General features: G+C 61.9%; 48 protein-coding genes and 3 pseudogenes (1 of these 51 only partly in view). 30 read left to right on the top strand and 21 right to left on the bottom strand.

All coding sequences use genetic code 11. The features are described 5' to 3' along the window. Positions 1-718, bottom strand: the 5' portion of a protein-coding gene (rlmN, locus tag BW967_RS15175) for a dual-specificity RNA methyltransferase RlmN (protein WP_076485942.1). 464 nt of this gene lie to the left of the window's left edge; 718 of the gene's 1,182 nt are visible here — the first part of the coding sequence; its start codon is at positions 716-718; its stop codon lies off the left edge, out of view. A 129-nt stretch (positions 719-847) separates the two neighbouring features. Continuing rightward, positions 848-1,372: an invasion associated locus B family protein gene (locus BW967_RS15170; protein ID WP_076485941.1), complete on the bottom strand. Its 525-nt coding sequence runs from the start codon at positions 1,370-1,372 to the stop codon at positions 848-850. Between the two features lie 157 nt (positions 1,373-1,529). Between BW967_RS15170 and BW967_RS15165 the strand changes: the two genes are divergently transcribed. Next, a complete protein-coding gene (locus BW967_RS15165; protein ID WP_076485940.1) occupies positions 1,530-2,519 on the top strand; it encodes an asparaginase in 990 nt (329 codons plus the stop codon). Here the strand turns inward: BW967_RS15165 and BW967_RS15160 are convergent, their stop codons facing one another. Next, positions 2,520-3,269, bottom strand: coding sequence for a TSUP family transporter (locus tag BW967_RS15160; RefSeq protein WP_076485939.1), 750 nt, complete (start codon positions 3,267-3,269; stop codon positions 2,520-2,522). A gap of 102 nt (positions 3,270-3,371) precedes the next feature. Between BW967_RS15160 and BW967_RS15155 the strand changes: the two genes are divergently transcribed. The 4 genes from BW967_RS15155 to BW967_RS15140 all read left to right on the top strand — a co-directional run bounded on the left by BW967_RS15155 (position 3,372) and on the right by BW967_RS15140 (position 7,769). After that, on the top strand, positions 3,372-4,250 hold the full coding sequence (locus BW967_RS15155; RefSeq protein WP_076485938.1) for a CPBP family intramembrane glutamic endopeptidase: 879 nt from the start codon (positions 3,372-3,374) through the stop codon (positions 4,248-4,250). A gap of 76 nt (positions 4,251-4,326) precedes the next feature. Then, positions 4,327-5,295 (top strand): acetyl-CoA carboxylase, carboxyltransferase subunit beta, encoded by a 969-nt coding sequence (gene accD, locus BW967_RS15150; protein WP_076486017.1) that lies wholly within the window; start codon positions 4,327-4,329, stop codon positions 5,293-5,295. Between the two features lie 74 nt (positions 5,296-5,369). Then, entirely contained in the window at positions 5,370-6,644 is a 1,275-nt protein-coding gene (locus tag BW967_RS15145; RefSeq protein WP_076485937.1) for a bifunctional folylpolyglutamate synthase/dihydrofolate synthase, read from the top strand. Between the two features lie 87 nt (positions 6,645-6,731). After that, positions 6,732-7,769, top strand: coding sequence for an LLM class flavin-dependent oxidoreductase (locus tag BW967_RS15140; RefSeq protein ID WP_076485936.1), 1,038 nt, complete (start codon positions 6,732-6,734; stop codon positions 7,767-7,769). A gap of 21 nt (positions 7,770-7,790) precedes the next feature. On the opposite strand, the gene zapE is transcribed toward BW967_RS15140, so the two are convergent. Then, positions 7,791-8,873, bottom strand: coding sequence for a cell division protein ZapE (gene zapE, locus BW967_RS15135; RefSeq protein WP_076485935.1), 1,083 nt, complete (start codon positions 8,871-8,873; stop codon positions 7,791-7,793). A 158-nt stretch (positions 8,874-9,031) separates the two neighbouring features. Here zapE and BW967_RS15130 point away from each other — a divergent pair, with 158 nt between their 5' ends. Genes BW967_RS15130 through lpxK form a run of 3 tightly spaced genes read left to right on the top strand, consistent with a single transcriptional unit; the run spans position 9,032 to position 11,510 of the window. Further along, positions 9,032-9,289 carry a DUF4170 domain-containing protein gene (locus tag BW967_RS15130; protein ID WP_076485934.1) on the top strand — a complete coding sequence of 86 codons (258 nt, stop codon included), beginning with the start codon at positions 9,032-9,034 and terminating at the stop codon, positions 9,287-9,289. Between the two features lie 17 nt (positions 9,290-9,306). Next, positions 9,307-10,521 carry a 3-deoxy-D-manno-octulosonic acid transferase gene (locus tag BW967_RS15125; RefSeq protein ID WP_076485933.1) on the top strand — a complete coding sequence of 405 codons (1,215 nt, stop codon included), beginning with the start codon at positions 9,307-9,309 and terminating at the stop codon, positions 10,519-10,521. Beyond that, positions 10,521-11,510, top strand: coding sequence for a tetraacyldisaccharide 4'-kinase (lpxK, locus tag BW967_RS15120; RefSeq protein WP_076485932.1), 990 nt, complete (start codon positions 10,521-10,523; stop codon positions 11,508-11,510). Before BW967_RS15125 ends, lpxK begins: the two co-directional genes overlap by 1 nt. A gap of 3 nt (positions 11,511-11,513) precedes the next feature. Here the strand turns inward: lpxK and BW967_RS15115 are convergent, their stop codons facing one another. Further along, complete coding sequence (locus tag BW967_RS15115) at positions 11,514-12,188, bottom strand: DsbA family protein (protein WP_076485931.1); 675 nt, start codon at positions 12,186-12,188, stop codon at positions 11,514-11,516. 13 nt (positions 12,189-12,201) lie between these two features. Next, complete coding sequence (locus tag BW967_RS15110; protein ID WP_076485930.1) at positions 12,202-12,765, bottom strand: DUF721 domain-containing protein; 564 nt, start codon at positions 12,763-12,765, stop codon at positions 12,202-12,204. A 93-nt stretch (positions 12,766-12,858) separates the two neighbouring features. Between BW967_RS15110 and mutY the strand changes: the two genes are divergently transcribed. Beyond that, a complete protein-coding gene (gene mutY / locus BW967_RS15105) occupies positions 12,859-13,899 on the top strand; it encodes an A/G-specific adenine glycosylase (protein WP_076485929.1) in 1,041 nt (346 codons plus the stop codon). 60 nt (positions 13,900-13,959) lie between these two features. Here mutY and BW967_RS15100 read toward each other — a convergent pair whose 3' ends face one another. Continuing rightward, positions 13,960-14,592: an alpha-ketoglutarate-dependent dioxygenase AlkB family protein gene (locus BW967_RS15100; RefSeq protein WP_076485928.1), complete on the bottom strand. Its 633-nt coding sequence runs from the start codon at positions 14,590-14,592 to the stop codon at positions 13,960-13,962. Positions 14,593-14,762: 170 nt separating this feature from the next. On the opposite strand from BW967_RS15100, the gene dnaK reads away from it, so the two are divergent. The 3 genes from dnaK to radC all read left to right on the top strand — a co-directional run bounded on the left by dnaK (position 14,763) and on the right by radC (position 18,763). Then, positions 14,763-16,685 (top strand): molecular chaperone DnaK, encoded by a 1,923-nt coding sequence (dnaK, locus tag BW967_RS15095; protein WP_076485927.1) that lies wholly within the window; start codon positions 14,763-14,765, stop codon positions 16,683-16,685. Positions 16,686-16,752: 67 nt separating this feature from the next. Continuing rightward, positions 16,753-17,910 carry a molecular chaperone DnaJ gene (dnaJ, locus tag BW967_RS15090; protein ID WP_076485926.1) on the top strand — a complete coding sequence of 386 codons (1,158 nt, stop codon included), beginning with the start codon at positions 16,753-16,755 and terminating at the stop codon, positions 17,908-17,910. An 85-nt stretch (positions 17,911-17,995) separates the two neighbouring features. Then, the gene (gene radC, locus BW967_RS15085) at positions 17,996-18,763 is read left to right on the top strand and encodes a RadC family protein (protein WP_076485925.1); all 768 of its coding nucleotides are present in this window, start codon (positions 17,996-17,998) and stop codon (positions 18,761-18,763) included. On the opposite strand, the gene BW967_RS15080 is transcribed toward radC, so the two are convergent. Continuing rightward, entirely contained in the window at positions 18,760-19,707 is a 948-nt protein-coding gene (locus BW967_RS15080) for a hypothetical protein (RefSeq protein WP_076485924.1), read from the bottom strand. The two genes, radC and BW967_RS15080, sit on opposite strands and share 4 nt — an antisense overlap. 418 nt (positions 19,708-20,125) lie before the next feature. Here BW967_RS15080 and BW967_RS15075 point away from each other — a divergent pair, with 418 nt between their 5' ends. The 3 genes and pseudogenes from BW967_RS15075 to BW967_RS15065 all read left to right on the top strand — a co-directional run bounded on the left by BW967_RS15075 (position 20,126) and on the right by BW967_RS15065 (position 25,420). Then, positions 20,126-20,686 carry an ImuA family protein gene (locus tag BW967_RS15075; RefSeq protein ID WP_076485923.1) on the top strand — a complete coding sequence of 187 codons (561 nt, stop codon included), beginning with the start codon at positions 20,126-20,128 and terminating at the stop codon, positions 20,684-20,686. Beyond that, positions 20,628-22,100, top strand: coding sequence for a Y-family DNA polymerase (locus BW967_RS15070; RefSeq protein WP_076485922.1), 1,473 nt, complete (start codon positions 20,628-20,630; stop codon positions 22,098-22,100). The genes BW967_RS15075 and BW967_RS15070 overlap by 59 nt, the downstream gene beginning before the upstream one ends. Next, positions 22,097-25,420 (top strand): annotated as a pseudogene (locus tag BW967_RS15065) (error-prone DNA polymerase). The gene BW967_RS15070 and the pseudogene BW967_RS15065 overlap by 4 nt, the downstream one beginning before the upstream one ends. Before the next feature lie 103 nt (positions 25,421-25,523). Here the strand turns inward: BW967_RS15065 and BW967_RS18975 are convergent. From BW967_RS18975 to BW967_RS15035, 4 genes and pseudogenes are all read right to left on the bottom strand, one after another. Next, positions 25,524-25,781: pseudogene (locus BW967_RS18975) on the bottom strand (hypothetical protein); the annotation flags it as partial. 161 nt (positions 25,782-25,942) lie between these two features. Continuing rightward, a pseudogene (locus BW967_RS18970) lies at positions 25,943-26,359 on the bottom strand (DEAD/DEAH box helicase family protein); the annotation flags it as partial. 168 nt (positions 26,360-26,527) lie between these two features. Continuing rightward, positions 26,528-26,839, bottom strand: a complete 312-nt coding sequence (locus tag BW967_RS18965; RefSeq protein WP_076485919.1) for a phospholipase D-like domain-containing protein — start codon at positions 26,837-26,839, stop codon at positions 26,528-26,530. Positions 26,840-27,008: 169 nt separating this feature from the next. Further along, complete coding sequence (locus BW967_RS15035; protein WP_217696389.1) at positions 27,009-27,782, bottom strand: class I SAM-dependent methyltransferase; 774 nt, start codon at positions 27,780-27,782, stop codon at positions 27,009-27,011. A 134-nt stretch (positions 27,783-27,916) separates the two neighbouring features. Between BW967_RS15035 and BW967_RS15030 the strand changes: the two genes are divergently transcribed. Continuing rightward, the gene (locus BW967_RS15030) at positions 27,917-32,956 is read left to right on the top strand and encodes a RecQ family ATP-dependent DNA helicase (protein ID WP_076486016.1); all 5,040 of its coding nucleotides are present in this window, start codon (positions 27,917-27,919) and stop codon (positions 32,954-32,956) included. A gap of 583 nt (positions 32,957-33,539) precedes the next feature. On the opposite strand, the gene secA is transcribed toward BW967_RS15030, so the two are convergent. Then, a complete protein-coding gene (gene secA, locus BW967_RS15025) occupies positions 33,540-36,254 on the bottom strand; it encodes a preprotein translocase subunit SecA (RefSeq protein WP_076485916.1) in 2,715 nt (904 codons plus the stop codon). 183 nt (positions 36,255-36,437) lie between these two features. Here secA and BW967_RS15020 point away from each other — a divergent pair, with 183 nt between their 5' ends. The 4 genes from BW967_RS15020 (at position 36,438) to BW967_RS18755 (ending at position 39,490) form a co-directional block, all read left to right on the top strand. Further along, positions 36,438-37,298: a peptidylprolyl isomerase gene (locus BW967_RS15020; protein ID WP_076485915.1), complete on the top strand. Its 861-nt coding sequence runs from the start codon at positions 36,438-36,440 to the stop codon at positions 37,296-37,298. A gap of 216 nt (positions 37,299-37,514) precedes the next feature. Then, positions 37,515-38,708, top strand: a complete 1,194-nt coding sequence (gene argJ, locus BW967_RS15015) for a bifunctional glutamate N-acetyltransferase/amino-acid acetyltransferase ArgJ (RefSeq protein WP_245826569.1) — start codon at positions 37,515-37,517, stop codon at positions 38,706-38,708. Next, complete coding sequence (locus BW967_RS15010; protein ID WP_076485914.1) at positions 38,705-39,148, top strand: (deoxy)nucleoside triphosphate pyrophosphohydrolase; 444 nt, start codon at positions 38,705-38,707, stop codon at positions 39,146-39,148. The genes argJ and BW967_RS15010 overlap by 4 nt, the downstream gene beginning before the upstream one ends. A gap of 201 nt (positions 39,149-39,349) precedes the next feature. Continuing rightward, entirely contained in the window at positions 39,350-39,490 is a 141-nt protein-coding gene (locus tag BW967_RS18755; RefSeq protein WP_097082987.1) for a hypothetical protein, read from the top strand. A 115-nt stretch (positions 39,491-39,605) separates the two neighbouring features. Here the strand turns inward: BW967_RS18755 and infB are convergent, their stop codons facing one another. The 5 genes from infB to pip form a co-directional block, all read right to left on the bottom strand. After that, positions 39,606-42,134, bottom strand: coding sequence for a translation initiation factor IF-2 (infB, locus tag BW967_RS15005; RefSeq protein ID WP_076485913.1), 2,529 nt, complete (start codon positions 42,132-42,134; stop codon positions 39,606-39,608). Further along, positions 42,131-42,760, bottom strand: coding sequence for an RNA-binding protein (locus BW967_RS15000; RefSeq protein WP_076485912.1), 630 nt, complete (start codon positions 42,758-42,760; stop codon positions 42,131-42,133). Before BW967_RS15000 ends, infB begins: the two co-directional genes overlap by 4 nt. A 1-nt stretch (position 42,761) precedes the next feature. Next, positions 42,762-44,375, bottom strand: coding sequence for a transcription termination factor NusA (gene nusA / locus BW967_RS14995; RefSeq protein ID WP_076485911.1), 1,614 nt, complete (start codon positions 44,373-44,375; stop codon positions 42,762-42,764). Positions 44,376-44,378: 3 nt separating this feature from the next. Further along, complete coding sequence (gene rimP, locus BW967_RS14990; protein ID WP_076485910.1) at positions 44,379-44,987, bottom strand: ribosome maturation factor RimP; 609 nt, start codon at positions 44,985-44,987, stop codon at positions 44,379-44,381. A gap of 146 nt (positions 44,988-45,133) precedes the next feature. Continuing rightward, the gene (gene pip / locus BW967_RS14985; RefSeq protein ID WP_076485909.1) at positions 45,134-46,105 is read right to left on the bottom strand and encodes a prolyl aminopeptidase; all 972 of its coding nucleotides are present in this window, start codon (positions 46,103-46,105) and stop codon (positions 45,134-45,136) included. A 69-nt stretch (positions 46,106-46,174) separates the two neighbouring features. Between pip and ubiG the strand changes: the two genes are divergently transcribed. After that, on the top strand, positions 46,175-46,918 hold the full coding sequence (gene ubiG, locus BW967_RS14980) for a bifunctional 2-polyprenyl-6-hydroxyphenol methylase/3-demethylubiquinol 3-O-methyltransferase UbiG (protein ID WP_076485908.1): 744 nt from the start codon (positions 46,175-46,177) through the stop codon (positions 46,916-46,918). Positions 46,919-46,988: 70 nt separating this feature from the next. Here ubiG and mog read toward each other — a convergent pair whose 3' ends face one another. Then, positions 46,989-47,516 carry a molybdopterin adenylyltransferase gene (gene mog, locus BW967_RS14975; RefSeq protein ID WP_076485907.1) on the bottom strand — a complete coding sequence of 176 codons (528 nt, stop codon included), beginning with the start codon at positions 47,514-47,516 and terminating at the stop codon, positions 46,989-46,991. Further along, entirely contained in the window at positions 47,513-48,742 is a 1,230-nt protein-coding gene (locus tag BW967_RS14970; protein WP_076486014.1) for an argininosuccinate synthase, read from the bottom strand. Before BW967_RS14970 ends, mog begins: the two co-directional genes overlap by 4 nt. Positions 48,743-48,889: 147 nt before the next feature. On the opposite strand from BW967_RS14970, the gene ilvA reads away from it, so the two are divergent. Beyond that, positions 48,890-50,137 (top strand): threonine ammonia-lyase IlvA, encoded by a 1,248-nt coding sequence (gene ilvA / locus BW967_RS14965; RefSeq protein WP_076485906.1) that lies wholly within the window; start codon positions 48,890-48,892, stop codon positions 50,135-50,137. A gap of 6 nt (positions 50,138-50,143) precedes the next feature. Here the strand turns inward: ilvA and BW967_RS14960 are convergent, their stop codons facing one another. Then, positions 50,144-50,473: an Hpt domain-containing protein gene (locus tag BW967_RS14960; RefSeq protein WP_076486013.1), complete on the bottom strand. Its 330-nt coding sequence runs from the start codon at positions 50,471-50,473 to the stop codon at positions 50,144-50,146. A 179-nt stretch (positions 50,474-50,652) separates the two neighbouring features. Between BW967_RS14960 and BW967_RS14955 the strand changes: the two genes are divergently transcribed. The 8 genes from BW967_RS14955 to BW967_RS14920 form a co-directional block, all read left to right on the top strand. Then, positions 50,653-51,375: a glycosyltransferase family 2 protein gene (locus tag BW967_RS14955; protein WP_076485905.1), complete on the top strand. Its 723-nt coding sequence runs from the start codon at positions 50,653-50,655 to the stop codon at positions 51,373-51,375. Next, positions 51,372-51,683 (top strand): lipid-A-disaccharide synthase N-terminal domain-containing protein, encoded by a 312-nt coding sequence (locus BW967_RS14950; protein WP_097082996.1) that lies wholly within the window; start codon positions 51,372-51,374, stop codon positions 51,681-51,683. The genes BW967_RS14955 and BW967_RS14950 overlap by 4 nt, the downstream gene beginning before the upstream one ends. A 31-nt stretch (positions 51,684-51,714) precedes the next feature. Beyond that, positions 51,715-53,094 carry an ArnT family glycosyltransferase gene (locus tag BW967_RS14945; protein WP_076485904.1) on the top strand — a complete coding sequence of 460 codons (1,380 nt, stop codon included), beginning with the start codon at positions 51,715-51,717 and terminating at the stop codon, positions 53,092-53,094. After that, entirely contained in the window at positions 53,081-53,806 is a 726-nt protein-coding gene (locus tag BW967_RS14940; RefSeq protein ID WP_076485903.1) for a phosphatase PAP2 family protein, read from the top strand. The genes BW967_RS14945 and BW967_RS14940 overlap by 14 nt, the downstream gene beginning before the upstream one ends. 258 nt (positions 53,807-54,064) lie before the next feature. After that, positions 54,065-54,436: a 30S ribosomal protein S12 gene (gene rpsL / locus BW967_RS14935; RefSeq protein ID WP_038074720.1), complete on the top strand. Its 372-nt coding sequence runs from the start codon at positions 54,065-54,067 to the stop codon at positions 54,434-54,436. 12 nt (positions 54,437-54,448) lie between these two features. After that, entirely contained in the window at positions 54,449-54,919 is a 471-nt protein-coding gene (gene rpsG / locus BW967_RS14930; RefSeq protein WP_076485902.1) for a 30S ribosomal protein S7, read from the top strand. 12 nt (positions 54,920-54,931) lie between these two features. Further along, entirely contained in the window at positions 54,932-57,055 is a 2,124-nt protein-coding gene (gene fusA, locus BW967_RS14925; protein WP_076485901.1) for an elongation factor G, read from the top strand. A gap of 63 nt (positions 57,056-57,118) precedes the next feature. Then, on the top strand, positions 57,119-57,213 hold a 95-nt coding region (locus BW967_RS14920), incomplete at its 3' end, for a GTP-binding protein (RefSeq protein ID WP_018590913.1).

Raw genomic sequence — 57,213 nt, 5'->3', positions numbered from 1 at the left:
CGGTGCGGGCAATCTCGGGGACGATGCCAGAGGTTGAGAGCGTGATCCGGCGGCGGCTAAGCGTCAGCCCCTCGCCATCCATCACCACTTTCATCGCGTTGCGCACGTTTTCAAAGTTGTAAAGCGGCTCGCCCATGCCCATCAGCACGACGTTGGAAATGAGCCGCGTCTCATCCTTCGGTGCGCCCGGTTTCGGCCATTCGCCCAAATCGTCACGCGCCACCATCACTTGGCCGACAATCTCGCCCGCGGTCAGGTTGCGCACCAGTTTTTGCGTGCCCGTATGGCAGAAAGAACAGGTCAGCGTGCAGCCCACTTGGGAAGAAATGCACAAAGTGCCCCGGTTTTCTTCGGGGATGTAAACCGCCTCAACCTCATGCCCGCCCGCGATGCGCAAAAGGTATTTGCGCGTGCCATCCATCGAGACTTGGCAAGTCACGACCTCGGGCAGGGCAATTTCAAAATTGGCGTCCAGAAGCGCGCGATAGTCTTTGGCGAGGTTGGTCATCTCGCTGAAATCACGCACGCCCCAATGGTAGATCCATTGCCAAACTTGGCCGACGCGCATTTTCGCCTGTTTCTCGGGCGTGCCTGCCGCGATCAGCGCTGCGCGCAATTCCTCACGTGTGAGCCCGACAAGGTTCAGCTTACCGCCCTCGGGCAGCTTGCGCGGCACGGTCAACACGTCTTGCGTGATGGGGGAAGTGGGCTCGGTCATGGCGCGTCCTGCGTTAAAGAAGCCGTGCATATAGGGGATTCGCGCCCCGATAGGTAGCAAAAATAGATCACCAAGATGTGCAAAAGCCCCGGTCTGGCCGGGGCTGCTGCCTCAAGGGGGCGCTTACGCTTATTTGCAGCGTTTGGCGGCTTCGTCCATCGCGGCGGTGAAGCCCATCAGCGAGAAGGTGTCTTCCGTCTGAGTGCCGCGGCTCGACCGGCCCGTCAGCGTCACATCGGCGCCCGCTTTCATCGCGGCGATGATCTTGGCATCATCTTCGGGGCTGCCCGCCCACGCACCTTCGCCATTGGTGAAAAGGTTGAACGCTTGGCCTGTGCTCACCTTCAATTCGACCGTGGAGCCGGGCGCAAAGGGATAGCCGCCCATAAACATCACCTCGGGCGCTTTGCTCGGCCGGTGAGTTACAAACAGCAAAATTTCAGACCGGCGCACCTGCACGGGCTTGCCGCCCTTGGTGTTGACCGTCTTTTTCGGCGGCACCACGCCCCAGCACTCTTTCGGGCTGTCTTCAACGAAAACGCTCCAGTCGGTTTCCGCCGCCACCCGGTTCGAGCTTTCTTGCGCGCTTGCCATCGGGGAAAATGCCAGCGACGCGGCAAGAACTGCTGCGACGCTCGAAATGATCGTCTTCATGGAACAGCCTCCAGCTGTCTGATGCCTCTGTCCGCCCTCGGGCTTTAGCCCTTGTTCACTCTGGCGGTTGCTATTTCAACTCGATAGTCGAGAGATAACGCAAAAGTGCCGGTTGGGGAAAGCCCCCCCGGCGGGATTTCGCGCATCGGAGGGCGAAATGGCACCACAATCCTTGATCGAGCTCTGGCGGGGCGGCCTGTGTGAAAGCATCCATGCCGGGCATGCAGTGGTTTATGGCCCGCAAGGGGCGGAAATGGTCTGGGGCCAAGCCGATGCGGTGATCTTTCCGCGCTCGTCGTGCAAAATGATCCAAGCGCTGCCTTTGGTGGAAAGCGGCGCGGCTGATGCGGCGGGGTTGGCGGAGCGGCATTTGGCGCTTGCCTGTGCCAGCCACTCCGGCGCGGCGCTGCACACCAAGGCCGTGGCGGCGTGGCTCTCCGATCTGGGCTTGGCGGATGAGGATTTGCGCTGCGGCGCACATGTGCCGCGCGACCCGGAGGCCCGGTGCCATTTCACCTGCACAGAAGACAAGCCATGCCAAATTCACAACAATTGCTCGGGTAAGCATAGCGGGTTTCTGACGCTCAACCGCCATTTGAAGGGCGGTTCAGAATATGTGGAGATCGACCATCCCGTGCAACGCGCCGTCCGCGCCGCCTTTGAAGAGGTGACGGGGGAGATTGTCGCGGGTTGGGGTGTTGATGGCTGCTCGGCCCCGAACTTTGCCTGCACGGTCGAGGCATTGGCCCGTGCGATGCAATTCTTTGCTGCCGCCAAGCCAGAGGGTAGCCTACGCGAAAACGCAGCGGTGCGGTTGCGCCGGGCGATGGTCGCTTTCCCAGAACTGGTTGCCGGGGAAGAACGCGCTTGCACCAAGCTGATGCGGGCAATGGGCGGCAAGGTGGCAGTGAAAGTGGGGGCGGAGGGCGTCTTCGTGGCCATTTTGCCCGAACAAAAGCGTGGCGTGGCGCTGAAAATTGCCGATGGCACCACCCGCGCGTCAGAGGCGGCAATTACCGCGATTTTGGTCTATCTCGGGGCGCTCGACCCGGCCCATCCGGTGGTGGAAGAGCTTTTGCCTAAAGTGCAGCGCAATTGGCGTGGCCTTGAAACGGGTGGGATGCGCCGCGCAGAGGGTTTTTGCTGATCACCAGATCAGCTTGAGCGCCAGCACGGTTGAGGTGACAACCAATAGCGGTTTGATCAGTTTCGCGCCCTTGCGCATGGCAAGGCGCGCCCCAAGGCTGGCCCCCGCAATTTGCGCCACGCCCATTGCAAGCCCCATCACCCACCAAGGCGCGCCTGTGGCGGCAAAGGCCACCAGCCCGCCAAGGTTGGAGGCGAAATTGAGCAGTTTGGTGTGCGCGGTGGCTTTCAGTACGCCATAGCCCGCCAGCATCACAAAACCGATCATGTAAAACGCACCCGCGCCGGGGCCGATCAACCCGTCATAAAACCCCACAAAAGGCACAACAAAGGCCACGAAGGCGGCAGGGGTGATGCGTTGGGCGCGGTCTGTGTCGTCCAGCCCTTTGCGCAAGGCGAAAAAGGCGGCAATCGCGATCAAAATGAAGGGCAGAATGGCGCGCACGGCCTCGGTCGGCAGGGCCGAGACCATGAAAGCCCCCCCAAGCCCCGCCAAAAAGGCAAGCGAGGCGGCACCGAGTTGTTTGCGCAGGTTTACCTGCCCCTTGGCAGCATAGGTCAGCGCGGCGGTGGCGGCACCAAAAGCCCCTTGCACCTTGTTGGTGGACAGCGCCTGCAAAGGCGTGGCCCCCGCCAAAAGCAAGATCGGCAATGTGATCAAGCCCCCCCCGCCAGCGATCGAATCCACGAAGCCCGCGGCAAAAGCGGCAGCGATCAGCATCGCGGCAAGGTCAAGCGAGACTTCGAACATGCGCCCTCCGGCAGAAAGCGCTTACATCCGCCGCAGCCAAGACAAAGTAAAGCGGCTTGTGGGGGGCAGGGGGCGCGGCTAGGGTCACGCCAAGGAGCCGCCATGACTTACCCGCTTTTGGATCGCTATGTTGCCTCGGCCAAACCCTCCGCTGAGGCTTGGCGCGTTCTGGTTGGCCTTGGGCTGATTGGCGGGTTTTACTTTGGCGCGCTTTTGGGGGGCATGAGCGCCGTCGGCGCGCTTTTCGGCCCGCAAACCATGTCTTGGGTGATCCGCAACATGAATGCGGCCAACACGCCCGTTGGGCTGGTGATGTTATTGTTCAGTTTCGCCCCCTTATTGCTCGGGACGATGCTGATCACCCGGCTCTTGCACAATCGCCCCGTCTTGAGCCTGTTTGGTGTGGGCGCGGGGCGCGATTTTGCCTTGGTCTTTCCCGCGCTGGTGCTGGCAGCGCTCTTGATCGCGCCGCTCTCCGGGCTTGATCCGCATTTGGCGAAATCCACCTCCTTGAGCGTTATGCTGGCTTGGTTGCCGCTGTCCTTGCCGCTTCTATTCGTTCAGATCGCTTCGGAAGAGCTGCTTTTTAGAGGCTATGTGCTGCAACAGATCGCCGCACGCACCCGCTGGCGCGTGCTGTGGATGGGCATTCCTGCGGCGCTTTTTGGCGCGCTCCATTACGCGCCAGACATGAACGGGCCCGTCGCGATTTACGTCGCCCTTTGGGCAACAGCCTTTGGCGTATTGGCGGCGGATCTGACCGCAAGGGCCGGAAACCTAGGCCCTGCGCTGGCCTTTCACCTTGCAAATAACATCTCTGCAGTGCTGCTGGTGGGGATTTACGGGCAGCTTGATGGGCTTTCGCTTTACACGCTGGTGATCAACACCCGCGACCCGGCGGAGATGGCCCCCTATCTGGCGATGGACAGCCTGTCGATGCTGGTGTTCTGGCTTCTGGCGCGGCTGATGCTGCGCCGCTGATTGCATTTGCGCGCGCGCGGGCTTATCTGGGCGGGAACTAAGCTGAGCGCTGGCGCAGCAACCAAGGGGCATGCCGATGAACTGGATCTCGAACTACGTCCGACCGAAGATCAACTCGCTGTTTACGCGGCGCGACATGCCCGAGAACCTTTGGACGAAATGCCCCGAATGCGGCACGATGCTGTTCCACCGGGAAGTGGCTGACAATCTCAATGTCTGCACCAACTGCGATCACCACATGGCGATCACCCCGCGGGAGCGGTTTGAAGCGCTGTTTGACCTTGGCATTTTTACCGAAGTGAAAGTGCCCGAGCCGATCGCCGATCCGCTCAGCTTCAAAGACCAAAAGAAATATCCTGACCGGATGCGCTCGGCGCAAAAAGCCACCGGCGAGAAAGACGCGATGCTGGTGGTTGAGGGCGAGATTGGCCGCACGCCGATTGTGGCGGTGGGGCAAGATTTCTCCTTCATGGGCGGCTCCATGGGGATGTATGTCGGCAATGCGATCTTGGCCGCGGCGCTGCGCGCGGTGGAACGCAAATGCCCGATGGTGCTGTTCTCGGCGGCTGGCGGCGCGCGGATGCAAGAGGGTATTTTGAGCCTGATGCAGATGCCACGTTCGACCGTTGCGGTGCAAATGCTCAAAGATGCGGGGCTGCCCTACATCGTTGTGCTGACCCATCCCACCACGGGCGGCGTGACGGCCTCTTACGCGATGCTGGGCGATGTGCAAATTGCCGAACCGAATGCGCTCATTTGCTTTGCCGGGCCGCGCGTGATCGAGCAAACGATCCGTGAAAAACTGCCCGAAGGGTTCCAGCGGGCCGAATATCTGCTGGATCACGGCATGCTGGACCGGGTGACGCATCGCAAGAAGATGCGCGAAGAGCTGATTGTGCTGCTGCGCTTGATGATGAGCCAGCCGCCGGCCATTTGGGGCGAACTGCCGCCGCCGGGCCAAATCTCGGTGCCGGAAACCCCGCATGACGAGGTCGCGGAGCCCGCGCCGGAAACCGCGCCTGAGGCGCCGCAAAAGACCGAGTAGGTCTTTTCTGCGATCCCTAAATATCATCAAATCCGGGGCCAAGGGCTCCGGATTTTGCACAACAGGGGGCCTTCATGCCGCAACCGTCCGATGAAATCCTTGCGCGGCTGATGGGGCTGCATCCGAAGATTATTGATCTGACGCTGGACCGGGTGCATCGGTTGCTTGCCGCGCTGGGCAACCCGGAGCGCGATCTGCCCCCCGTTATTCATTTGGCGGGCACCAATGGCAAAGGCTCGACCCAAGCGATGATCCGCGCGGGGCTGGAGGCTTCGGGCAAGCGCGTCCATGCCTATACCTCGCCGCATCTGGCGCGGTTTCATGAGCGGATTCGGCTCGCCGGGGACCTGATTGCCGAGCCCGATCTGGCCGCGCTTTTGGATGAATGCGAAGCGGCCAATGGCGGCGCGCCGATCACGTTTTTTGAAATCACCACCGTTGCGGCCATTCTGGCTTTTGCCCGCACGCCTGCCGATTACACGCTCTTGGAAGTGGGGCTTGGCGGACGGCTCGACGCGACGAATGTGATTGATCAGCCCGCGCTGACGGTGCTGACGCCGATTTCCATCGACCATCAGCAATATCTGGGTGAGACACTGCCCGAGATTGCGGGCGAAAAAGCGGGCATCTTGAAGCGCGGCGTGCCCTGCGTGGTTGGCCCGCAGCAGCCGGACGGCACGGATGTGATCGAGGCGCGCGCCGCGCGTCTGGGTGTGAGCCTTTTCGCGCATGGCCAGCAATGGCATGCCTTCGAGGAACGCGACCGGCTGATCTATCAAGATGAAAACGGGCTTTTGGATCTGCCATTGCCGAACCTGCCTGGCCCGCACCAAATCGAAAATGCGGGCGCGGCCATCGCGGCCTTGCGCTGCCTTGGCTATGGCGAAGCGGCCTGTGAGGCGGCGGTGGGCCAAGCGCAATGGCCCGCGCGGATGCAACGGCTGCGCCAAGGCCCGCTGGTCGAAGCCGCACCGGGGGTGGAGCTTTGGCTTGATGGCGGGCACAACCCGGCAGGGGGGCAGGCGGTGGCCAGCACGCTGGCGCGCATGGCCAAGCGTCCAACGCATTTGATCTGTGGGATGCTCAATACCAAAGATATTGGCGGCTATCTGCGCCCACTGGCGGGCGCGGCGCAAAGCTTGAGCGCCGTGTCTATCCCCGGTGAGCCAAACACGTTGCCCGCCGCTGAAACGGCTGAGGCCGCACGCAAAGCAGGTTTTGTGCAGGTGGATGAAGCGGAAAGCGTGGCGGCGGCTTTGGCGGCAATCACCGCGCAAGACCCGCAGGCGCGCGTGCTTATCTGCGGCTCGCTTTACCTTGCGGGCCAAGTTTTGCGCGAGAACGGCTGAGCATTCACGCACCAATCCTGTGCGATGATCTGCCTAGGCGCACAGCCGGGGCGCGTCTATCTTTTCCCGAAAGGAAAGGAGCCCGCCATGACGCTTGAATTCGGCCTTGATACTTTTGGCGACATCACCGCCACCCAATCCGGCCCGCAAAGCGCGGCGCAGGTGATCCGCGATACGTTGGCGGAGGCCGTCTTGGCCGATGAGGTCGGGCTGAATTACTTTGGCCTTGGCGAACATCACCGCCCCGATTACGCGATTTCCTCAATGGAGCCGCTGATCGCAACGATCTTGGCGAAAACGAAAACGATCCACGCCGGCACCTCGGTCACGGTGCTGTCGTCGGATGACCCGATCCGGCTTTATCAGCGCTTTGCCACACTGGATGCGCTGGCACCTGGGCGCGCCGAAATCACCATCGGGCGTGGCTCGTTCACCGAAAGCTTCCCGCTTTTTGGCTATGAGTTGCAAGATTACGAGACGCTGTTTTCGGAAAAAGCGCAGTTGTTGCATGAGCTTCTGAGCCGCGAAAAGATCAGCTTTAGGGGGCACCACCGCACGTCTTTGCAAAATGTCACCGTCTATCCGCGCCCTGAACGCCCGCTGTCGGTCTGGCGCGGGGTGGGGGGGAGCCCCGATTCCGTGTTAGAGGCTGCGGCGATGAATATGCCCTTGGTGATGGCGATCATTGGCGGCAACCCGGCGCGCTTTGCCTCGTTGGCCGATCTTTACCGCAAGGCCCGCGCGCAAATGGGCGGGGCGGAGCTGCCGCTGTCTGTGCATTCGCCGGGCCATATCGCCAAAACGGATGAAGAGGCGAAAGAGCGGTTCTTTCCGGCTTACGCCAAGATGCACGACCTCATCGGGCGTTCGCGCGGCTGGCCGCAATTCACCCGCGCGGCCTTTGAACATGAGATCGCCAATGGCTCGCTTTATGTGGGCAGCCCCGAAACCGTGGCGCAAAAGATCGCGCGGACGATGGGGGTGTTGGGGCTGCAACGCTTCACGCTGAAATATTCGGCCGGGCCGCAAGATCCCGCGCATCTGCGTGAAACGGTCGAGCTTTACGGCACCAAGGTCGCGCCGCGTGTGCGCGAACTGCTCGCCGCCGCTCCGGCGAATGCCTGAAACACCTGCGCCAACGGGGCTTTAGGCCCGGTTGGCGCCCCAATCTGCCGATTGCATTTCCCGCAGCCGCGAGGCGGTGCGCTCAAACTCAAAACTGCCCGTGCCTTCGTTATAAAGCCGCTCGGGCACCTCTGCCGCGGAACAGATCAGCCGCACCTTGGCTTCATAAAGCGTGTCTATCAGCGTCACGAAGCGCTTCGCCTCGTTGAAGTTGGAGGCAGAAAGCTGCGGAATGTCGTCGATCATCAAGACCTTTACCGCAGCGGCAATGGCCAGATAATCGCCGGGGCCAAGCATTGCGCCGCACAACTCCCAAAAGCTCGCACGGCCCACCCCATTGTGGAAATGCGGCACCACGACCTTGCGGCCTTTTACCTCCAGCTCCAGCTTGGTGGCGGCGTCATGGCCGGTCAGCTCATCCCAAAGCGCATCCATTGCCGCATGGGCGGATTTCGAGGCGGGCGAGAAATAGACTTGCGCGCCGGTCAGACGATGCTGGCGGTAGTCGGTTTCGGACGCAATCTCGACCACATCCAATTGCGCGCGCAAAATCGCGATGAACGGCACGAACAACTGCCGATTGAGCCCGTTCTTATACAGGTCTTCGGGTGGGCGGTTTGAGGTGGTGACGATCGTAACACCACGCTTGAACAGCTCTTCAAAAAGCCGCCCCACGATCATTGCATCAGCAATGTCGGTGATTTGCATCTCGTCAAAGCACAAAAGCCGGACCGAGGCGGCAATTTCCTTGGCCGCAGGCAGAAGCGCATCTTCTTCTTTGGCGCGTCGTGCGGCCTCGATCTTGGCCTGCACCTCTTGCATGAACGCATGGAAATGGACGCGCCGCTTGGGCACGGACACCGCCTCATGGAAAAGGTCCATCAGCATCGACTTGCCGCGCCCAACGCCGCCCCAAAGGTAGAGCCCGCGCACCGCCTCTGGCGGTTTGGCAAACAGGCCAAACAGGCCCGGTTTCTTCACCGGGGTTTCAAGCGCTTCAATGATGTCATCAAAGCGGGGCAGCAGCGCGCGCTGGGCGGCATCTGCTTTCAGCAGACCGGTGGCGACGCGGGCATCGTAAATCTGAAGAAGGCTCTTACGCATGGCGGTTCCTTAGACCGTGGCGTGCAGATTGAAAAGCGGCTCCGCCATTTGCGGTAAAGCTGGCACGCGCTCTGCATCGGCACAGGATGACGCATCCAAGCTTGAGCGCGGGTGGCGCATCGCATAGTCTCGCGACACCCAATTTCACAGGAAAGCCCATGAGCAAGACCAATCCCCAACGCCTGCATCTTGTTTTCGGCGGTGAGCTTGTCTCGCCCGAGCGCACCGAATTTAAGGATGTCTCCAAAATTCACATTGTCGGCATCTACCCCAATTACGCGACCGCCTATGCGGCTTGGAAGGGCGAGGCGCAGCGCACTGTGGATGATGCCCATGCGCGCTATTTCATCGCCCACCTGCATCGCCTGCGCGATGAAGAAACCCCCGCCTCGCTGACCGAAGAATTGGGGAGCTAAGCGCCCAAAGGCCCGCGATGCTGCAATCGGCTTCCAAATGGTTTCGCCGGGCCTCGGCGCCTGCGGCGGGGGAGGAGCACCCTCCCGCGCCCAAAGCGCCGCTGATTTGTTTGCGCATCGGGGGCGAAGACGCCGCTGCGCTGGCGCCCGGTGCGGCGCTGGTCATTGCACGGCTAGCGCGGCAACGGCCCGATTTACGGCTCCTCGTCGCGCTTCCTGAAGAGGTCGAGCTTGCGCTGCCCGAAACGGTCGAACGGCGCAACCTCCAAGAAGAAGGATCGCCCAAAGCACTTTTGCGCCAAGTCGCGCCCGATTTGGTGGTGCTTTTCGGCAATGACTTGCCCGGCGCGCTGATCAAAGCGGCAGACCGGGCCGATGTGCCAGTGATGATGGTGGATGTGCAAGCCGCCCCCAATGCGGCGCGCAAACAGCCGTTTTCGGGCTTTGGCAAGCCGCCGCTTTTGCGGCGCATGGCGCGGGTTTTGGTGCGCGATCAAGCCTCCGTCACGCCGCTTTTGCAGTTGGGTGTCGAGCCTTGCCGCTTGGAAGTGGGGGGCGTGCTAGGCCAACCCTCCGAGCCGCTGCGCTGTTCTGAGGCCGAGCGGGTATCGATGGCGGCGCTGACGCGGACCCGCCCTGTTTGGCTCGCCGCCGAGGTGCCCGCAGAGGAAATGGCGTCGATTTTGGCGGCACAGGAACGTGCGCAACACCATGCGCATCGGATGCTGCTCATTTTGGCGCCTGAAGATCCAGAATCTGCCTGTGCCTTGGTGGAAGACCTCACCGCGCGCGGGTTGGCTGTGGCCAGCCGCTCGGTTGAGGGGGAGCCCGAAGATGAGACAGAGGTGTTCTTGGCCGATGATCCGGGCGAATACGGGCTTTGGTATCGTATAGCGCCGGTGACCTATATGGGCGGTACACTTACCGGGGGCACGGCGCAGCCGCGTTCCCCCTTCGAGCCCGCGGCTTTGGGCTCTGCCGTGCTGCATGGGCCGAAAACTGGCGCCTATACCGCAGAATATGCCCGCTTGGGCGAGGCGCGCGCGGCCCGCGCGATCCATGATGCGATCTCGCTTGGCGAGGCGGTGGCGGATTTGATGTCGCCTGACCGCGCTGCCGTTTTGGCACATAACGCTTGGGCGGTCACATCCGGCGGCGCTGCGGCGGCAGAGGCGGTGGTGCGGGCGATCTTGGGGGAGTATGAGGGCGCAAAGCCGCGAAAGGAAACCTGATGCAGCCCCCCGCCCATTGGTTCACCGACCCTGCGCAGCCAGCGCCTCTGGCCCGGCTGCTGGCGCCCTTGGGCCGCGTTTACGGTGCGGCGACGGCGCGGCGGGTGGCGAAGCCGGGGTTGAAACTTCCGGTCCCGGTGATTTCGGTGGGCAATATCAACGCGGGTGGTACGGGCAAAACCCCCACCGTCATCGCGCTCGCGCAGCTTTTGATGGGGCGCGATATCACCGCCCATGTGGTGAGCCGGGGCCACGGCGGTAGCCTAGAGGGCCCGGTGCGGGTCGATGAAATGAACCACAGCGCCGATCAGGTGGGCGATGAGCCGCTTTTGCTGGCGGCCTTCACCCCCACTTGGGTGGCCAAAGATCGTGCGGCGGGTGCGAAAGCCGCTGTGGCGGCGGGCGCGCAGGTGATTTTGCTCGATGACGGGCATCAAAACCCGGCGCTGCAAAAGGATTTGTCGATTGTGGTGGTGGATGCGATGAAGGGCTTTGGCAATGGGCTGTGCCTGCCCGCTGGCCCCTTGCGCGAACCCGTCGCGGCGGGGCTGGCGCGGGCGGATCTGCTGCTTTCCATCGGGCCGGAGGCGGCACAGGCAGAATTTGCCGCACGCTGGGGCGACCAAATCACTGTGCCACACCTGACAGGCGCACTGGAACCGCTGCAAACGGGGATGGATTGGGAAGGCCTGCGGGTCTTGGCCTTTGCTGGCATTGGCCACCCAGAGAAGTTCTTTGCGACCCTGCGCGGGCTCGGGGCCGATCTGGTCCGGGCAGAGGCGCTTGACGATCATCAACCCTTCAATGCCCGCCTGCTCACCCGGCTGGAGACCGAGGCGCGGATGATGGGCGCGCAATTGGTGACGACCGAAAAAGATGCCGCGCGCCTGCCAATGGCCTTTCGGCCCAATGTGCTCGCTTTGCCGGTGCGGCTGATGCTCAGCACCGCCGCACCGCTTGAAAGCGCGCTGGAAAAGATCGGCCTTTAACCCTTAGCCCGCCAGTTCCGCATCGAGGATTTTTTTCAACGCGTCATAGCCCATATTGTTGTGCTTCTTGCCGTTGATCATCAGCGTCGGCGTGCCTTCGATGCCATCAGCGGTGAAATGGGTCTGGTAGGTCATCACCATGCGCTGCGCCATATCGTTGTCGTTCAGGCAGGTGTCGATCTGTTCTGTCGTCAGCCCGGCGCGCAGCCCGATTTTGCGCAGGTTCGCGCCCATCGTTTGCGGCGTGCCATCGCCAATCCAGTCATGCTGTTCGGCGAATAGAATGCTGGAAATGCCATAATATTTCAGATCGCCGCCGCAGCGCGCAACCTGCGCCGCCCAAAGGCCCGCCCCATCAAAATAGGCTTCGCGCAGGATGAAGCGCACCTTGCCGGTGTCGATGTAATCCTTCTTGAGCGGCTTGAAGACGGTCTCATGGAAATGCGCGCAATGCCCGCAGGTGTAGGAAGCATATTCGATCAGCGTGATCGGCGCATCGGGCGACCCCATCGCGATATCGGGCAAAAGCTCGGGGGCGGCACCATCCGCCGGGGCTTCATCGGCCAAGGCCGGGCTGGCCCAGATCCCATCTTGGGCGCCCGGGCGCAGCAGGGTCAGGCCAGCGGTGGCCAGAAGCGCGGTGCCGGAGAGGCCCAGAAGAAGAGAGCGACGGTTCATAGGTCAGCCTTTCTTAACGTGTCCCGCCATCGGGTTTGGCCGGGGCGGGTTTCATGTAGATATTGCGCCCCAATTGTTCGAGCGCATCGCGCAAGCCGGTGTCTTGCAGCCCTTCGGTGGCGTCATGCGCACGGGCTTTGACCTCGGGCGAGGGTTGGGGGCGGGGTGTTTTGGGGGCGGGGGCAAAGGCCACCTGTCCCTCGGCAAAGCCGGTGGCGGCGGTTTGCGTGATATGAATGCGCGAGATCGCATTATAGCCGTAGCAGGCATTGACCTTCGCGCGGATTTGTTCGCGCTGCATGTCGATCATCGGCGCCATCGGCCCTTCGACCAAAAGCGTCAGCGTGGCGCCAAAGCCTTCACGCCCGTAACCGATTTTTACAGGCCGTGCTGTGGCGGCAATTTCGGGTCCGACCACTTCGGTCCAATGGGTGATCAATCGTGCCACGGCAAAGCCGCGCGATTCGCCTGCCGCGCGAATGCGTTCTTTGACCAAGCCCGCAGCCGCCTCAAACCCACGCAGGCGGCGGCCTTTGCGGGGCGCTTCGGGGCGCTCGTTCGGGGGGGCGGTGGTCATCGTTCGCTTGCTCTCGCCTTCGCGGGGTCTGGTGCTATTTTAGGCGGCTTGTGGGGGTTTGCCATAACAACTCTGGTCGGGGGAGCATAAAGATTGCGTGACGGGGATGAAACAACGGCGGGGGCTGCGCTTTTGGCTTGGTATGACCGATCCGCGCGGGTGATGCCGTGGCGGGTGGGGCCTGAGGCGCGCGCGACCGAGCGGCCTGACCCGTATCACGTTTGGCTCTCGGAAGTGATGTTGCAGCAAACCACCGTGGCCGCGGTGCGCGATTATTTCCGCCGCTTCACCGAACGCTGGCCCACGGTGACAGATTTGGCCGCCGCAGAAGATGCGGATGTGATGGCCGAATGGGCAGGGCTTGGCTATTACGCCCGTGCGCGGAACCTCTTGAAATGCGCGCGTGTTGTGGCGGGCGCGCGCGGCGGGAAGTTCCCTGAGGCCGCGGCGGAATTGCAAAAGCTGCCCGGCATCGGCCCTTATACGGCGGCAGCGGTGGCGGCGATTGCCTTTGATGAGCCTGCGGTCGTGGTCGATGGCAATGTGGAGCGGGTGGTGGCGCGGCTTTGGGCGGTGCAAACACCGATGCCGATTGCAAAGCCAGAGTTGGTGGAAAAGGCGGGAAGGATCACCCCACAAGCCCGGCCCGGCGATCATGCGCAGGCGATGATGGATTTGGGGGCGACGATCTGCACCCCGCGCAACCCCGTTTGTGCGCTCTGCCCGGTAAACGCGTTTTGCGCCGCCAAAGCGCAGGGCATCGCGGCAGAACTGCCCCGCAAAGCGCCCAAGGCGGAAAAGCCGACCCGCTTTGGGCTGGCCTATGTGGCGGTCAACGCGGCGGGGGGCGTGCTGTTGGAACGCCGCCCGGAAAAGGGACTTTTGGGCGGGATGCTTGGCTTCCCGGGCACGGAGTGGGGGGCGGATACGCCCGAACCGCGCCCGCCCCTTGTCGCCGATTGGGTGGAACTGCCGCATGAGGTGCGCCACACCTTCACGCATTTTCATTTGCGGCTGAAGGTGATGCTGGCGCGCGCCGAGGGGGAGGGCTTTACCCCGCGCGAGGCGTTTGCGCCCGCCGATCTGCCGACGGTGATGCGCAAAGTCTGGGATGCTGCGCAGGCGGGGCTTTAGGCGGGGGCGCTGCCCCCGCACCCCCGGGATATTTTGGGCAAGATGAAAAGAGGCGCGGTTTCAGGTCGCCACCCGAAGTGTCAAATTAATCCGCCCGCCTTGCGGCAGGAGGGGCGAGGTGCCAGGCGCGATCCGGTCAATGCCGTGATAGAGTGGCCGTGCCGTCCCGCCCATCACCATCACATCGCCCGAACGCAGCCAGAGGCTTTGCGTTCTGCCGCCGCGCGTTTCATTGCCAATACGGAAAAGCCCGTCATCACCGAGTGAGATCGACACCACGGGCTCGGCAAAGTCCGCCTCGTCGCGGTCTTGGTGCATGCCCATCTTGGCGTTTTCGCCGTAAAAATTGATCAAGCAGCATTCGGGCGCGCGGGCAGAACCCGCCACCGCTTGCCAAATATCGAGCACGCTTTGTGGGATCGCCGGCCATGCCATGCCTTCAGGATGCGTTTCGCTGTAGCGATAGCCGCGCCGGTCGGAGACCCAGCCAAACCGCCCTGCGGAGGTCATACGCACAGACATTGGTCGCCCATAGGGCGTCATTGGCGAAAAAAGCGGGGCTTGTGCCACCACCGCGCGCAGATCTGCGACCAGCGCAGCCTGTTCCGGGGCGGTCAGCCAGCCCGGATAATGCACAAAACCGCGCAGATCTTGCCCCTTGGGACGGGGCGTTAGGCCGCTGATTTGCGTCATTTGTCGCAAACTCCCTTAGCGAGGGTTCTTGCAGGGCAAATTTCCCCTCCTTATATACCCCCAGAAGCCGGAACGGACCACCCGGGCCGGGCCAAACTGAAACCTTGGGATTGGGGCCGGGGGCCTGATGGGACCCGTCCTCACCTGTCGCCGAAAGAAGAGGTATTGAAATGGCCAAAGTCATCGGGATCGACCTCGGGACCACGAACTCCTGCGTTGCCATCATGGATGGTTCGCAGCCCCGCGTGATCGAAAACGCCGAAGGGGCGCGCACGACGCCCTCGATCGTCGCCTATACGGATAGCGAGCGCCTTGTGGGGCAACCCGCGAAACGCCAAGCTGTCACCAACCCGACCAACACGGTCTTCGCCGTGAAACGCCTGATCGGGCGCCGCACCACCGATGCGGAAGTCGAAAAAGACAAGAAACTGGTGCCCTATTCCATCGTTGATGGTGGCAACGGGGATGCTTGGGTCGAAGTGCAAGGTGAGAAATTCTCGCCCTCGCAAGTCTCGGCCGTGATCTTGCAAAAAATGAAAGAAACCGCCGAGAGCTATCTGGGCGAAGAAGTGACGCAAGCCGTCATCACCGTGCCGGCCTACTTCAACGACGCGCAACGCCAAGCGACGAAAGACGCGGGCAAGATTGCGGGCCTTGAAGTGCTGCGCATTATCAACGAGCCGACGGCCGCTGCGCTGGCTTACGGCCTTGATAAAAAAGACACCAAAACCATCGCCGTTTATGACCTCGGCGGCGGGACCTTCGATATCACCATCCTCGAAATCGACGATGGTCTGTTTGAAGTGAAATCCACCAACGGGGACACATTCCTTGGTGGTGAAGACTTCGACATGCGGATCGTGAACTACCTTGCCGACGAGTTCAAAAAAGAACACGGCGTCGATCTGACCAAAGACAAAATGGCGCTCCAGCGTCTGAAAGAAGCTGCGGAAAAAGCGAAAATCGAGCTTTCCTCGGCCAGCCAAACCGAGATCAACCAGCCGTTCATCTCGATGGATGCGAAAACCGGCACGCCGCTGCACATGGTGATGAAACTCACCCGTGCGAAGCTTGAAAGCCTGGTGGATGACCTGATCAAAGCCTCGCTCAAACCCTGCGCGGCTGCGTTGAAAGACGCGGGCGTCAGCAAGGACGAGATCGACGAAGTGGTTCTGGTCGGTGGTATGACCCGGATGCCGAAAGTGGTTGCGGAAGTGACCAAATTCTTCGGCAAAGAGCCGCATAAAGGCGTGAACCCGGATGAAGTTGTGGCGCTGGGCGCGGCGATCCAAGCGGGCGTTCTGCAAGGCGACGTGAAAGACGTGGTTCTGCTTGACGTGACGCCGCTGTCGCTCGGTATCGAAACGCTTGGTGGCGTGTTCACCCGTCTGATCGACCGCAACACCACGATCCCGACCAAGAAAAGCCAAGTCTTCTCGACCGCCGAAGACAACCAGAACGCTGTGACGATCCGGGTGTTCCAAGGCGAGCGTGAAATGGCCGCCGACAACAAGATGCTGGGCATGTTCAACCTTGAGAACATTCCGCCCGCGCCGCGCGGCGTGCCGCAAATCGAAGTGACCTTCGATATCGACGCGAACGGCATCGTGAGCGTGTCGGCCAAAGACAAAGGCACCGGCAAATCGCAACAGATCACCATCCAAGCTTCGGGCGGTCTGTCGGATGATGACATCGAGAAGATGATCAAAGACGCCGAAGCCAATGCCGAGGCCGACAAAAACCGCAAAGAGCTGGTGGAGACCCGCAACCAAGGCGAAAGCCTGCTGCACTCGACCCGCAAATCGCTCGAAGAGCATGGCGATAAGGTCGATGGCTCGACGGTTGAAGTGATCGAACTGGCCTGCAACGCGCTGGAAGAAGCGCTCAAGACCGACGAACCCGGCAAGATCAAAGGCGCGGTGCAAAACCTCACCGATGCCGCGATGAAACTGGGCGAAGCGATCTACAAAGCGCAAGCCGAAGCCGAGGGTGGCAATGCCTCCGAGGCTGAGGAAGAAGACGGCCCGCGTTCGGTGGATGACGACATCGTCGACGCCGATTTCGAGGACATGGGTGAAGACAAGCGCAAATAAGCGCCGGAACCTGAGGAGCGGGCCCCCTAGGGGGCTCGCTTTCATGTTCTCATAGCGGGGTTCTGCAATGGCAAAACGTGATTTCTACGAGGTTCTGGGGGTGTCTAAGGGCGCCTCGGCCGAGGAGATCAAGAAGGCCTATCGCACCAAGGCGAAGGAACTCCACCCCGACCGCAACAAGGACAATCCCAACGCCGAGGCGCAGTTCAAAGAAGCGAACGAAGCCTATGACGTGCTGAAGGATGCCGACAAGAAAGCGGCCTATGACCGCTTTGGCCATGCGGCCTTTGAGGGTGGCATGGGCGGCGGCGGTCCGCGTGGGCCTTATGGCGCGGGCGGTCAGGGCGACTTTGCCTCGGCCTTCTCAGATGTGTTCGAGGATCTGTTCGGCGATTTCATGGGCGGGCGTGGTGGCCCGGGCGGCGGGCGGTCTCGCGCCACGCGTGGCTCGGATCTGCGCTACAATATGCGCGTGACGCTGGAAGAGGCGTTCAAAGGCGCGCAGAAAACCATCACCGTGCCCGGATCGGCGCCCTGTACCTCGTGTAATGGCACCGGGGCTGAAGGCGGGGCCGAGCCGCAAACCTGCCCGACCTGTTCGGGTCTGGGTAAGGTGCGCGCGCAAAACGGCTTCTTCACGGTGGAGCGCACCTGCCCGACTTGTGGCGGGCAAGGTCAGGTGGTGAAGAACCCCTGCCGCGTCTGTCATGGCGCGGGCCGGGTGGAGAAAGAGCGCACGCTTTCGGTCAACATCCCGGCAGGGGTGGAAACCGGCACGCGGATCCGCTTGGCTGGGGAAGGCGAGGCGGGGCTGCGCGGTGGTCCGGCTGGCGATCTTTACATCTTCATCGAGGTGCGGGAGCACGCGATCTTCCAGCGCGAGGGCGTCAACCTGTTCTGCCGTGTGCCGGTGAGCATGGTCTCTGCGGCCTTGGGCGGTGAGGTTGAAGTGCCCACCATCGACGGTGGCCGCTCCAAAGTGAAGATCCCTGTGGGCAGCCAATCCGGTCGTCAAATGCGCCTGCGCGGCAAAGGTATGCCGGCGCTGCGCGGTGGTACTTTGGGCGATATGGTGATTGAGCTTGCGGTAGAAACGCCGGTCAATCTGACGGCTCGGCAAAAGGAACTGCTTGAGGAATTTGAGCGCATCCAAGCCGAGAATAATCCCGAAGGGGCGTCCTTCTTCAAGAAGGTCAAAAGCTTCTGGGATACGATGAAAGGATGAACGGGCGCCTTCGGGCGCCCTTTCGTTTTCTGTTGTGGCGGGCGGCATTAACCTTTCATTTACCCTGCGGGCGCAAGCTTCGCCCATGACAAGCCCCGACCCCAACCTTGCAGAGCGGCCCTTACCGCTGTTTGGCGACCTTGATGAGGCGCAGCCGCTGGCGCTTTCCTCTGAGCGGTTGCCATCTTACATCATGGATCATCGCAAGCGGTTGCGCGCGCGGTTCATGGAAGGCGGCGCGGCGGCGATGCCCGATTATGAACTTTTGGAACTGATCTTGTTTCGCGCGCTGCCACGGCAAGATGTCAAACCGCTGGCGCGCCAATTGCTCAATACCTTCGGGGGCTTTGGGCAGGTGCTTTCTGCCCCGGTCACGCGGCTGAGCGAGGTGCAGGGCGTGGGCCCCGCCGTGGTGCAAGAACTCAAGATCGTTGAAGCCGCTGCGCAGCGGCTCGCGCAATCGCGGGTGTTACAGCGCCCGGTGCTCTCGTCATGGCAGGCATTGGTGGATTATTGCCACGCGGCCATGGCGCATCGCACCACCGAGCAGTTTCGGGTGCTGTATCTGGACCGAAAAAATGTGCTGATCGCGGATGAGGAACAGGCGCGCGGCACGGTTGATCATGTGCCGGTTTACCCACGCGAGGTGGTGAAGCGCGCGCTGGAGCTGGATGCCTCTGCGCTCATTCTGGTGCACAACCACCCCTCGGGCGATCCAACGCCTTCACAGGCCGATATCATGATGACAGATCAGATCAACTTGGCCGCGCAGGCGCTGGGGCTGACGCTGCACGACCATCTGGTGATCGGCAAAGGGCGCGAACTCAGTTTCCGCGCCCAAGGCCTGCTTTAACGCGCCGAGGCGAGCGAGAGCGGGAAATCGGGCAGCGGCATCACCACCGCACCGAAGGCATCCTCACAACCGGGCATGGCGACGGTGATGGGCGCCGGGGCTTCCGCGACGCCGCGCAGCAGCCGAATGGCTTGGGCATGCACATCTTGCCCGCAGGTTTCCGGCACCGCTTCGGCCAGCATTTCGAGCCGGATATCGCTCATATTCGCGGGGGCAGAGTAAATCTGCACCATGGTCTCCGCATCGCCAAAGACCGCCATCCAGCCCCCAAGCGGCGTATCTGCGGTGCGTGGCGCAAGCGCTGAAACATCGCCCGCCCCGTCATAGCCTGCACCATATTCGAGCCCATGCAGAGAGACACCTGCCTGCGCAGGGGCGCTGAGCGCGATCCGGTTGACGTTTTCGAGGCCAGAGATTTCGGCCACAAGGCTGGTGATCTCACCTCCGCCAAAATCGAAGCTGAATTGCGGCTTGGGCGACATGGCCGGAAGGATGCCTGTCCACTCCCCCTCAGGCGAAAGGAAGATCGGGAATGTGAGCCCCGCATGGGCGATTTTCGCTTCCTGACCGGCAAGACAAGGTGCCGTAACCGTCATTTGCACAGAGGCCAAGGGGGCCGGGGCAAGCGCGATTTGTGGCGCCGCACAGGCGGGCTTTACAAAGCCCCCGATGTCGGGCGCATCGGTCGGCAGGGCCGCTGCCAGATCGGTCTCAAACAGCGGCGTGCGCATCATCGGTGGTACGGCAAGGTCCGGTGCCGTGGTGGCTTGGGCGGGGGCCTCACTATGCAGCGCGTCCAGCGCCGGGCTGGAGTGTTCGCGGGTAACTTGAGGTGCCTGCGCCTCTTGCAGCCCGGAATTGGCCGAGTTCTGCATCACATGGCCGGTTGCCGCTGCTAGAACAAAGGTCGTGCCGACCATGAGAACTTTGTGAAGCGGTTTCATGACATGCCCCTCTCAACGAATGATTTCATCCTAGAGGGGGATCGGGGCAAGGTTTGGGCCGAACCGGGGCATTGTTTACAGGCCCCTGCCGCGCGATTGCCCGAGATTTGGTGAATCCGTTAACGATATTGTCAAAATAAGCAAAAGGCGGCGCAGGGTTTGCCCGCACCGCCCTTTTCATGCCGTATTTGAAGAACCGGGAAAAGTTTATCCCGGTGAGTCCGTTTCACTCAGATTCTTGCGAGGTGAAGATCGTCCCAAAACAGTGGGACGTTTGCCCCAATGCGAGCCCACTTGATAGATTTGTGGATTGGGGGCGAACTTAGGCGGCACAGATTGCGCGCAGTTCCTGCCCGCAGCTCTGCCGAGCACTCGCCCAGCCGTTGGCAAGGCCGCGCAATCGCCTTACCCTCTCCCCATGCTGCGTGATATTGCTCTGCCTTTCCCCCTTCGCCCCGCGCGCGTTCATGAGGTTTGCGGCCCTGTGGCGTCTAGTTTCGCGGCGTGTCTTGCTGCCTCCGTGCCGGGGGCGGTGCTTTGGCTGCGCGAAAGCTGGCACAGTGACACGCTCAACCCTTTGGGGTTCTTGCCTGTGCTGGATCCGACGCGCGTGCTGTTGGCGCGCCCGGCCAACCAAACCGATGCGCTCGCCGTTGCGGAAGAGGCGCTGAAGGATGGGGCTGTGGCTCTGGTGGTGCTCGAAATCACCCGCCCGCTGGACCTGCGCGAGGGGCGGCGGCTGCAATTGGCGGCAGGCACCGGGGGCAGCATCGGGCTGTGTCTGATCCCCGAGGGGATGGGCTCAAACGCTGCTGAAACCCGCTGGCGCGCCACGCCTGTGTTCGATCCAAGGCGCGAAGACTCGACTCTGATGCGCTGGGAAATTATTAAGAACAAAATGGGAACATTGGGCGCATGGAATGTTTGCTGGAACGCACAGGCGCATCGTCTCGATCTGGTTTCCCCGGCTGGCGAGTGACCGGGTTTTACGCGCGCGCCCGGTCGAAGGCCCCGTTGCTCTGTCCCAACGCATCGGCGCTAGCGAAACGATTTATTGCCTCAATACCAGCGCCGAACGGGACGGGTTGCACCGCGGCATGCGCATGGCCGATGCGCGCAGCTTTTGCCCAAGCCTGATCAGCCAGCCCGCAAGGCCCGACCAAGATGCCCGTTTCCTGCGGCTGTTGCGCCGTTGGGCGGAGCGATATTGCCCTTGGGTCGGCCTTGAAGGTGCGGATGGACTGGTGCTGGACATCACCGGAGCCGCGCATCTGTTTGGGGGCGAGGCGGCGATGCTGGCCGATATGCAAGCCCGGCTTGCCCGCGCGGGGGTGACAGCGCAGCTCGGCCTTGCGGCGTCACGCGGGGCGGCTTGGGCGGTGGCGCATTTTGGCGGTAGCGAAGAAACCCTGCTCTCTTTGCCCGTTGCGGCGCTGCGCCTGCCTGCCGATACGGTGGTTGCGTTGCAGCGGTTGGGGCTGCGCAAAATCGGTGATTTGGCGGCCAGCCCGCGCGCGCCGCTTGCGCGGCGGTTCGGGCAAGACCTGCTGACCCGGCTGGATCAATGCCTTGGCCATGCGCCCGAACCCGTGACGCCCGAGGCCGAGCCGCCGCAATTTGCCACCCGGATGACCTTGCCCGAGCCGATCGGCTTGCAGGCCGATGTGCAAGCGGCGCTGGAACGGCTGCTCATCCCGCTGTGCCAAAAGCTCGCCACGCAAGAAATGGGGGCGCGGCGGCTGTGCCTGACCCTACGCCGGGTCGATCAGGCGAGCCAACAGGTGGAATTGCGCTTGGCTGCACCGATGCGGGAGCCTGCACGCATCTTGCCACTTTTTGCCCGTGGGCTGGAAGATGTGGATGCTGGCTTTGGCATTGATCAGATGCGGCTGGAGGCGGTGCAGGTGGAAAAGCTCGCCCCGCCGCAAAGCAATGCCTTGCAAAATGCCGCGCCCGGCCATGCGCCGCCCGAACAACTGGCCGATCTGATCACCCGGATCGGCACGCGGATCGGGCTGGAAAATGTTCAGCGGTTTTTACCTGCGGAAAGTCACATCCCCGAGCGCGCCTTTTTGCTGGCGCCTGCGGCCTTCAGCGCCCCGCAGAGCGGTTTCACTACGCCGCGCCCACGCCCGCTGCGTTTGTTCCCGCCCGAGCCCATTGCCGCACAGGGCACCGAGCCGCCGCGCAGTTTCCGCTGGCGGGGCATGCGGCTCAGCTTGGGGCGCGCCACCGGGCCCGAACGCATCGCCCCGGAATGGTGGATCGAGGATGAGAATTGGCGCCGGGGCCTGCGCGATTACTGGCGGGTGGAAACGCGCGAGGGGCGGCGGTTGTGGATGTTTTACACCCCGCAAGATCCGGGCTGGTTTGTGCAGGGAGAATTTGCATGAGCTATGCAGAGCTTTGCGTGACCTCCAATTTCACCTTCCTCACCGGGGCCTCGCACCCCGAGGAGTTGGTGGCCCGCGCGGCGGAATTGGGTCTGACCGCACTCGCCATCACCGACCGTAACAGTTTGGCGGGTGTGGTGCGGGCCTTCTCAGCACTCAAAACCCTGCGCGAAGAGGCGGCGGGGCTGCGCATTCGTTCCAGCGCGCAGGTGGACCCGTCCTCGCGCCAAGCGGTGGGCAGGCCGCAAGATTTAGCCCGGCCCGACACGCCAGCCTTGCCTCGGTTGATTGTGGGGGCGCGGCTGGTGCTGCGTGATTGCCCGCTCGATTTGCTTGCTTTGCCCACGGACCGCGCCGCCTATGAGCGGCTCTCGCGGTTGCTCACTTTGGGCAAGCGCCGCGCGAGCAAGGGGGAGTGCCATCTTGATCTAAGTGATCTGGCGGCGGGCTGTGCGGGCATGATCTTGATCGCTTTGCCGCCCCCAAGCGCGCCTGAAACATTACAGACTGGGGCGATCCGCGCGCCCCTTCAAACACTCCAACGCGCCTTTCCCAGCCATGTCTTTCTGGGGGCCGCCCCGCATTATGACGGCTCCGATCAGGCGTGGTTTCGTGCCTGTGCCGATCTTGCTTTGCGCGCCAATACACCGATGGTGGCGGTGGGCGATGTGCTGATGCACCGAGCCCATCGCCGCCCTTTGGCCGATGTGCTGACCTGCCTGCGCGAGGGGCTGACGATTGATACCATTGGCACCCGCGCGCTGCCCAATGGGGAGCGGCGGTTGAAAAGCGCGGAGGAGATGGCGCGGCTTTTCCGCCACCACCCCGCCGCGATCCGGCGCACGTTGGAAATCGCCGCGCGGTGCAGCTTTGATCTGTCGGAACTCAGCTATGAATACCCAGATGAGGCCAGCGATGGCGAACCCGCCCAAATTCGGCTGGACCGGCTTGCGCGTGAGGGGCTGGCGCGGCGCTACCCCGGGGGGGCCTCGGAACGCGTTTATAAGCTGATGGCCAAGGAATTGGGGCTGGTCGCGGAACTGGGCTATGCGCCCTATTTCCTCACCGTGCACGACATCGTGGCCGAGGCGCGACGACGCGGAATTTTGTGCCAAGGGCGCGGTTCGGCGGCCAATTCGATCCTGTGTTACCTGCTGGGCATCACCGATGTCGCGCCCGAAATGATTGGTATGGTGTTTGAGCGTTTCATCTCGCGCCATCGCGGCGAGCCGCCCGATATTGATGTGGATTTTGAACATGAGCGGCGCGAGGAAATCATCCAATGGATTTACGACCGCTATGGCCGCGATCGCGCCGGGCTGTGTGCCACGGTGATCCATTTCCGCTCCCGTGCCGCAATCCGCGAGGTGGGCAAGGTGATGGGACTCTCTGCCGATGTCACGGCAGCCCTTGCGGGCCAGATTTGGGGCATGTCGAACCAAGGGGCAGAGCCGGCGCGGCTGCGCGAGGTGGGGCTGAACCCCGAAGACCGCCGCTTGGCGCTGACCATCCGGCTCATTGGCGAGATTATCGGCTTTCCGCGCCATCTGAGCCAACATGTTGGCGGCTTCATCATCACGCGGGGACGGCTGGATGACCTTTGCCCAATTGAAAACGCCGCGATGGCGGGGCGGAGCTGCATCGAATGGGACAAAGACGATATCGACGCGCTTGGCATCCTCAAGGTCGATATCCTCAGCCTTGGGATGCTGACCTGCCTGCGCAAAAGTTTCGATCTGCTGGAGGCCCACAAAGGCGAGCGGCTCAGCCTTGCCACCGTGCCACAAGAAGACCGCGCCACTTACGCAATGCTCACCCGTGCCGATGCGGTGGGGGTGTTTCAGGTCGAAAGCCGCGCGCAGATGAACTTTTTGCCCCGGATGAAGCCTGAAACCTTCTATGACCTCGTGATCGAGGTGGCGATTGTCCGCCCCGGTCCGATCCAGGGAGGCATGGTCAAACCCTATATCCGCCGCCGTCAGGGGCTGGAGGCGCCCGAGCCTTTCGGCCCTGCGCTCGCTGCCGTCACCGCCAAAACGCTCGGCGTGCCGCTCTTTCAAGAACAAGCGATGCAGATCGCCGTGGTCGGCGCGGGCTATTCGGCGGAAGAGGCGGATCAGTTGCGCCGCTCGCTCGCCTCCTTCCGGCGCATGGGCACGATTGAACAACACCGCGAACGCTTTATTGGCGGGATGCGCGCCAATGGCTATGCGCAAGAGATTGCCGAGGCCTGTTTCGCCCAGATCGAAGGCTTTGCCGATTACGGCTTTCCCGAAAGCCATGCGGCGGCCTTTGCGATGCTGACTTATGTCTCCTCTTGGCTGAAATGCCACCACCCCGAAGTGTTTGCCTGCGCGCTGCTCAATGCCCAGCCGATGGGCTTTTACGCGCCTGCGCAAATCGTGCGCGATGTCCGCGAACATGGGGTAGAGGTGCGCCCGGTTTGCGTAAACCATTCGACATGGGACAACAGCCTTGAACGCCGCGCTGATGGGCGGCTCGCCTTGCGGCTTGGCTTTCGGCAGATCAAGGGCTTGCGGGCCGAGGATGCGGGCTGGCTCGTGGCCGCGCGCGGCAATGGCTACCCCGATATTGAAAGCCTCTGGCTGCGCGCCGGGCTTGCGCCCGCCACGCTCGAACGCTTGGCCGAGGCCGATGCTTTTGCCGGTATGGGGCTCACCCGGCGCGATGCGCTGTGGGCGGTGCGCGCAATCCGCGCCCCGAAACCCTTGCCGCTTTTTGCCAACCCGCTGGATGGCGAGGGGCTGGTGGAACCTGCGCTCACCTTACCGCCAATGCATTTGGGCGAAGAGGTGGTGGAGGATTACATTGCGCTGCGCCTGACTTTGCGCGCCCACCCGATGGAGCTTTTGCGCCCCGGCCTGCCTGGTCTCACCTGCCACGACCAATTGCCCAAAGCACCGCTGGGGCGCACCAGTGTGTGCGGCCTTGTCATCACCCGCCAACGCCCCGGCACCGCTTCGGGGGTGATTTTCCTCACGCTGGAAGATGAAACCGGGGTCGCCAATGTCGTGGTCTGGCCCAAGCTTTACGAACGCTACCGCCGCGCGGTGATGGGCGGGCGGCTTTTGCGCGTGAGCGGGCGATTGGAGCGCGAGGGGATCGTGGTGCATTTGATTGCAGAGCAGATAGAGGACCTCTCGCATAGGCTCTCAGACCTCGGCCACCCGATGCCCGAACGGATCGGCGGCACGCTGCCCTAAGCCGACGACGCCCCGCGCCCCCCACGCCCCGCCCCGCGCGCGCGCCACCCGCGCGAACAGGCCAAGCGGCTATTTCCGAGCCGGGATTTTCATTGAGCGATGGCGGGGAGTGGCCGCTAGGCTGTTCCCGCGAAAGGCGCACGTCCACCCCTTCGTTGAACATGTCGACGGCGAAAACAATGTCGAGCTTGCCGTCTGCCAATGCGTCAAGCGCGCTGGTGCGAGGTGCCGAGCTTTCGCCCGAATGCACCGCTACGGCGCGTAGCCCCCGCTCGGTGGCGAAGCACGCCATGAAATCAGCGTGCCGCCGCGAGACGCAAAAGCCGATCGTCTTGCTGTCGCCGCGTCGAGCCAGTTGGTCGAGTGCGTTTTCCGCCCGGGCGCGGGTGGCGAGCGCCGTATCGTCGAAGCGGCCGCTGCGCCAGGGGATTTGCGCATATTCGACTGGATCTGGCACCCCGAAATAGTGAAACGGCGCCAAAAGTTTGCGGTCGATCCCGGACCAGAGATCGCATTCATAAACGAGGTTTTCCTCGCACAGCCCCAAGAGATCGCCGCCGTCGCTGCGGCGTGGTGAAATTCATCGATGACGATGTCGTCAAAAGCCTGGGGATCGAACCGCGACAGATGCGCGCTGCGGGCAAGCGTCTGCACCGAGGCAAACAGGATCTCGGCCTCGGGCTCGCGGTCGTCACCGATGTAGCGCCCCATTCACGCCTGAGGCCGCACGGCCCGAAACGCCGCCATCGCCTGCGTCAGGATTTCTTCGCGATGGGCCACAAACAGCACCCGTCGGGCGTCAAGGCTGTCGAAGGCGGCAAGGTAAGTCTTGCCAAGTCCGGTGGCCAGAACCACCAGCCCGGCACCGTAGCCCTTGTCCCGCGTGGCCCGCAGCGCGGCGAGGGCTTCGCGTTGAACCTCGTGCGGCTCGGGCGGCGGCTCCGTCGGTTCCTCTGGAGCGCCGCTTTGGTCTGGACGGGGGACGATTCGGCGCGCCTCGTAGGTGTCGATCCAATCGGGCGTGAGATCCGTCACTTCGGGGCGGGCCAGAAGCGCCTCGAAACCGGCACAGGCGGCGAGGGGCGCGGTGTCGTGGCGATCGAACTGGCGCAGGTTCCACTCGACCCCGTCGGTCAGGGCGGATTTTGACAGGTTCGACGAGCCCACGATCAGCGCGCCGGATCCGTCCTTGAAGGTGAAAAGCTAGGCTTTCGGATGAAATGGCATCCGCGAGGCCCGAAACACGAACAGATGCCGCGCGCCGGTGAGATCGGTCATCAGCCGAAGCGCCGCGGGTTCGGTCACATCGAGATAATCCCCGGTCAGAACCCGCAACCGTCCGTCGCGCGAAAGCAGGTCCTGCAGATGCGGCAACACCAGACGCACCCCGGAGGTCATCAGGAAGGAGACCGACAGGTCCACCGCCGTCGATTGATCGATCAGTGGCCGAAGGTGGGCATGCAGGGCGTCGTCGCTGCCCGAAATCAGGGCGCGGTCGTGCGGAAGACCGGGCAAAGGGTCCGCCAGCGCGCGACATGCCCGTGCGGTGCGAGCAGAAGCCCGGCACCATTCTGGATGACCATGCTTTGTGCATCGCAGGCGACGACACGACGCATCGGGGCGTCGCAGATGGGGCACCCTTCGGCACCCGGGTCGTTATCTTCCTTGGGGCAGCCCTGGCTCATCAGCATTTCACCAAGGCATTCACCCAAATCTCTGCCCCGCTGTCCGGGCGGCAATCGCGCGTTTCCCAGATATCGGGTGGCCCAAGATCGTCGCTTGTGATGTCGGTGAAGCGCCGCCCGTCCTTGATCCGCGTTTGCGTGCCGCTCTTGAACGAGAGATAGAGCACGCCCCCGGGCACGAGGTGCCGAGCCAAACGGGCGATTGCCGGCAGGAGGTCTTGCCGCGCCACATGCAGAAGCGATGCGCAGGCCCAGATGCCCTCGAAACGATGCTCCCAGTCGAAATCCTCGAACCGCATCCGCCGGGTCGGCACCCCCGCATATGCCCGCGTCGCGGTGACCATCGCGGCAGAGGCATCAAAGGCCGAGACGGCAAAACCGGCTTCGCGGAAGGCGCGGGCATCGCGCCCGGAGCCTGACCCAGCGTCGAGAATGCGGACAGAGCCGGTTTGGGAAGGCGGAAGGGCCGAAAGGAAGCGGTGGCGCAGTGCCGACATGTCCGCCGCCACCGTCGCCGCGACAAATTCCGCCGCATGGGTTTCGTAATAATCGGCTTTGGACATCCGAAACTCCGCAAGACCTGCGCCCAAGCTGTTCCCGAGCCACCCGCCAAGGACGGGGGCATCGGGCCGCGCGGATGATGAAATCCCCCAAGTTGTTCTAGGTTTGGCGCCATCCGTCGAGACCCAAGCTTCGCCCTGCGGCACCGGGCAGCGGCAAAACCCTGTCGGCGCGTATTGCGGGGCCAGTTTCGGCGCTTTAGTCTCGCGCAACACTTTTCTGCTGCACGGGCTTGATGGCATTACTGAATTTTATACGGCGGCGGGGGGAGGACAAGACACCTCTTCTGGAGCGGTGTCTTTCGGTGGATCTCGAGGTCGATCCGAAAACGGCCCGGATTTTCGACATGGCGGCGGTGCGGTTTGGCGACGGGCCCGCCGTCGTTGCGCCGAAAGGAGAGATCGGCCGCGGACTTGATGCGCTGGAAAAGGCGCTCGGGAAAACGCAGCACATCCTCGGCCACAATATCCTGCGCCACGATATCGAGCATCTTCTGGCGGCGCGGCCCCGGTTGATTGAAAAGATGGCCGCGCCGATCGACACGCTTTGGCTCAACCCCTTGGCCTTTCCGCGCAACCCATATCATCATCTGGTGAAGCACTATCACGACGGGCGCTTGCAGGCGGGGCATGTGAACGACCCGGAACGCGATGCGCGGCTGGTGTTCGAGGTGCTGGCAAACCAGATCACTGCGCTGAAAGACCTCGATGCAGCCGCGCCCGAAACCCTGATCGCCTATCATTATCTGACCACGCGGACCGATCGCTCCGAAGGGTTTGACGCCGTTTTTACCGAGGTTCGCAAGGCCCCCATCCCCGACCGGGCGGTCGCGCTGACGGCGATCCGTTCGCTTCTTGAGGCCAAGGCCTGCGGCGCGCGGATCGGGCCGCTGCTCGACACGCTTTCGGACCCGCAAACGGGCTGGCCGATGGCCTATGCGCTGGCGTGGATTTCCGTTGCTGGCGGAGATTCCGTCATGCCGCCCTGGGTGCGTGCCGCCTTTCCGCAAGCGGCGCTTATCGTGCGCGAGTTGCGCGACACGGCCTGCGGCGATCCCACTTGCCTCTGGTGCGCCGAGCGCAACAACCCGGTGGGAGCGCTGAAGAAATGGTTCGGCTTTCCGGGCTTTCGCCCCGAGCCCGCCTACAGCGCGGGGCGGCCCTTGCAAGAGGCCATCGTGGCCGAAACCATGGGCCATGCGCATGTGCTGGGCATCCTGCCCACCGGCACCGGCAAATCGGTCTGCTATCAGGTGCCCGCGCTCAGCCTTTACGACAAGACCGGGGCGCTCACCGTGGTGATCTCGCCCCTTGTGGCGCTGATGGCCGATCAGGTGCAGGGGATGGAGCGGGCGGGAATTTCCGCCGCGGTCACCGTCAACGGCATGCTCTCGATGCCCGAACGGCAGGATGCGCTTGACCGAGTGCGGCTGGGCCAGGCGGCGATCTTGCTGATTTCGCCCGAACAATTGCGCTCGGTCTCGGTCCGCTCGGTGCTGAGGCAACGCGAGGTCGGGCTATGGGTGCTGGACGAGGCGCATTGCGTGTCGAAATGGGGCCATGATTTCCGCCCCGATTATCGCTACATCGGCCGCTTCATCCGCGAGTTCACCGGCGACGCCCCGCCCGCGCCGGTGCTGTGCCTGACCGCGACGGCAAAGCCCGAGGTGGTGCGTGACATTACCGCGCATTTCCGCGACCGTCTGGGCGTCGATCTGGCGCTGTTCGACGGCGGGGCGACGCGCACTAACCTGACTTTCGCCGTATGCCCGACCAGCAAGGGCGCGAAGCTGGGCGACATTCTGAGCGTGATCACCGAGCATCTGCCCAAGGGCGAGACCTCCGGCGCCGTGGTCTATTGCGCGACGCGCGCCGAGACCGAGCGGGTGGCGGCGTTCCTGAAACTGCAGGGGCTTGCGGCCGAGCATTTCCACGCCGGCCTGACGCCCGACGACAAACAGACGGTACAGGAACGCTTTCGCATCGGCGATCTGCGGGTGATCGCCGCCACCAATGCTTTCGGGATGGGGATCGATAAGCCCGATATCCGGTTGGTGGTTCATGCCGATATTCCCGGCTCGCTTGAAAACTACCTGCAAGAGGCGGGGCGGGCCGGGCGTGACCGGGCGCCCGCGAATTGCGTGCTGCTTTATCATTCCGACGATGTCGAGCGGCAGTTCACCCTCACCGCCCGTTCGCGCCTTGCGCAACACGAGATCGGCGCGATCCTCAAGGCCCTGCGCCGGATCGACGAGCATTCCCGCAACAGCGGCACGGTGGTGGCGACGGCGGGCGAGATCGTGCGCGAAGAAAAGGACCACGATTTCACCCGCGACAGCGCCACCGACGACACAAGGGTGAAAACCGCCGTCTCCTGGCTGGAAGAAGCCGCCCTTCTGGCGCGCGAGGAAAACCGGGTGCAGGTCTATCCCTCCTCGCTTCTGGTGCGCACGCTGAGTGAGGCCGAAGCGCGGCTGAAGGGCGCCGAGATTACCGAGGCCCGGCGCCGCCAGCTTTTGTCGATCGTGCGCCATGTGATGAACACGCCCCCCGATCAGGGCATAACCACCGACGAATTGACCGGGGTCAGTGGGTTGACGCACCGCGCGCTGGCCAAGGCGATGGCTGATCTGGAAACCCTTGGCATCGCGCGCAATGACATTGCGATCACCGTTTCGGTGCATGTGGGGTTTGAAAACGCCTCTGTTCCCCGTCTGGCTCGCGCGATGCGGCTGGAAAAGGCGCTGATCGCGCGGATGCGAGAGATGGCGCCCGAAGCCGAGGTGGGCGATGGTGCCCCCCTTGATCTGGCGGCGGCAAGCCAGATCCTGCGCGGCGATGGCCATGAAGATGCCAGCCCGCACGCCATCGACCGGCTCTTGCGCAGCATCGCGCGGGACGGGCGCGACAGCGACGGCGGCATGGGCAATATCCGGCTGCGCAAGCTTTCCGCCAAGACGCTGGAGGTGACGTTGCAACGCTCGTGGCGCGTGGTGGAACAGACCGCTGCGCTGCGCTGGATGGCGGCAGAAAAGCTGCTTGAGTTTTTTATTTCCAAGGTGCCCCCCGGCACGCGCGGCAAGGATATTCAGGTCGATACGACGATCGGGTTGATGCTTGCGGCGCTGAACGGGGATGCCTTGTTGAAAGACTCTGGCGTCAAGGAAATGACAAAGCTGATGGAGCGCGCCCTTTTGTGGCTGCACGAGCAGCAGGTGCTGACGCTGGGCAAGGGGCTGACCGTTTTCCGCTCGGCGATGACAATCTATCTCAACCCCGGGCGGGCGGGCTTCACAAAGAAGGACTTCCTACCGCTTGAAGAACATTACCGCGAACAGACGCTGCAAACCCATGTGATGGCGGCTTATGCCGAAAAGGGGCTGGCGCAGATCGACGAGGCGGTGCGGCTGTCGGAGGAGTATTTCGCCCTCGAGCAGGACCGGTTCTTGCAACGCTGGATGCCCGGGCGGAGTGTCGAGTTGAAGCGCCAGACCACCGGCAAGGCGTGGAAGCAGATTGTGGAAGACCTTGGCAATCCGGTGCAGCAAGAGATCGTCGCCGACGACCGCGAAGCGACCAACGTGCTGGTGCTGGCCGGTCCCGGCTCGGGCAAAACGCGGGTGCTGGTGCATCGCATCGCCTATCTTCTGCGGGTGCGGCGCGAAGATCCGCGTGGCATTCTGGTGCTGAGTTATAACCGCCATGCCGCCGCCGAAATCCGCGCCCGTCTGCGCCATCTGGTGGGCGAGGATGCCGCCCGCGTCACCGTTTCAACCTGTCACGCGCTGGCGATGCGGCTGGTGGGGGCGAGTTTTGCCGGCACGGCCGCCGAGACCCGCGATTTCGACGCGGTGCTTTACGAGGCCGTGCGCCAGATCAACGGCGAGGGGCTGAGCCGGTCCGAGGCCGAGGCGCAGCGCGAGGCGCTCATTCAAGGTTATCGCTGGATTTTGGTCGATGAATATCAGGACATAGGCCCCGGCGAATATGCGCTGATTGCCGCCGTGGCCGGGCGCTCGCTTGACGACCCCGATCAGCGTCTGAGCCTGTTCGCGGTGGGCGACGACGACCAGAACATCTACGCCTTCACCGGGGCCTCGATTTCCTTCATCCGACAATTCGAGGAGGACTACCGCGCCAAGCCCAAATTCCTGACCGAGAATTACCGCTCGACCCGGCATATCGTCGATGCCGCCAATCAGGTCATTGCTACCGCGCGCGGCCGGATGAAGGCGGGCCATCCGATCACAGTGGACAAGATGCGCAGCCTTGATCCGGGCGGCGGCGTGATGGCGGGGTACGACCCGGTCGCTCAGGGACGGGTGCAGTTTCTCGATGTGGCGGGCGACGACACGGCGCAGGCCGTGGCGGCGGTGGACGAGCTGGTGCGGATCGCGCGGCTTGATCCGGGTTTCAGTTGGGCGCGCTGCGCGATCATCTCGCGCGATTGGCGCCGGCTTGGCCCGGTGCGCGCCTATGCCGAGAAGCTGGGCCTGCCCGTCGAGATGGCGAACGAGAAACTGCCCAGCATCTGGCGGCTGCGCGAGATGCAGCGCCTTGTGGCAGGGTTGCGGCAACGCCCGGCGATGATGCTGAGCATCCAGGACATGCTCGATGTCTTGAACAAGGAGCGCCCCGGCCGCTGGGTCGATTTGATCGCCGAGGGCATCGCCGATCTGGCGCGGGAGTTGGGTAACAAGATGATCCCGGTGCCTGATGCCATCGAATGGCTGGCCGAATGGGCGCAAGATATTCGCAGCGCGCAACGGGGGCTTTTGCTCTTGACCGCGCATCGCGCGAAGGGGCTTGAGTTTGACCATGTGGTGATCCTGAACGGCGGCTGGCAGCACCTGTCCAAGGGCGAGGACGGCGAGGCCCCGCGCAGGCTTTTCTACGTCGCCATGACCCGCGCGCGGCGCAGTCTGGCGGTGGTGACGCAGGGCGCGCATGCATTCGTCGAGGCCGACAGCGCGTGCGAGATGCTGCGCAAGATCGAGGTGCCAGCGCGCCGCGATCTGCCCGAGCCCGACCAGTATCAGCTTCCCGATATGGGCTCGGTCGATCTTTCCTATGCTGGGCGGCTGCCCGGGACGAGTCCGACCTTGGCCGCGATTGCGGGAGCCGAGGTGGATGATCCGCTGAAACTGACCCACCGCGAGGGGAAATGGTTGATTTTGGACGCGAAGGAACGCGTGCTTGGCCGCATGGCTGGAAATTGGGCCCCGCCCGCGGGCACCTCGCTGGTTTCTGGCAAGGTCGGCGCGGTGGTGCGCTGGCGCAAGTCGGACAACGAAGAGCAATATAGGACCTATATTAAGCGCGAAGAATGGGAGACCATCCTGCCGGAATTCGTGTTTCGCAAGATCGCGGCAGAGCGGAAGTTTTGAAGGTCTCGAGGAGGTCTGGCATTTTTTTGGGGGGCGACCGGCAGAGCGAGCATTGGGTGCGCGTAAATGCCTTAAAGCATTCGGTAACCCGGCCGGTGTCCTGACAAGAAAAGCTCTTTGCAAACATAGAAAATCGGAGGTTTTTCTTTTGCGAAATGCCGCGCATCGTACGACCCGACGGCAATGGGCTGAGCATACATATCGCTGCGGCGTCATCGAGCCGCGGCTTTGCCGCCCTGAGTGTCGATTACTTGGTATTTGCCGGGCGGGATGGAAGCTCCGAGGCCGATGCTTCCCGTCCTAGAGATGTGCGTAGCGCGTATGATCGGCCGGCTTGAGTGGATGGCACTTTCTGGCGCGCCATCAGAGATCGGTCGACGGCTGGTCCGCCTCGCGTACCAGTGTTTCGCTCTACCTGCATCTGATTGGAGCACGCCTTGCACCATGCCGCATGAAATAAATTTTTCGAAAGCAGACACCTAAATGAAGTAGGGGCACCTTTCGGCGCCCCTATATACAGACCTTGGGACAAACTTACCCCGATTTGGGACGAACTTGACCGTCTTCTTGAACAGCCTTCAGCTTAGGCCAAACGGCCGTGGCAATGCTTGAACTTTTCGCCCGAGCCGCAGGGGCAGGGGTCATTGCGCGCCGGGTCGCCCCAAGTTGCGGGGTTTGTTTCGTCGAACCCCGCGGCTGCGGTGGCAACCGGCGCGGCCTCTGCTGCTGCGGCGGCTTCTTCCGAAGGGGCTGCATCGGCCGGGGCCTCAGCTGCAGTTACGCCTTGTTGTGCGAGCGCTGCAGCCTGTTCTTCCTCGGTCATCGGGCGGATTTGCCCAAGACGTTTGGTGACCTCAAACCGCAGGCTGTCCAGCATGGTTTCAAAGAGTTGGAACGCCTCGGTCTTATATTCCGACAGCGGATCGCGCTGCGCATAGCCCCTGAAGCCTACCACCGAGCGGAGGTGTTCCAGCGTCACAAGGTGTTCGCGCCATTTCGCATCGATCGTTTGCAGCAAAACCTGCTTTTCGATCAGCCGCATCGTGTCGCCACCGAAAGCCTGCGCCTTTTCTTCCATATAAGCGTCAACCGCTTCGGTCACGCGTTCGGCGAGCACTTCCTGATCCACGCCTTCTTCCTCGGCCCATTTGGCAATCGGAAGTTCCATGTTCAGTTGTTCAAGGAAGGCGTCGCGCATCCCTTCAACATCCCATTGGTCGGCATAAGATTTCGGCGGAGCGAAATCGTCGATCACATCGTCGATCACTTGCAGGCGCATGTCGCGCGCGATTTCACCGATCTCATCGGTTTCCATGATCTCGCGGCGCTGGCTGAAGATCGCCTTACGCTGATCATTCATCACATCGTCGAACTTCAGAAGCTGTTTGCGCATGTCGAAGTTGCGGCCTTCGACCTTGGCTTGCGCACGCTCCAGCGATTTGTTCACCCAAGGGTGGATGATCGCTTCGCCTTCTTTCATGCCGAGCTTCGACAGAACCCCTTCAAGACGGTCCGAGCCGAAGATGCGCATCAGGTCATCTTCGAGGCTGAGGAAGAAGAGCGAACGCCCCGGGTCGCCTTGACGGCCCGAACGACCGCGCAACTGGTTGTCGATGCGGCGACTTTCGTGACGCTCGGTGGCCAGAACGAACAGACCGCCGGCCTCGATCACCTTTTCTTTCTCGGTCGCATGTTCGGCTTCAAGCCGGGCGCGGACCTCGTCGGGGTTGGCTTCGGGGTTCGCGGCGAGTTCTGCCAGAACCTGCATCTCGACGTTGCCGCCAAGCTGAATGTCGGTGCCGCGACCGGCCATGTTGGTGGCGATCGTCACCGCACCAAGACGCCCGGCCTCGGCTACGATCATCGCCTCTTTCTCGTGCTGGCGCGCGTTGAGCACGTTATGCGCGATGCCCTCGGCTTTCAGCATCTCCGACAGCATCTCGGATTTTTCAATCGAGGTGGTGCCCACAAGCGTCGGCTGGCCTTTGGTTTGCGCGAATTTGATCGCTTCGATCACCGCGGCGTATTTTTCTTTGGCGGTGCGATAGACGCGGTCATGTTCGTCCACACGCGCGACGGGGCGGTTGGTCGGCACTTCGACCACGCCAAGCCCGTAGATATCGCCAAACTCTTCCGCCTCGGTCACGGCGGTGCCGGTCATGCCGCCCAGCTTGTTGTAAAGACGGAAGTAGTTTTGGAAGGTCACCGAAGCCAGCGTGACGTTTTCGGGCTGGATCGTCACACGTTCCTTCGCCTCAATCGCCTGATGCAGACCGTCCGACAGACGGCGGCCTTTCATCATCCGGCCGGTGAATTCGTCGATCAAGATCACCTCGTCATTGGCGACGACGTAGTTTTGATCTTTGTGGAACAGCTTATGGGCCGCGAGCGCCTGTGTGACATGGTGCACGATGGTGGTGCTTTCGGGGTCATAAAGCGATTGCCCCTCGGGCAGCAGCCCACTTTCCTGAAGCTTGACCTCAAGGAATTCGTTGCCTTCCTCGGTATAGGTCACGCGGCGGAATTTTTCGTCCAGCGTGTAATGCTCGGGCTCCAAAAGCGGGATATAGGCATCGAGCGTCATATAAAGTTCGGAGCGGTCTTGCGACGGGCCCGAAATGATCAGCGGCGTGCGCGCCTCGTCGATCAAGATGCTGTCCACCTCGTCGACGATCGCATAGAAATGGTCGCGCTGATACATTTCCGCGACCGAAGCTTTCATGTTGTCGCGCAGATAATCAAAGCCCAACTCATTGTTGGTCGCATAGGTGATATCGGCGGCATAGGCGGCGCGCTTTTCGGCATCGCCTTGGAACGGGTAAACAACGCCCGTGGTCAGGCCAAGCTGGGCATAGACTTTGCCCATCCATTCCGCGTCGCGTTTGGCCAGATAGTCGTTGACGGTGACGACATGCACGCCCTTGCCCGCCAGCGCATTGAGATAGGCAGGGAAAGTGGCGACAAGGGTTTTGCCCTCACCCGTCTTCATTTCTGAAATATTGCCTTGGTGCAGGAAGATACCGCCCACAAGCTGCACATCAAAGGCGCGAAGACCAAGCGCGCGGCGCGCAGCTTCGCGGCAGTTGGCAAAGGCTTCGGGCAACAGCGCATCAAGATCTTCGCCCGATTGCGCACGCTTTTGCAGCTCGCGCGTTTTCGCGATGATCCCTTCATCGCTGAGTTTTTCGAACTCTGGCTCCAACGCATTGATTTGTGCCACGAGGGGGCGGGTCCGCTTCACCTTGCGGTCATTCGGCGTGCCGAAAAGCTTTCTTCCAATATATCCGAGGCCCAGCATTTTCTCTCCGCGGGTTCGACTGACCAAATCGTGTGAAATGCGGCCTTGCCGCACTCCTTTCCCGCCCGTAGAACTCTTGCGGATAAGGAGCGGATCTGCCTTCACAGGACCCTAGGCGATGTAAGGGGCGGCTGTCCGAGTGTCAACGCCGCGGGGTGCCGCGGCCCTGCGGGAGAGGCTTTCATGCCGAAAATCACCAAAATTCTGGGCGTTGGAGCCGTGCTGGCTTGCCTTGCGGGGGCAGGTTTCGCCGAAACGGAGGCCAAGGATCTGGGCCCCGATACGGTCGTGGCGACGGTCAATGGCACCGATATTACGCTTGGCATGATGGTGGCCGTGCGCAATGCGCTGCCCGCCGAATATAAACAGCTCCCCGATGAGCTTTTGTTTGATGGCGTTTTGGATCAACTGATCCAGCAAACCGCGCTCGCCGAGATTGGCGAAGGCATGATGACCCATCGCGATGAGATCACTTTGGAGGTGGATCGCCGCGCTTATTTGGCCGGGATGCTGCTGGATTATACTGCGCGCCGCGCCGTGACGCCCGAGACCCTGCAAGAGGCCTATGACGCCAAATATGCCGCAGCAGAGCCGACCCGCGAATTCCATGCCGCGCATATCATCGTGCCGACCAAAGAAGAGGCCGAGGCGATCTTGGCAGATATCCAGGGCGGGGCCGATTTTGCCGAAGTGGCGAAAGAAAAGTCCCAAGATGGAGCTGCAGCCAATGGGGGCGATCTGGGCTGGTTCGGGCTGGAGCAAATGGTGCAGCCCTTTGCTGAAGCTGTTGCCAGCATGAAAGATGGCGATGTCAAAGGCCCGGTGCAGACCGAATATGGCTGGCATGTGGTGAAGCTGCTCGAAAGCCGCCTTGGCACCGCGCCGACGCTGGAAGAAGCGAGCGAGGATTTGGCGGGCGATCTGCGTCAAAAGGCTGTTGAGGATCGGGTGAATGACACGATCGCCAAAGCCACGGTCGAAAAGCACATCGAAGGGATTGACCCTGCGGTGCTGAAAGATCCGAAGCTGACGGGTGAAGAGTAATTGGACACGAACGGGCGGAGCAGGGCCATGGGTAAGAAGAAAGAGCTTGAGGCACGGATCGAGAAGCTGAAGGCCAAAGTCAAAGGGCTGAAAGCGAAGCTTGAAGATGTGACCGAAGATGCGGTGGCCGAAATCCGAGAGGAAGTGGCCGAGGTGGTGGCAAAAGTAAAAGCCCCCGTTTCGCCGCTCGCGCCCGAAAGCTTCCCCAAACTGCCGATGATCGAAGGGGTCGATTTTGCCGCAGCGGCCGCTGGTGTGCGCTATGCTGGCCGAACCGATGTGATGCTGGCGCGCGTGGCCCCCGGCGCGACGGTGGCGGGGGTGTTCACCACCTCTTCGACGCGCGCGGCCTGTGTGTTCGATTGCCAAGCGAAGCTCTCCGGCAAGGTCGATGAAACCGCAGGCGCGGCGATCATCGTGAATTCCGGGAATGCCAATGCCTTTACGGGCGCGGCGGGCCAAGCCTCGGTCGATGCGGTCACGGGCGCGGTGGCTGAGGCGCTTGGCCTGCCGATTGGTCGGGTCTTTTCCTCTTCCACCGGGGTGATCGGCGAGCCGCTGCCGCATGACAAGATCGTGGCCGCCGTGCCGGGGCTTGTTGGGGCGCTGGAATCCAAAGGGATTGAGGCTGCCGCCCGTGCGATTATGACGACGGACACTTTCCCCAAAGGTGCGAGCGCCGAGGTGGAAACGGAGGAAGGTCCGATCCGCATTGCTGGCATTGCCAAAGGCTCGGGCATGATCGCGCCGAATATGGCGACGATGCTGGTCTATATCTTCACCGATGCAAAAATCCCGGCGAAGCTTTTGCAAAAGGTGCTTTCGCGGCAGGTGGATGACACGTTCAACGCGATCACGGTGGATAGCGATACCTCGACCTCGGATGCGCTGATCGTGGCCGCCACGGGCAAAAGCCCGGCAGCGGAAATAACCGATCTGCGCTCCAAGACTGCGAAAGATTTTGAAGCGGCGCTGCGCGGCGTGATGATGGATCTGGCGCATCAGGTGGTGCGCGATGGCGAAGGCGCGACGAAGTTTGTGGAGGTCCGCGTGAGCGGGGCTGAAACTGCGGCTGATGCGCATAAAGTGGCGATGGCGGTGGCGAATTCGCCGCTCGTGAAAACCGCGATTGCGGGCGAGGATGCGAACTGGGGCCGCGTTGTTGCGGCGGTGGGCAAGTCCGGCGCCAAGGCGGAACGGGATCTTTTGCGCATTTCCTTTGGCGATATGGTGCTGGCCGAAAACGGCTGGCGCGTGCCCGACTACAGCGAAGAGGCCGCCAGCGCTTATATGAAGGGGCAGGAGCTGGTGATCGGCATCGACCTTGGCTTGGGTAAGGCGACGAAATCGGTCTTCACCTGTGACCTGACGCATCGCTACATCGACATCAACGCGGATTACCGCTCGTGAGTGGGGGCTGCGGTCCCGGCACCCCGGCGCCCGTCGCGCCGGGGAAGGTGGTGTTGGTCAGCGCGGTGGCGCTGATTGACGTGGATGGGCGTGTGCTGCTCGCGCAGCGGCCCGAGGGAAAATCCATGGCGGGGCTGTGGGAGTTTCCGGGCGGCAAGGTCGAACCCGGCGAAACGCCCGAGGCGGCGCTGATCCGCGAACTGCACGAAGAGCTTGGCATCGACACTTGGCACAGCTGTCTGGCGCCGCTGACCTTTGCCAGCCACAGCTACGAAACCTTCCACCTTCTGATGCCGGTCTTTGCCTGCCGCCGTTGGGAGGGCCGCGTGCAACCGCGCGAGGGGCAAAAGCTGGCTTGGGTGCTGCCCGGGCAATTGCGCGACTATCCGATGCCCGCAGCCGATGAGCCGTTGATTCCCGTGCTGCAAGACTGGCTGTAAAGCCCAAAAAGCCACGATTTGGGCTGCAATTGCAGCAATTTTGGCAACAATCGCTGCATTGCAGAAAATTTTCGTGCGCTAAAACGTCACGATGCGCAATAAAACTATACGAAATTGCGGGGTGCGCTACTTTTGCATTTGCACTCTGTTAAGGAAATGTGACTAGTGTCACGAGTGAAAACACTCTTGGGAGGATGTCTCATGCTTCGCACCATCGTTGTCGGCAGCTGTGTTTCCGTGCAGGGAACTTTCGAAAATCAGCTTGAAAACGGCAAAATCGTGGTGCGTGTCGGTGATCGTCTCTTCGCCGGGAAACCGGTTTTGCGGAAATCTGCTGCCTGATCGCTGCCACGACCACACACTCACGTAACAAATAAAGGGGGGCCATGGCCCCCCTGTTTCGTTTTGTGCAACGATCTTGGTTGCAGGCCCGATCCGAAAACCGGGCCCGAAAGCCTTAGAGCTTACGCTCGACTTCTTCGCGCTCGAAGATTTCGATCACGTCATTCGGGCGAATGTCTTCGTAGTTTTCGAAGGCCATGCCGCACTCTTGGCCCGATTGCACTTCTTTGACTTCGTCTTTGAAGCGCTTGAGCGTTTTCAGCGTACCTTCGTGGATCACCACGTTGTCGCGCAGCAGGCGCACGCCTGCGGAGCGGCGCGCCACGCCTTCGGTGACCAAGCAGCCCGCAACCTTGCCAACGCCAGAGACTTTGAAGACCTCTTTGATCGACGCGTAGCCGATGAAGGTTTCGCGCACTTCGGCTTTGAGAAGGCCCGAGGCAGCGGCTTTGATGTCATCCACCAGATCATAGATGATCGAGTAGTAGCGGATCTCGACGCCTTTTTGGTTCGCGGCAGACCGTGCCGGGGCATTGGCCCGGACGTTGAAGCCGATCACCGGCGCCGAAGACGCTTCGGCCAGACCAATATCGCTTTCGGTGATCGCGCCGACGCCCGAGTGGATGACCCGCACCCGCACTTCGTCGTTGCCGATCTTCTCAAGCGCTTGCACGATCGCCTCGGCAGAGCCCTGCACGTCCGCTTTCACCACAACCGACAGTTCGGCCACGTTTTCATCGGCTTTGGCTTTCGCCATCAGCTGTTCCAGCGTGGTAGCGGCGCCCGCAGCGGCGCGTTTGTCTTTGGCGGCTTGATTCCGGTAATCGGCAATCTCGCGCGCTTGGGCTTCGGTTTCCACCACGTTGAGCACGTCGCCCGCTTCGGGCGTGCCATTCAGACCGAGCACCTCGACCGGAACCGAGGGACCAGCTTCGTCAACACGCTCGCCACGGTCGTTGATCAGCGCGCGGACCTTACCCCACTGCTCGCCGACGACGAAGATATCGCCTTTGCGCAGCGTGCCGTGTTGCACGAGAACCGTGGCCACCGGGCCGCGACCCACGTCCAGCTTGGCTTCGATCACCGCGCCTTGCGCCGCCCGGTTCGGGTTGGCGCGCAGCTCAAGGATCTCGGCTTGCAGCGCGATGGCTTCAAGCAGCGTATCAAGGCCTTTGCCGGTCTTGGCCGACACTTCCACCGTCTGCACATCGCCGCCCATCTCTTCGACGACGACTTCGTGTTGCAGCAGATCCGTGCGGACCTTTTGCGGATTGGCGGCGGGTTTGTCGATCTTGTTGATCGCCACGATCATCGGCACTTGCGCGGCCTTGGCGTGGTTGATCGCTTCGATCGTCTGCGGCATCACGGCGTCATCGGCAGCGACAACCAGCACGACGATGTCGGTCACTTGCGCGCCACGCGCCCGCATCGAAGTGAACGCGGCGTGGCCGGGCGTATCGAGGAAGCTCAGCACAGCACCCGATTCGGTCGTCACCTGATAGGCGCCGATGTGTTGGGTGATGCCGCCCGCTTCGCCAGACACCACGTTGGCGTGACGGATCGCATCCAGAAGCGAGGTTTTGCCGTGGTCGACGTGGCCCATGATCGTGATGATCGGCGGACGCGAGACGAGATCCTCGTCTTTGTCTTTGACCGTGTCGATCACTTGTTCAACGTCGGCATCCGACACGCGCACCGCGCGGTGGCCGAATTCATCAATGATCAGTTCGGCGGTATCCGCATCGATGGTTTGGTTCGCGGTGACCATCATGCCCATTTTCATCAGGGCTTTGACGACATCTGCACCACGTTCGGCCATCCGGTTGGCAAGTTCCGAAACCACGATGGTTTCAGGAAGCTGCACTTCGCGGACCATTTTCTCGGCTTTTTGGCCAAAGCCCATCGCTTTTTGACGCGCTTTTTCTTGCTTGCGCTTCATTGCGGCGAGCGAGCGTTGACGCCCACCTTCGCCCTCAATCTCACGCAGCGACAGCTTGCCCGAACGGCGGCCTTCGTCGCCTTTGCCTTTCGAGTTGCGGTCGTTTTGGGTGTTGGCGCGGTCGTCGCGGTCGCGGTCCGTTTTGCGCGGGCCGGTGGTCGAAACGCCTTTGGTCGCAGCGCGCGCAGCAGCCGCCTCGGCGGCAGCCGGGTCGGCCGGGGCCGCGGGTTTTGCCGCGGGTTTCGCACGCACTTCTTCTTTGCGTTGCGCACGCAGCTCGGCTTCGCGAGCCTTACGCTCTTCTTCTTCTTGCTTCAGGCGCAGCGCCTCTTCGCGCTCACGCTCTTCGCGTTCCTTGGCTTCCGCCTCAGCACGGCGACGCTCACGCTCTTCTTCGCGCGCCTTTTCCTCGGCGGCGCGTTGCGCGGCTTCCTGTACTTCGCGGGCCTTCGCGGCCTGAAGCGCTTTCAGACGGCGCTCCATCTCGGCATCGGAGATGCCTGCGGGGCGGCGCGACGGATCGCCCAGCGCAGGCGAACCCGCTGGTTTCGAGGAGGCCCCCGCACCAGGCTTGGGAACCATCACCTTCTTGCGCTTGGTCTCGACCACGACGTTTTTCGTGCGCCCGTGGCTGAAGCTCTGCTTCACCGAACCGGGGCGCGCGCCGCCGAGACCGAGGGGTTTCTTGCCGTCCGTATCGCTCATGCCGTCTTCGTATCCTTCATGGCGGTCTGGCCGCCGTCCTGCTTGCGCAATCCCGCAAGCCTTGCCGCTTCTCTAATCACACGCGGGGTGAGTCCGCCAGCCGCAAGCGCGCCGTGTATCGCACGGTCGCGGCCAAAAGCCAAACCCAATTCCGAGGCGGTCAAACAGCCGAACCAACGCCCGCCCGGCGGGGTCCAGAGTTTGCCTTTGCCGCGATCAGACCCGTCCGATGCCTGAAACAGCACCTTCGCACGCCCTTCCGCCAGCCAGTCTTTAACTTTTTCAAAGCCGCAGACCGCATCGCCCGCCTTGCGCGACAACGAAATCAACTCAACCACCCGATGCGCCAGACCCGCATCGACCATGTCGATGAAGCCTTCAGGCAGTTGTACCTGCGACCTTGCAGCGCGGGAAAAGAGCCCTTTCGAGGCCGCTTTTTCCAACACTGCGCGCTCCGAGGTTACCCAAATCCCCCGGCCGGGAAGCTTTTCGGCCAGATCCGGGTAGATCATGCCATCGGGGCCAAGCACAAAACGCAACAGGCCAGCCTTCGGCGCCACATCGCCCGTGACGATGCAACGCCGTTCCGCCTCTTCGCGTTCCTTATCTCGGCCCCCGCGGCTCATCTTATTCCTCGGTCTCTTCCTCGGTGTTTTCTTCGTCTTCTTCGGTCGTCTCGAGTTCCGACGGGTCGACCCAGCCCAGCTGGATACGCGCCGTCATGATCAGGGCCTGCGCTTCTTCCAGCGACATGCCAAATTTCTCGAGAATACCGTCATCCTTGACGCGCGAGCCGTCGACCGTGGTCCATCCGCCCGCCAATTCCCAGTCCGCACAGGTCGCGAAGTCTTCGAGCGTCTTCACGTCATCACGGGCCAGCGCTTCGATCATTTGGGGCGTCAGGCCCTCAAAGTCAAACAGCGACTGTTCAACACCGAGTTCCTTGGCCGCTTCAATCGCTTTGCGGTTTTGCTCTTCGATATAGTCACGTGCGCGCGCTTGCAGCTCTTCGGCGGTGCTGTCATCGACGCCTTCAATCGCCAGAAGTTCGTCCAAATCGACATAGGCGACTTCTTCGAGGTTAGTGAAGCCTTCGGCCACCAGAAGCTGGGCGAAGAACTCATCAAGATCAAGCGCATCAACAAAGAGCTTGGTGCGTTCAGCGAATTCGGCCTGACGACGGCTCGATTCTTCGGCCTCGGTCAGAATGTCGATATCAAGGCCGGTGAGCTGGCTCGCCAGACGCACGTTTTGGCCACGGCGACCAATGGCGAGCGACAGCTGCTCATCAGGCACCACGACTTCGATCTTGCCCGCTTCTTCGTCGATCACAACCTTGGCAACTTCAGCCGGTTGCAGCGCGTTCACGAGGAAGGTCGCCGGTTCCGGGTTCCACGGAATGATGTCGATCTTTTCGCCTTGCAGTTCGCCGACCACGGCTTGCACGCGCGAGCCGCGCATACCGACGCAAGCGCCGACCGGGTCGATGGAGTTGTCATTCGAGATAACAGCGATTTTCGCGCGCGAACCCGGGTCACGGGCCACGGCACGAATTTCGATGATGCCGTCATAAATCTCCGGCACTTCCATCTTGAAGAGTTCCGCCATGAATTGCGGATCGGTGCGCGAGAGGAAGACTTGCGGGCCACGGGTTTCGCGGCGCACGTCTTTCACATAGGCGCGGATACGGTCGTTCGGGCGATAGCTCTCGCGGCCGATTTTCTCGTTGCGGCGCAAAATCGCTTCGCCACGGCCAATATCGACGATGATATTGCCGTATTCTTCGCGTTTGACGACGCCGTTGATGATCGTGCCTTTGCGGTCTTTGAATTCATCGAACTGGCGGTCACGCTCGGCTTCGCGGACCTTTTGCAAGATCACCTGCTTGGCCGATTGCGCGGCGATTCGGCCCAGATCAACCGGGGGCACTTCGTCGATGATTTCATCGCCCACTTGCGGGTCGGCCTTGTATTGCTTGGCCTGCGCAACGGTGAGTTCCGCTTGGTAGTTTTCCACCGCATCATCTTCGACCACGGTGCGCACGCGGGTGAATGTGGCGCGACCGGTTTTGCGGTCGATCGACACGCGGATATCCATCTCCGCGCCATAACGCGACTTGGCGGCCCGGGCGAGGCTGTCTTCCATCGCCTGGATCACCAGATCGGGGTCGATCATCTTCTCGCGGGCCACCGCCTCGGCGGTTTGCAGAAGTTCGAGCTGGTTGGCAGAGGTGATTGCCATCTCTCAGGTCTCCTCGTCGGGATCTGTGTCGGGGGTATTCGTGTCGTCTTCGGTCTCGATCTCGTCGAACTTTTCTTCGTCGATCACGCCTGCGGCCTTTTTCTGGCGCAGCATCTCGGCAATGAGCTCGTCGGTCAGGATCAGTTTCGCATCGGTCAGCCAGTCGAACTGCAACCCGATGATCACCTGTTCGCCCTGCTCTTCGATCTCAATGAGCACCTCTTCGCCCTCGGTGCCATGCAAGATGCCCTTGAAGCGCTTGCGGCTGTCGATCTGCTCAGAGGTTTCAAGCCGGGCCTCATAGCCTTCCCATGCATCGAAATCTTTCAGCCGCGTCAGCGGCCGGTCGATGCCGGGGGAAGAGACTTCCAGCGTGTATTTATCTTCGATCGGGTCTTCCACATCGAGAACGGCCGAAACCGCCGTGGAAATCGCCGCGCAATCATCGACATCAATCCCACCCTCGGGACGGTCTGCCATGATCTGCAAAAGCGGATATTTGCCGCCCTGCAGGCGCACGCGCACCAGTTCGAAGCCAAGCCCCTCGATGGTGGGGCCGATAATTTCTGCCAGGCGCCGGTCGATGGCGGTCTTGGCGATTAGGTCGGTCATGTTCCGATCCCTGAAAAACAAAAAACGGGCCTTAGCGGCCCGCGACATAGTTCCGGTGGGCTGCGAGTTTGGACCTCGCAGCGCCGCTGTTGATGTGCGTATAGGCGAATCGTGCCTGCGTTGCAAGCTTTCTGTGCGGGCGCGCGTTAGCCCCGCATTTTGTCCATGGTGGCGACAAGGGCGGCGGTGATGCCCGGCTCGCTCAGCGCATGGCCCGCCGCGGGCACCAGACGCAGGTTGCACTTCTTCCACCCGCGCGCCAGTCGCCACGCCGAAATCGGCGGGCAGATCATATCCATCCGGCCCTGAATGATCGTGGCGGGAATATGTTCAATCCGGTGCCGGTCACGCAAAATCTGCCCATCTTCCTCCAAAAACGCGTGGTTGGAGAAATAGTGGTTTTCGATCCGCGCAAAGGCGTGGGCGTAATCGGGGGGGGCTTCGCCGGGGAAGCCATCGTAATCGACCGAAGCGAGCGCATTTTCCCACATCGCCCAATGCCGGGCAAAGCGCGCCTCTTGCAGATAGTCGCCAGAGAACAGCCGCTTGTTATAGGCGGTGATCATGTCGTGGCGCTCGCCATCCGGGATCGGCGCAATGAACTGGGTCCAAAGGTCGGGGAAAAACTGCCCCGCACCGCCGCCGTAAAACCACTCAAGCTCAGATCGCTGCGCCAAGAACACGCCGCGCAAAACCAAAGCCTGGGCCCGGTCGGGGTAGGTTTGCGCGTAAAGAAGCGACAGCGTCGCACCCCAACTGCCGCCAAACACGATCCAGCTGTCAATGCCAAGCTCGGTGCGGATACGCTCCATATCCGCGATCAGATCCCATGTGGTGTTATGGTTCACCGAGGCATGGGGCTTGGAAAGCCCGCAACCGCGCTGATCAAACAGGATGATCCGGTAATGCGCCGGGTCGAAATACCGCCGCATCGCGGGGCTGGAACCACCGCCCGGCCCGCCGTGGCAGACCACAACCGGGCGCCCTTGCGGATGCCCCGATTGCTCGACATAGATTTGATGGCCGAAGCCAACGTCCAGCAGCCGCTGGTCGAAGGGATCGACCGGCGGATAAAGAAAGGCGCTTGCCGTGCGCTTTTGCCCTGCGTTCTTGTCCATTGCCGCACTATATAACGCACGAAACCCGCCTGCCACGGGGCGGGCCAAAAAATTAAGCCGGAGGGTGGCATGGAAGCTGCGACAAAGACGATCGACCCCGCCGAGGTGGCGAAATTCGAGGCAATGGCCGCCGAATGGTGGGATCCGAACGGCAAGTTCAAGCCCTTGCACATGCTCAACCCCTGCCGTTTGGACTATATCACCACCCAAATCGCCACCCAATTCGGGCGCGATCTGAAAGCTTCGCGCCCGTTTGAAGGGCTGCGGCTGTTGGATATTGGCTGCGGCGGTGGGCTGTTGGCCGAGCCGATGGCGCGGCTGGGCGCGACCGTTGTGGGCGCCGATGCGGCGCCGAAAAACATCCCTGTTGCGAAGCTTCACGCCGAACAATCGGGGCTAGAGATCGACTACCGCAATTGCGCTGCCGAAGATTTGGCCGCAGCGGGCGAGCGGTTCGATGTGGTCTTGGCGATGGAGATCATTGAACACGTCGCCGATACGCAGGGTTTCACCAACACCTGTGCAAGCCTGATGAACCCGGGCGGGCTGATGCTGATGTCGACGCTGAACCGGAACCCGAAAAGCTATGTGATGGCGATTTTCGGGGCCGAGCGGGTGATGCGCTGGCTGCCTGTAGGCACGCATGAGTGGTCGAAATTCGTCACGCCCGATGAGCTTTATGGGCTGATGCGCGGCGCGGGGCTTGATCCGGTGGATCGCAAGGGGATGGTCTTCAACCCGCTTGGCTGGAGTTGGTCGCTGTCGTCCTCCGATCTGAGCGTGAACTACGCGGCGGCGGCGGTGAAACGCTGACACGGCTGGGGGCGCTGCCCCCGGGCCCTTGGGAGAATTGAACCAAGTCGAAGGGGCCGCGAGGCCCCTTTTATTTTGCCTTTGGCCGAAACGCCGCGATCTTGGCCGGATCGGTCTCGATGTAGCTCGCGCCGATCAGATCAAGGCAATAGGGCACCGCCGCGAAAACGGCATCCAGACAGGTGGCAATCGCCGCTGGTTTGCCGGGCAGGGTGATGATGAGGCTTTTGCCCGCAATCCCCGCCGTTTGGCGCGACAAGATCGCCGTTGGCACCTCAAGCAGGCTTGCGCGGCGCATTTCCTCGCCAAAGCCAGCGAGTTCCTTTTCCATGACATCGGCCACGCCTTCGGGCGTTTCATCACGGGGGCTCGGGCCCGTGCCGCCGGTGACCAAAATCAGGTCTGCGCCTTCTGCCACCAGTGCGCGTAGGCAGGTGGCGACGCTTTCGCGCCCATCGGGAATGATATGGCGCGTAATGGAAAGGGGCGTCGTGACGACGCCCCTAAGCCAATCTTCACAACCGGGGCCGCCTTTGTCTTCGTATTCCCCGCGGCTTGCGCGGTCGGAAACGGTGACAATGGCGACCGTGGCCGTCATTTGCCCTCGACCCGCGCGTTGCGGGTGGCGATCAGGCGCAGACGCAGACCGTTGAGGCGGATGAAGCCCTCAGCGTCTTTTTGGTCATAGGCGCCCGCATCTTCTTCAAAGGTCACGTGCTTTTCGCTGTAGAGGCTGTGATCGGACCAGCGCGCCACGGTGCTGGCTTTGCCTTTGTAAAGCTTCACGCGGACGGTGCCGGTGACATGCTCTTGGGTTTTGTCGATCAGCGCTTGCAGCGCTTCACGCTCGGGGCTGAACCAGAAGCCATTGTAGATCAGCTCGGCATAGCGCGGCATGACACTGTCTTTGAGATGGCCCGCACCGGCATCAAGGGTGATTTGCTCAATGCCACGGTGGGCTTCCAACAAGATCGTGCCGCCGGGGGTTTCATAAACGCCGCGCGACTTCATGCCGACAAAGCGGTTTTCCACCAGATCGAGCACGCCAATGCCATGTTTGCCGCCCAACTCGTTGAGCTTGGTCAGGATCGTGGCGGGCGACATCGCCTCGCCGTTGATCGCCACGGCATCGCCTTTTTCGAAGGTGATCTCGACCATCTCGGGCGTATCGGGGGCCTGTTCCACCGGCACGGTGCGTTGCAGCACGTAATCGGGGAATTCGACGGCCGGATCTTCCAGCACGCGGCCTTCCGAAGAAGTATGCAGCAGGTTCGCATCCACCGAGAACGGCGCTTCGCCGCGTTTGTCTTTGGCAATCGGGATTTGGTTCGCTTCGGCAAACTCAAGAAGTTTGGTGCGCGAGGTCAGATCCCACAAACGCCAAGGGGCGATCACCTTGATCGTCGGCTCGAGCGCCGCCGCCGAAAGCTCGAACCGCACTTGGTCGTTGCCTTTACCGGTCGCGCCATGGGCGATGGCATCGGCGCCATGTTCACGGGCAATCTCCACAAGGTGCTTGGAGATCAGCGGGCGCGCAATCGAGGTGCCGAGCAGATAGAGCCCTTCGTAAAGCGCATTGGCGCGGAACATCGGGAACACGAAGTCGCGCACGAATTCTTCGCGCACGTCAAGAATGTGGATGTTCTCGGGCTTGATGCCCAGCATCTCGGCTTTCTTGCGCGCCGGTTCCAGTTCTTCGCCCTGACCAAGGTCGGCGGTATAGGTGATCACCTCACAGCCATATTCGGTTTGCAACCATTTCAGGATGATCGAGGTGTCGAGGCCGCCAGAATAGGCAAGCACGACTTTCTTGGGAGCGGACATGGAAAGCCTCCGAACTGCGGTTTGCGCGGGCATAGTGTTTTTTGTGACGGTTCTCAAGGGCTGCGGCGCGGTTTGGCCGCGCGCAATTGTGCCCATCACAAAGGCTTTGCTCTTGCGCGGGCGCACGGGGCGCGCCACATCTGCGCTATGACACAGTTCGCCCTTGCCGCCCTTGCTGCCACCCGTGCACTGCGCACGCTCTTTGAGCCGACGCCGCTGCAGCGCAATGAATTTCTGTCGAAGCGCTATGGGGCCGAGATTTGGCTCAAGCGCGAAGACCTCACACCGGTGCGCTCTTATAAATTGCGCGGCGCGTTCACGGCGATGCGCAAGCGCCGCGAGGCGGACCCGGAGGCCACGCATTTCGTGGCGGCCTCGGCGGGGAACCATGCGCAGGGGATGGCCTTCGCCTGCCGCCATTTTGGTGTGAAAGGCACGATCTTCATGCCGGTGACCACGCCGCAACAAAAGATCGACAAGACCCGCGTCTTTGGCGGAGAGGCGGTCGAGATTGTGCTGACGGGCGATTATTTCGACCAGACCTTGGCGGCGAGCCAAGAGTTTTGCGAAAGCGCCGGGGCGCATTTCCTCTCGCCCTTTGACGATGCCGATGTCATCGAGGGGCAAGCCTCGGTGGGCGTGGAAATCCTTGATCAATTGGGCCGCGCGCCGGATATGGTGATTTTGCCGGTGGGTGGCGGCGGCTTGGCGGCGGGCGTCACGGGCTACCTTGGCGCGACCGCTCCGCAAACCGATTACCGTTTTGTGGAGCCCTTGGGTGGTGCCAGCCTGACCGCGGCGATTGAGGCGGTGGAACCTGTCACGCTCAAGCAGGTGAACAGCTTTGTCGATGGCGCTGCCGTGGCGCGGATTGGCGCGCTTCCCTTTGAGCGGTTGCGGTGGATCAAGCCTGAGCAGATCCTGCTCTCGCCCGAAGATCGGATCTGCATTTCTATGCTGGAGATGCTCAACCATGAGGGTGTGGTTTTGGAGCCCGCAGGTGCGCTTGCCTTAGATGTGTTGCCGGAACTGGCGGAGCAAATCCGGGGCAAGACGGTGGTCTGCCTGACCTCGGGCGGGAATTTCGATTTTGAGCGCCTGCCAGAGGTCAAAGAGCGTGCGCAGCGCTATTCCGGGTTGAAGAAATACTTCATCTTGCGGATGCCGCAGCGCCCCGGCGCCTTGCGTGAATTTCTGTCGATGCTGGGGCCGGATGACGATATTGCCCGGTTTGAATATCTCAAAAAGTCTGCACGAAACTTTGGCTCGGTGCTGATCGGGATCGAGACGAAGCGGGCCGATGCGTTCGATTCGCTGACCCAGCAGTTGGATGCCGCGGGGTTTGACTACCGCGACATCACCGATGATTCGGCCTTGGCCGAGTTCCTCATTTAAGGCGGCTCAGGCCGCCGAGGTGAACTCATCCACCCGGACCATGAACTGCGCTTTCGAGCGGCCATAGCAATCAAGGATTGCGGGCACGTCCACGCTTTCGGAATTGCCCGCTGCGCAGCGCCGCTCACCATCTTGGCACATCGTGCCAAAGGCGCGGAACCCAAGGTTCCAAGCCGAGCCTTTGAGAAAATGCAATTCATCGCCCAGCTTCTCGGGCTTGCGCCCCAGATTCAGGACGACGTTCTCGACTTCATCAAGAAAAAGCTCAAGTACTTCGGCGAACCCTTCGGCGCCGATCTCGGATCGCAACTCGGCGACCCGTTCCCAATCAATCATAATGCCCTCCACGGACCCCATTCGTCTTCACCACCTGTCAAGCTACGCGGGAAAGGTTGCCGAACGCTTAAGTGCGTCAAGGAAGTTGGGGAGGGCAGGCGGCCTGCGGCGCTTTGTTTACAAGCGCGGGGGCGGGCTGTATCACAAGCCAAGCCGCATCCGGCAGTGAGGCCCCTTGCATGACCGACATATCTATCGTGATCCCCGCCCGCAATGAGGCGGAGAATATCGCCACGCTGCTCGATGGAATCGATGCCGCGCTGGCGGGACAAGATTACGAGGTGATCGTGGTCGATGATGCCTCCGATGACGGGATGGAAGGCATTCTCAAAGCCCGGATGGCGCAAGCCCCGCAATTGCGGGTGTTGCGCAACACCCGCGCGGGAGGCCAATCGGCGGCGGTGCATTCGGGGGTACAGGTGGCAAAGGGGGCCATTTGTGCGACGCTTGACGGCGATGGCCAAAACCCGCCCGAAGAATTGCCGAAGCTGATCGCCCCCCTGCAAGCGCCGGGGTCTGAAAAGATTGGTCTTGTCGCGGGCCAACGCGTTGGGCGGCAAGACACGCTTTCCAAAAAGCTCGCTTCGCGCTTTGCCAATGCTTTGCGGTCTTGGGTGCTGAAAGACGGCACGCGCGATACAGGCTGTGGGCTCAAGGCTTTCCGCCGTGCGCCGTTTCTGGAGCTTCCCTATTTCGACCATATGCACCGCTATCTGCCCGCGCTGTTTTCGCGCGATGGCTGGGGCGTTGCGCATGTTGATGTGGCGCACCGGGCGCGCGGGGGCGGGCGGTCGCACTATTCCAACTTGCAGCGCGGGCTTGTGGGGGCGGTCGATCTGCTCGCCGTTGCCTGGCTGATCCGACGGCGCAAAAAATCGCGGCCCACGGAGGTGACGCAATGACCGAGTGGCTGGAAAAACTGCTGCATGTCGACAGCACTGTTGAGCTGTGGTGGGTGATCTTTGGCTTTGCCGCGCAGGCGATGTTTACCGCGCGTTTCTTGGTGCAGTGGATTGCCTCTGAGCGTGCCAAGGATTCCGTTATGCCGGTGGCGTTTTGGTATTTCTCGCTTGCAGGCGGGATGATGCTGCTCGCCTATGCGCTTTACCGCGCCGACCCAGTGTTCATTCTGGGCCAAGCGCTTGGGGTAATCATTTATTTCCGCAACCTGACATTGATCCGCCGTGCCAAACGCCGCCCAGAAGCCTGAGGCGCGGGGCTGGTTCGCCCCGGCGCTTCTTATGGTCATTGCCATCGTCGCGCTGCGGCTGGTGGCGCTGAGCTTTGACCGCACCGATATTTTCGTCGATGAGGCGCAATATTGGTTCTGGGGGCAAAACCTCGATTTCGGCTATTATTCCAAACCGCCGCTGATTGGCTGGCTCTTGCGGGCCTTGACCGACGTGGCAGGCTCAAGCGATCCGTTTTGGTTGCGGATGCCGGGGTCACTCTTGCATGGGATCACGGCGCTGGTGCTCGGGGCTTTGGCGGCTCGCGTTGGCGGCGCGCGGGTTGGGCTTGCAGCGGTTGCGATTTATCTCACTGCGCCTTTCGCGGCCTTGGGGTCTTGGCTGATTTCCACAGATACGGTGATGGCGCCCTTCTTTGCGCTCGCGCTTTTGTTCTTTTGGCGTGCGGGAGAGCGATATTCGGTGCCCGATGGCGCGCTCGCCGGTCTGACGATTGGGCTCGCCTTCATGGCGAAATATGCCGCGATCTATTTCTGGGGCGGCGCGCTTTTGGCGATGCTGTTTGTCCCCGCGCGGCGGATCGGCTGGAAGCCTTTGGCGGCGATGCTTGCGGCCTTTGCGCTGGTGATCGCGCCGAATGTTGTGTGGAACCTGACGCATAAGCTCACCACGGTGCAGCATACGCTCGATAATGTGGGCTGGGTGCGCGCCGGGGCAGGGGCCAATCTTGCCTCGATGGCGGAATTCTTTGGTTCGCAATTCGCGGTCTTTGGTCCGGTGAGTTTTGCGGCGCTCCTGTGGGGCTACACCAAGCTGCGCAACCCGGTGCCGCGCGCGCTGATGCTGCTGTCGATCCTGCCGCTGATTGCGGTGACGACACAGGCTTACTTGGGCAAGGCGCAAGCGAACTGGGCGGTGGCGGCCTATTTCGCAGGCACGGTGCTGGCGGTGTTGACCCTGTCGCGGCGTTGGCTTTGGGCTGCGCTTGGGCTGAATGCACTTATCTGTTTGGCGGTCCCGATGCTGACGATTTTCGCGCCTGTCTTGGGGCCGGAAGATGCGCCATGGATGAAGCGCTATCTGGGGCGGGCCGAGCTTTCCACGCGCGTGCTGGATTTGGCGCGGGCAGAAGGCGTGCCCGTCTATGCCGAGAGCCGCGATATTCTGGCCGATCTTTTTTACACCGGGCGGGATGCGGGCGTAACGATCTACGCGCCGCGCGTGGCGGGCCGCGAACACAATTACTATGAGCAGAATTTCGCATTGCCCGAAGGCTTTGCAGGTAAGCTACTGGTGGTGCGATCCGCGCCCTTCACTTGCAAGGGCACCCCGGTGCCGCCCGCTGCGGTCTTGAACGCCTCGGGGCAATGGGCGGGCAAAGAGATCACCCCTTACCTTGTCGATGCGGAGTGTCTGGATGCCGAAACTTGACCTGATCCGCTGGGGCTACTGGCTGACGTTTGGCTGGCTCTTTTCCATCGTGCTGTTTCGACATTTTCCGGGCGTTGATCCGGCGATCACGGGGCTGTTCTACGTTCCGGGCGCGGGCTTTCCTTTGGGCGAAAATGCCGCTCTGAACCTGCTGCGCGAGGTTGTCTGGAATGCCGCCATCGCGGTGTTCTTAGCTTCGGGCGTGGCATGGTGGTGGGTGGCGCGGCGGCGTAGCCTTTGGGGGCGCGGCTTTGGCGGCGGTAAGCTTGCCGGGCTCTCCAATGCGGGTTGGCGGGCGATCTTTGCCACCTTCCTTTTGGGGCCGGGGCTGATCGTCAATGCTTGGCTCAAAAGCTTTTCGGGGCGTGCGCGCCCAGCCAATACCGAGCTGTTCGGCGGCACGCATCAATTCACCCGCGCGGGCGACTTCAGCGATCAATGCGCCTCAAACTGTTCCTTCGTCTCGGGCGAGGTGGCGGCAGGCACCGCGCTTGCGGTGACGGTCTGGTTTCTCACCGCGGCAATCCCCTATCGGTGGCTGCAGCAAGGTTTGCGCGCGCTGGGTGGGGTGGTGTTTGCCTTCGTGATCTTTCAGCGCGTTGCGACGGGGCGTCATTTCGCATCGGATGCGATTTTTGCGGTTTTGATCACGGCGAGCATCGCTTGGATCTTTGTGGCGGCGCATCGTGTGGCGCAAGCTCCGCAGAAATAGGCTCTCGCGTCACGCCGCCTTGCGGTTGCAGTTGACTCTCGTTCCTGTGGCCCCTATAGCGCGCCCATCCAGCGCCGCCGCTCGAATCCGTTCGGGGGGATGGCTTGGGGCCCCATAGCCTCGATCCTCTGGATATCGACCGTTCGGCCTTCCTTGGAAGGACGGACGGATTTGGTGTTTTGTGATGGGCACAATTCACCGTCGAGAAGCGGCGCACCCCGGTGGGTGCGAGTATTGACAAGCAGAACGGGGAACCGAATGCCGACGATCCAGCAGCTGATCCGCAAACCGCGGCAGCCCAAGGTGAAGCGCTCCAAGTCGCAACACCTCCAAGAATGCCCGCAAAAGCGTGGCGTTTGCACGCGCGTCTACACCACGACGCCGAAGAAACCGAACTCCGCTATGCGTAAGGTGGCTAAAGTCCGCCTGACGAATGGCTTCGAGGTCATCTCCTACATCCCGGGCGAAAAGCACAACCTGCAAGAGCACTCTGTCGTGCTCATCCGCGGCGGCCGGGTGAAAGACCTTCCGGGTGTCCGTTACCACATCCTGCGCGGTGTGTTGGATACCCAAGGTGTTAAAGATCGTCGTCAACGCCGTTCGAAATACGGCGCGAAGCGTCCGAAATAAGGAGATCATCAGATGTCTCGTCGTCACGCTGCTGAAAAGCGCGAAGTGCTGCCCGACGCCAAATATGGCGATCGCGTGCTGACCAAATTCATGAACAACCTGATGATCGACGGCAAAAAATCGGTTGCCGAACGTATCGTCTACAACGCGCTCGACCGCGTTGAGGCCCGCGCCAAGCGTGAGCCGGTGGAAGTTTTCCACGAAGCGCTCGACAACGTGAAACCCGCTGTCGAAGTGCGTTCGCGTCGCGTCGGCGGTGCCACCTATCAGGTGCCGGTCGAAGTGCGCCCCACGCGCCGTGAAGCGCTGGCGATCCGCTGGCTCATCACCGCCGCGAAAAACCGCAACGAGAACACCATGGAAGAGCGCCTCGCTGGCGAGCTGCTCGATGCCATGAACTCGCGTGGTTCGGCGGTGAAAAAGCGCGAAGACACCCACAAAATGGCCGACGCGAACAAAGCGTTCAGCCATTACCGTTGGTAACAGGAGAGCCTCATGGCACGCGAATATCCGCTCCCGCGCTACCGCAACTTCGGCATCATGGCCCACATCGATGCCGGCAAAACCACCACCACCGAGCGTATCCTCTACTACACCGGCAAGTCGCACAAAATCGGCGAGGTGCATGACGGCGCCGCGACGATGGACTGGATGGAGCAGGAGCAGGAACGCGGCATCACCATCACCTCGGCGGCGACCACGACCTTCTGGCAGCGTCAGGAAGATCCGACCACCGAAGGGACTTCGGACACGAAGTACCGCTTCAACATCATCGACACCCCCGGCCACGTGGACTTCACCATCGAAGTCGAACGTTCGCTCGCGGTGCTCGACGGTGCGGTCTGCCTTCTGGACGCCAACGCCGGTGTCGAACCGCAAACCGAAACGGTGTGGCGTCAGGCTGACCGTTACGCGGTTCCGCGGATCGTCTTCGTCAACAAGATGGACAAGATCGGCGCTGACTACTTCAAATGCGTCGAGATGATCAAAGACCGCACCGGCGGCACCCCCTGCCCGGTGGCGCTTCCGATCGGTGCTGAAGATCAACTCGAAGGCATCATCGACCTGATCAAAATGGAAGAATGGGTCTGGAAAGGCGAAGACCTCGGCGCGAGCTGGGTCCGTCAACCGATCCGTGACGACCTGAAAGATCTGGCCGACGAATGGCGCGCCAACATGGTCGAGCTTGCCGTTGAGCAAGACGACGATGCGATGGAAGCTTACCTCGAAGGCAACGAGCCCGACGAAGACACGCTGCGCAAGCTGATCCGTAAGGGCACGCTGGCGATGGCCTTCTTCCCGGTGCTGGCTGGCTCGGCGTTCAAGAACAAAGGCGTTCAGCCGCTGCTCAACGCGGTGATTGACTTCTTGCCCGCGCCGATCGACGTGCCGACGCTCAAAGGCTTCCTGCCCGACGACGAAACGGAAACCCGTGACGTCGAGCGTCCCGCCGATGACACCGCGCCGTTCTCGGCTCTGGCGTTCAAAATCATGAACGACCCCTTCGTGGGCTCGCTCACCTTCACGCGTATCTATTCGGGCGTCTTGAAAAAAGGCGACCAGATGCTGAACGCGACCAAAGGTAAGCGTGAGCGCGTCGGCCGTATGATGATGATGCACTCGATCAACCGCGAGGAGATCGAAGAAGCCTTTGCTGGTGACATCATTGCGCTTGCTGGTCTGAAAGAAACCACCACGGGTGACACGCTGTGCGACCCGCAAAAACCGGTGGTTCTGGAAACCATGAGCTTCCCCGACCCGGTTATCGAAATCGCCGTGGAACCGAAGTCGAAAGCCGACCAAGAGAAAATGGGCCTCGCCCTGGCTCGCTTGGCTGCCGAAGACCCGTCGTTCCGCGTCGAAACGAACTTCGAATCGGGCCAAACGATCATGAAGGGGATGGGCGAACTTCACCTCGACATTCTCGTTGACCGTATGAAGCGCGAGTTCAAAGTCGAAGCCAACATCGGTGCGCCGCAGGTTGCTTATCGCGAAACCATCTCGCGTTCGGCCGAGATCGACTACACGCACAAAAAACAAACCGGTGGTACCGGTCAGTTTGCGCGCGTGAAGCTCGTCATCGACCCGACCGAGCCGGGCGAAGGCTACTCGTTCGAAAGCAAGATCGTTGGTGGTGCTGTGCCGAAGGAATACATCCCCGGCGTCGAAAAAGGCATCAAATCGGTCATGGATTCGGGTCCGCTCGCAGGCTTCCCGGTGATCGACTTCAAGGTGGCGCTGATCGACGGTGCCTTCCACGACGTCGACTCCTCGGTGCTCGCCTTCGAAATCGCGGCGCGTGCCGCGATGCGCGATGGTCTGAAAAAAGCCGGTGCGAAACTGCTCGAACCGATCATGAAAGTCGAAGTGGTGACCCCGGAAGAATACACCGGTGGCATCATTGGTGACCTCACCAGCCGTCGTGGCATGGTGCAAGGCCAAGACACCCGCGGCAACGCCAACGTGATCAACGCGATGGTGCCGCTGGCGAACATGTTCGGCTACATCAACACGCTGCGCTCGATGTCCTCGGGCCGTGCTGTGTTCACGATGTTGTTCGACCACTATGACGCCGTGCCGCAGAACATCTCGGACGAAATCCAGAAGAAATACGCCTGATGCGAGCGGGGCCCGGTTTTCGGGCCCCGTCTCCCGCTCAGGATCAACGACTAGGAGGCCATCATGGCAAAGGCAAAGTTTGAACGGAACAAACCGCACGTCAACATCGGCACGATCGGTCACGTTGACCACGGCAAGACGACGCTGACGGCTGCGAT

It is taken from the genome of Rhodobacter aestuarii, assembly GCF_900156655.1.
Taxonomy (GTDB): Bacteria; Pseudomonadota; Alphaproteobacteria; order Rhodobacterales; family Rhodobacteraceae; genus Rhodobacter; species Rhodobacter aestuarii.
The sequence above is the reverse complement of the archived record's forward strand: the minus strand, read 5'-3'. Positions and strand labels throughout refer to the sequence as shown.

What these genes read in the sequence shown, in the direction of transcription:
- secA (WP_076485916.1), bottom strand. Translation starts at nt 36,254, where the DNA reads ATGCTGGGCCTCGGATATATTGGAAGAAAGCTTTTCGGCACGCCGAAT.
- BW967_RS15000 (WP_076485912.1), bottom strand. Translation starts at nt 42,760, where the DNA reads ATGAGCCGCGGGGGCCGAGATAAGGAACGCGAAGAGGCGGAACGGCGT.
- BW967_RS15155 (WP_076485938.1), top strand. Translation starts at nt 3,372, where the DNA reads ATGACTTACCCGCTTTTGGATCGCTATGTTGCCTCGGCCAAACCCTCC.
- BW967_RS15140 (WP_076485936.1), top strand. Translation starts at nt 6,732, where the DNA reads ATGACGCTTGAATTCGGCCTTGATACTTTTGGCGACATCACCGCCACC.
- infB (WP_076485913.1), bottom strand. Translation starts at nt 42,134, where the DNA reads ATGAGCGATACGGACGGCAAGAAACCCCTCGGTCTCGGCGGCGCGCGC.
- BW967_RS15100 (WP_076485928.1), bottom strand. Translation starts at nt 14,592, where the DNA reads ATGACGCAAATCAGCGGCCTAACGCCCCGTCCCAAGGGGCAAGATCTG.
- zapE (WP_076485935.1), bottom strand. Translation starts at nt 8,873, where the DNA reads ATGCGTAAGAGCCTTCTTCAGATTTACGATGCCCGCGTCGCCACCGGT.
- BW967_RS14955 (WP_076485905.1), top strand. Translation starts at nt 50,653, where the DNA reads ATGACCGACATATCTATCGTGATCCCCGCCCGCAATGAGGCGGAGAAT.
- BW967_RS14940 (WP_076485903.1), top strand. Translation starts at nt 53,081, where the DNA reads ATGCCGAAACTTGACCTGATCCGCTGGGGCTACTGGCTGACGTTTGGC.
- dnaJ (WP_076485926.1), top strand. Translation starts at nt 16,753, where the DNA reads ATGGCAAAACGTGATTTCTACGAGGTTCTGGGGGTGTCTAAGGGCGCC.
- BW967_RS15030 (WP_076486016.1), top strand. Translation starts at nt 27,917, where the DNA reads ATGGCGGCGGTGCGGTTTGGCGACGGGCCCGCCGTCGTTGCGCCGAAA.
- fusA (WP_076485901.1), top strand. Translation starts at nt 54,932, where the DNA reads ATGGCACGCGAATATCCGCTCCCGCGCTACCGCAACTTCGGCATCATG.
- BW967_RS18755 (WP_097082987.1), top strand. Translation starts at nt 39,350, where the DNA reads ATGCTTCGCACCATCGTTGTCGGCAGCTGTGTTTCCGTGCAGGGAACT.
- rimP (WP_076485910.1), bottom strand. Translation starts at nt 44,987, where the DNA reads ATGACCGACCTAATCGCCAAGACCGCCATCGACCGGCGCCTGGCAGAA.
- radC (WP_076485925.1), top strand. Translation starts at nt 17,996, where the DNA reads ATGACAAGCCCCGACCCCAACCTTGCAGAGCGGCCCTTACCGCTGTTT.
- BW967_RS15160 (WP_076485939.1), bottom strand. Translation starts at nt 3,269, where the DNA reads ATGTTCGAAGTCTCGCTTGACCTTGCCGCGATGCTGATCGCTGCCGCT.
- lpxK (WP_076485932.1), top strand. Translation starts at nt 10,521, where the DNA reads ATGCAGCCCCCCGCCCATTGGTTCACCGACCCTGCGCAGCCAGCGCCT.
- BW967_RS15070 (WP_076485922.1), top strand. Translation starts at nt 20,628, where the DNA reads ATGTTTGCTGGAACGCACAGGCGCATCGTCTCGATCTGGTTTCCCCGG.
- accD (WP_076486017.1), top strand. Translation starts at nt 4,327, where the DNA reads ATGAACTGGATCTCGAACTACGTCCGACCGAAGATCAACTCGCTGTTT.
- ubiG (WP_076485908.1), top strand. Translation starts at nt 46,175, where the DNA reads ATGGAAGCTGCGACAAAGACGATCGACCCCGCCGAGGTGGCGAAATTC.
- pip (WP_076485909.1), bottom strand. Translation starts at nt 46,105, where the DNA reads ATGGACAAGAACGCAGGGCAAAAGCGCACGGCAAGCGCCTTTCTTTAT.
- BW967_RS14970 (WP_076486014.1), bottom strand. Translation starts at nt 48,742, where the DNA reads ATGTCCGCTCCCAAGAAAGTCGTGCTTGCCTATTCTGGCGGCCTCGAC.
- BW967_RS15110 (WP_076485930.1), bottom strand. Translation starts at nt 12,765, where the DNA reads ATGACCACCGCCCCCCCGAACGAGCGCCCCGAAGCGCCCCGCAAAGGC.
- BW967_RS14960 (WP_076486013.1), bottom strand. Translation starts at nt 50,473, where the DNA reads ATGATTGATTGGGAACGGGTCGCCGAGTTGCGATCCGAGATCGGCGCC.
- mog (WP_076485907.1), bottom strand. Translation starts at nt 47,516, where the DNA reads ATGACGGCCACGGTCGCCATTGTCACCGTTTCCGACCGCGCAAGCCGC.
- BW967_RS15165 (WP_076485940.1), top strand. Translation starts at nt 1,530, where the DNA reads ATGGCACCACAATCCTTGATCGAGCTCTGGCGGGGCGGCCTGTGTGAA.
- BW967_RS15080 (WP_076485924.1), bottom strand. Translation starts at nt 19,707, where the DNA reads ATGAAACCGCTTCACAAAGTTCTCATGGTCGGCACGACCTTTGTTCTA.
- argJ (WP_245826569.1), top strand. Translation starts at nt 37,515, where the DNA reads ATGATCGAAGGGGTCGATTTTGCCGCAGCGGCCGCTGGTGTGCGCTAT.
- rpsG (WP_076485902.1), top strand. Translation starts at nt 54,449, where the DNA reads ATGTCTCGTCGTCACGCTGCTGAAAAGCGCGAAGTGCTGCCCGACGCC.
- ilvA (WP_076485906.1), top strand. Translation starts at nt 48,890, where the DNA reads ATGACACAGTTCGCCCTTGCCGCCCTTGCTGCCACCCGTGCACTGCGC.
- BW967_RS15115 (WP_076485931.1), bottom strand. Translation starts at nt 12,188, where the DNA reads ATGAACCGTCGCTCTCTTCTTCTGGGCCTCTCCGGCACCGCGCTTCTG.
- rpsL (WP_038074720.1), top strand. Translation starts at nt 54,065, where the DNA reads ATGCCGACGATCCAGCAGCTGATCCGCAAACCGCGGCAGCCCAAGGTG.
- BW967_RS15170 (WP_076485941.1), bottom strand. Translation starts at nt 1,372, where the DNA reads ATGAAGACGATCATTTCGAGCGTCGCAGCAGTTCTTGCCGCGTCGCTG.
- nusA (WP_076485911.1), bottom strand. Translation starts at nt 44,375, where the DNA reads ATGGCAATCACCTCTGCCAACCAGCTCGAACTTCTGCAAACCGCCGAG.
- BW967_RS15130 (WP_076485934.1), top strand. Translation starts at nt 9,032, where the DNA reads ATGAGCAAGACCAATCCCCAACGCCTGCATCTTGTTTTCGGCGGTGAG.
- BW967_RS15125 (WP_076485933.1), top strand. Translation starts at nt 9,307, where the DNA reads ATGCTGCAATCGGCTTCCAAATGGTTTCGCCGGGCCTCGGCGCCTGCG.
- BW967_RS15075 (WP_076485923.1), top strand. Translation starts at nt 20,126, where the DNA reads ATGCTGCGTGATATTGCTCTGCCTTTCCCCCTTCGCCCCGCGCGCGTT.
- dnaK (WP_076485927.1), top strand. Translation starts at nt 14,763, where the DNA reads ATGGCCAAAGTCATCGGGATCGACCTCGGGACCACGAACTCCTGCGTT.
- BW967_RS15145 (WP_076485937.1), top strand. Translation starts at nt 5,370, where the DNA reads ATGCCGCAACCGTCCGATGAAATCCTTGCGCGGCTGATGGGGCTGCAT.
- BW967_RS15020 (WP_076485915.1), top strand. Translation starts at nt 36,438, where the DNA reads ATGCCGAAAATCACCAAAATTCTGGGCGTTGGAGCCGTGCTGGCTTGC.
- BW967_RS14950 (WP_097082996.1), top strand. Translation starts at nt 51,372, where the DNA reads ATGACCGAGTGGCTGGAAAAACTGCTGCATGTCGACAGCACTGTTGAG.
- BW967_RS14945 (WP_076485904.1), top strand. Translation starts at nt 51,715, where the DNA reads ATGGTCATTGCCATCGTCGCGCTGCGGCTGGTGGCGCTGAGCTTTGAC.